Here is a 47691-nt window from a genome sequence, read left to right on the forward strand (position 1 = left end):
AGCAAATACTTGAATTCGTGATTAAAACATTAAATAAGGAATTTAAACCAATTAAAAGAGGAAAACGCACAGTTTTAATTGATGGAACCGATATACAGGTTGATATGAACTGGAACAAGCAAAATTACACTAAAAAATTTCTCGAGAAAAAAGGGCTTTATTGGGCCAAATCAGCTTCAAAAGGGTTTTATATAGGATTTAAATTAACTTTAGCACTTGATTATCACACTGGACAACCATTGACCATGTTAATACATAAAGGATCTAAGCATGACTCTGAATTATTCCCTGAAATAATGGAAAAACTAAGAAAAAGAAGAATAATAAGAAACAAAGACATTATAATAGCAGATAAAGGATATATAAGTTTTAATAATTATCGTGAGGGAATTTTAAAGTATAAAATAGTTCCATTAATATTTCCAAAAGAAAACATGAAAATAAACAAAATTTTAAGCCAATTCAATTATCCTTTAGAATATTTCAAAGTTAAAAACAAAAAAGAAGACATTTACAAAGAATTAGTTTCTAAATTCAAAAAACTAATCACCAAATGGAAGAAATTTAAAAAAATAAGAGGAAAAATCGAAGATTTCTTCAAATTAACCAAAAAAGGACTGAAAAATAACAAATTCCACAAATATACAAAAGAATCCATAGCAAAAACAAGTTATCTGCTTGTACTTTTAACAGGACTCATCATAAAACAAGGATACAACGAATCAGAGAGCATGCAAAAGCTCTCAGAAACCTAAAAATCTAGCACCCTAAAACTATTTTAAAACTATTTTATCAAAATATTAATATAGAATAACTTATTATATAAAAATTATATAAGAATATAATGATTATATAAAAGTATTATAATATGCTTCAATTAAGAAGGAATTAAGTACTATGTATGGAAAAATCTATGGAAAACATTTAAAATTTATTTTTATGATAATTTTCTTATTATTTATTGTTTCTTCATTAGAATGTTCTTTAGCTACAGATATTGATAAAAATAATACTTCTATTGGTAATAATATTAAAACAAATGTAGAAGCTAATTCAACATCAAATGACGCTTTAAACACAAAAATAGATTCAAAAAAAGAGAATTCAAAAACAAATACTCCTACTAACATAAGTAGTAAAAGTAAATCTAAAATAGAAACTGGTTGTTGTTCTATAATTCTTCAAGTAAATTCTAGTGCTTATACTTATGCTTATAGAAGAGATTCAACATATGCAGCAAACTTATACATAAAGAAAGTGAAATTATATGGAATTGCAGCATTGAAAGAATATAAAACAACAAACACATACTTTTTCCATTCAATAATATTCAAAAATGGGTGGTATGTTGGAGCAGGAGGAAGTGACAACCCAAAGGTTAATAAATACCTTCAGAACTTAGGAGCTAAGATGGTATATAAAAAAACTATAAACTCAGCTTATATGAAAAAAGCTATGAAAAAAGTTAAAAGCTTAGGACTTGGACATTTTGTTATTAAAGATCCAAATGGAAAAGTTGGAGTAGTAATTTATAATTATGGAGTTTCAAAACTAAGTATTTTTAAAATGAAATCTGGAGAATACTTAAGTATTCCAAACAGCCCTAATTTATTCAGACACAATAAATACACAGTTAAAAAAAATAAACCTGTTGATGCAGCTATATATATTGCAGGTACTGATAAATTTGGAGTAAATAGAAGAAACATAATAGTATATAATGTTGAAAACTTTAAATATAAAAATAAAGTTAATAAAAATAAATTAAACAAAAAAACACAGATAAAAATTTGGGTAAGTAATGATAATGGAAGATACGTTGGAAGAAGTACTGGTAACAGAGCAGATAATGTTATATTTAAGGGTAAAACTGTTTATGCAGGATCTATACCAAAAATTCCTAACAAAAAATACATTGGAAAAGTTTTACTAAAATAAAATTGATATAAACTTATAAAAGATATAAAAATATCTATAAATAAATGTCTATAAATAATTATCTATAAATAAATATCTATAATAAATGTCTATAAATAATTATCTATAAATAAATATCTATAAACATATTTGTCTATCTTAATGTATTTATCTAAGTATTTATCTATTAATCTAATATTTCATTAACAGTTGCAACTTTATCCTGTAAACCCCGATCTTTTTTATCTCTTCTATCATCTATCTTTAAAACGGTGAAAACTCTGTTAGCTCCAATATCAAAAACTGCTTCTTGAGCAGTTTTAACTGCTTCATAAACTTCATCAAGATTTTGAGCTTCTATTTGAGTTCCCATTCCTGTAAGTTCATATTTAAGTCCAGATTCTTTAATAGCTTGAACAGCAACAGCAACATATTTTCCTAAGTCAGTTTCCTTAGTTCCTATTGGAACAACACCAAAATCTACAAGTATCATATTCTTACCCAATATTTATTAAAACCTAATATTTCCTTAACTAATATTTATTAAATATTTAGTATTAGTTATTCAATGATTTCAATAAGTTCATTATCATTTAAATCCTTAATATTATCATTCAAATATACTATAGCATCATAATACTCTTCTGCTCTTTTTCCAAGTAATTGTCCGTTTAAATCATTTTCAGCCAATACAATTATTTTTTCTGGGTTTAAAGAATTTTTTTTTCGATTAATATCGTTATGTATATGGTTAACTCTTGTTTCTATTCCCTTTAATGCAGATTCAGGAATTTTTGGATTAATTTCTTTGATATCCATTACATCAAGAGGAACACTAGCTACTATTATTCTTTGAACATCCACTCCCAATTTCTTTAAAAGTTTTTTAAAATTATTTTTAGAAGTTATAAAAAGAATATTTTCAGTTAATTTAGACATATCAATTTTTTCTTCTGTTTTTTTAATAACCTTAAAATCTGTCAGAATAGAATCTATATTATTTCTTGCTGAAATAAGAAATTTTGTAAATTCTTCTGCTTCTTCTTCAGAAAGTTGATGTTTAGGTAAACTACTATATATAAAGTCTTCTGCAGCTATCAAATCTTTAAATATATGTTCAAATATTTTAACATTAATATTTGCAGAATTAGGAGCTTTCAACTGGAAATCCCCCTCTGAATTTATAGCAGACTTTTTTAATAAATATTGAGCTTGCTTTAAACGAAAATCTTTCATAAAATTCCCTTTAATTAATTCCCTTTGATTTAAAAAGTTAAAGCATGTGAACTGAACTTGAGTCTTCTTTAACAACATTAAGAACAGTTTGAGTATAAGTTCTTTCTACATAAGGTTCTTTTAATAAATCTTTCACAAAGCTATCTAATTCATCAGTATCTTTGAATTTAGCTATTAAAAAAGCATCATACTCTCCAGTAACATCATAAATAGCTAAAACATGTTTATTAAAAGATTCTTTACTCTCCCAATTTTGTAACTTACCTCCTTTTACTCTAACCCCAATAATACTAGTAAGACCATATCCCAATTTTCTATGATCCATTATAGGTGCAAATTTCTTAATTACTCCAGTTTTCATTAGTTTGTCTACACGGTTATGAACTGTTCCAACAGAAATATCAAGTTCTCTTGAAATTTGTCTATATGGAGTTCTAGCATCTTCATTTATCATTTCTATTATATTTTTATCTGTTTCATCAATGATAACCACTTCATCTTTGTTATTACTATTCATATTATCCTCCTAAAAATAATACATACCTAAAAACAATATTTAAATAAGTTAACAACATTAGTAATGAAAATTAGAAACTAAAAAATTATGATGCTCTAATTTTAAAATTACTATATCTTTGAACAATGTTTAGTTTTTCATTATTAATATTCTTTTTCTTTTTAAAATTTTTATAAAAATATAATATTGATACATCTATATTTACAAATAAAAACAAATTTCAGATAAATAATATTATATTAAAAATAGTACCCTTATTATTATTGTAAAAATATTAAAATAATCATAGTTATTATAAAAATAAGAATAATAATTATAAAAATATTAAATAAATATTATTATTGTAAATATTATTATTGCAAAAATATTATCAATATAAATTGCAAACAAATACAAGCTAAATAAATACAAGCAAAGTAAGTTACAAATAAAGATAAAATAAAAAGACAAAATATAAAAATTTATACAAAGAACTATACAAAAGATTATACAATAGCACTTTCACTTAAAAGTTTAACAAGAATGTAATCATACATTTGAGATTTTTTAATATCTGCAATTTCCCCTAAATGTTTATCATTTACCATAACATTAGCTATTTCTTCATTATATTTATCATAATCAAGTTTAACTCTAACACCATCAAGTTGACTTGTAACTGGAGTTGGAGAAATAATTTCTGATATAGCAGGAACTTGATTTTCAATAGCATTTTTAACTAGTATAGAAGGAGCTAATGGTGGATCTAATGCAATATCCTTTCTTTTCTTGTCTAAAACATCCTCAACAACTTCAACAAGTTTTCTAAGAGCCCTTATATTCTCTCCTCGCTTTAATCTTCTAGGAATCCTACCTAATCCACTAACATATTCATCAGCACCAGGAAGATCGTTGATATCAATTTCAGGAGCTCCTGTAACAATTACTGGAATATCAATATCATCAAATAAGAAAGTTTTATCCATAATACATTGTTTAAAGCTACCAAGTGCATATATAGCTATATCATGCTCTTCAATTAACCTTTTTTCATATTCTGTAATTCCTGCAGTACCTTTTCCAGCACCACGAGCAAGTCCAATCATATTATCCTTAGCACCAAAACGTCTAAGATATTCAGAAATATCACACGCTGCATGGGGCAGATGATGTCTTGCAAGAGTCGGAGACACTATAGCTATTTCACAACCAGCCATTGGAGCAACAGAAATCTTACCTAGTAATTCTTTAGCTTTTTCTTTAATCCTATCAACATCATCAATAGGAATTGCCATGTTTAAAATTAAATCCATTTGAAGAACATTTTCTTGAAGAATAAATCCTCCTAAATCTTCAATGAGCTCCCTAATTTCCTCACTTTTATGGACTCCTCCAGAATAAGTTAAAGTTTCATACATAGTGTCATCTCAAAATATATAATCAAACAATAATTTAAGCAAACAATAATTATTAAATAATTATTAAATATATGTATAATCAAAGATCAAAGCCTTAAAAATACATTACAATAAAAATATATTATCAATCATTATTTATAAAATTATTTAATTATCAAAATTTATTCATCAAAGTTTAATTATCAGAATCCGTTTAATTAATAAAATTTATTCATCAAAGTTTAATTATTAAAATTCATTTAATTATTAAAATAAGTTAAGTCCTTAAAACAATATTATTCATTCTTTAAATTATTTAAAATAGAGTATCTGAGTTCAGCTCGTTTAATTGGATTTTTAGATACATTATTATGTGTAGGAATAGAAATTAGCCCATATTTACTATTTTCTTTATCTATATTCATATAATCAGGAAATATAATATAATCAATATTTGAACTATCACTTTCTAAATCAAGAATATTAAAACCCATATCAATTATAATATCTCTAAGAAAAGATGAATAAACCTTAACATTTATTTTTGAGTTCTTTTCTTGAAAAACATCTTTTTTATTCATATCTAACCAATCAGATGCTAAAGGATATTTTAAAAATATATCATTAATTTCTTGAGAGTCTAAAGCTGGTTCATATAAACTAAAATCAATTTCATTCCAATTGAATTTTGAAGAATTTGAATTGTAGTGTTTATTTAAAATATTTTTAATTTTAGACACTTGAATAATACTGTTTTTTATTTGGGAAAATGTATTTAATTTTATTTTTAATGAATCCATTTTAGTATTACTTTCAGATAGAATAATAGCTAAATCCCCATCTTCATTATCAGGATTTTTATTAACTTTGTAATCAGTTATCTCTGCAAATTCAAGTATTTTTTCACACATAGGTGTTGTGACAATTTTCATAATTATAATTAATACAATATATAATTTATAATTTTATAATTTTAGAATATTAATAATGATAAAAATTATATTAATAAAACTTATAAATTAATAAAAGTTATAATCTTAGCAATTATTAGAATTTTAACAATAATAATAAATTATAAAAATAATAATAAATATTAAAGGAATATATACTAAATAAATAATTATTAAAATAAATATTAAATTTATAACTATTAAATAAGTAAATATTAAAGGAATAAATATTAAAAAGATAAATATTCTAAGAATAATAATCTAAAAGAAACAAAATTTTAAAGGAATCAAAATGGAAGTTACACTAAATCTTGAAAATACAAGTTCAAAAGATATTTCTATAATGGTTGATGCTTTTAGAGCAAGTACCAGTATTACACTCGCTTTAGGTAAATTTAATGAGGTTATACCTACATTCACACCTGAAAAAGCGAAAAAGCTGGCAAAGGAAAAAAATGGAATACTTGCAGGAGAACGTATGGGAAAAGCTTTGGAAGGCTTTGACATGGGAAATTCTCCAGTAGAGATAAATGAACTAAATACTAAATTAAAAACTTTAATTTTGACTACAAGCAATGGAACAAGGATTTTAGAGAACATGAAATCTACTGTTCTTATAGGATGTTTTATAAATGCCAAAGCAGTTGCTAAAAAAAGTTTAATCTTAGCAAAAGAAAATAATTATAATCATATCGATGTAGTTATGGCTGGTTGGAAAGGTAATTTTGCAATTGAAGATTTTTTAGCTAGTGGTGAAATATTATACTGGATTCAAAAAGAATTATGTGAAAACCACACAATAGGTGAAGATTTTGATATTAGTGAATATGCTCAAAGTGCTATTCTAGCTAGTAGAGACTATAAAAAACTTAAAGAAGTCATTTATAACACAAAATCATCTAAAAGACTAAAAAAATTAGGGTATGAAAAAGACATAGAACTATCTCTTAAAAAGAATATTAATAATAATGTAGCAATATATAATGAAGGTGTCTTAAAGCTATTCAAATAACCCTATTTGAATAAAATCAATTATAAAAATTATATCCAATATTCATTTTCAACTTTTTATTTATAATAGAAATTATTTTAAAAATATAATAATATTAATTTTAAAAATATAAAAATCTAATTTAAAAACATTACATAAAAATAGTACATAAAGTTTTATATATAAATAATAACATATTATTATAGCTAATAATATTAATTTTATGAATTATATAAATTATTAACTAAATTAAAATTAACTAATCTAAATATTTTTATTTAAAGGTTTTTATTATCAAGAGTGTTTTTTAAATGAAAAGAGAATGTTTAACTATCATAGGAACAGCTCATGTTTCTCAAAATAGTGTTGAAGAAGTTAAAAATGCTATATATGAACAAAATCCCGAAGTAGTTGCAATAGAACTCGATATTGGAAGATATGAGCGTCTTATGAAAGAACAGGCAGGTATTGAGGAAGACGAAGAAATATCTGTAACAAATATAATTAAAGAAAACAAAGTAGGACTGTTTGTAGCTAGTGGAATTTTAACATATATCCAAAGTAAAATTGGAGAAGATGTTGATGTTAAACCTGGTTCTGAAATGATTGAAGCAATAGAAGCAGCTAATGAAATAGGTGCAAAAATTGCTTTAATTGATCGAGATATTAACATAACACTTCAAAGGGCTTTAAATGAAATGTCCTTATGGGAAAAATTAAAATTTATGATGAGTGCAGTATTTTCATTATTTGCAAGTGACGATGATCTTAAGGATATTGAAGATTTGAAAAATCAAGACACTTTAGATGAAGTAATGGAATACTTTAAAGAAGCATCCCCAAGTGCTTATAAAGTTCTTGTTAAAGAAAGAGATGCTTATCTTGCAAATAGTATTTTAAATATACCAGAAGATCATGTGATAGCTGTAGTTGGAGCAGGACATAAGGAAGGAATGGAGAAATACTTAGATAATCCTGAAAAAATTCCACCAATAGAAGATTTAACTAGTGTTAAAAAAAAAAGTGGAATTCCATGGCTTAAAATTATATTAGCAGCTATTCCAATATCTTTTGTGGTGATATTTTTTCTTGCTTTTTTAAATGGAATAAATATAGAAAATAATCTTTTAGAATTTGTTTTAATAGGAGGAGGAACTGCTTTTATTGGATCTATACTCTCTGGATCAAAAATACAATCTGCAATAGTTGGTTTCATTGTTGCCCCCCTTACAATAATACATCCTCTTCTTGCTGCAGGTTGGTTTTCTGGATTAACTGAAGCAAAATATAGAAAGGTTAGAAGAAGCGATATTGCTAATTTAAGTAAAATTAATAGTTTTAAAGACCTTTGGAAAAATAATATATTCAGAATATTATTAGTTGTTATTGGGACAAATTTAGGTGTTAGTATTGCTACTTTGGTTATATTACCCTCTAGAGTTTTTATCCCATTATTTTTAAAAATATTTGGAATGTAAACAATTGATCATGAAATATCATTAAAAGGACACTAATGATAACATAAAATAATGATAATAATGATAATAATAGTAAATAATAAAGAATATTACAGAATAGTAGAGAATTACAATAACAATAGAGAATAATTAAAGAATAATAAAGAACAATTATTATAATTTAATGAATAAAAAAGGAATAATATTTACAGAATATAATTAACATTTATAAAATATGGTGTAATATACCATATTAATAAAAAAATTAGTTAAAAATATTATATAGAAAAAATATTATATAGAAATTATAATAGGAATTATATAATAGAAATTATAAGAAATATTATAATTTATGAATATAATCTGTGAATTATATATGTAAATATCTATAACTATCTATAAATTTATTATATATTTGGAGAAAAAATGTATTTTATTTTTCGTTGCGATTGTGGTAGAGTTTTATACTCCAAAGAAGGAGTAGCTACAAGAAAGTGTGTTTGTGGAAAATCTCTCAAAGTTAAAGAAAGAAGGATTTTTAAAAAAGTAGAATCAGCAGAAGAAGCTTCACAAACAGTCCAAAAAATGCAAGAAGAAATTTATGGAGCTAGTGTATTTAAAAAAGCAAATGAAATTCCAAAAAAAAGATTTTGAAATTTATGATAAAAAAATTATGATAAAAATATGCTCATCAAGGAAATAGAGAAATGATATATGATACTATATTAGAAATCATTATAATACTCATTTTAATAGTTTTAAATGGAGTATTAGCTATGTCAGAACTTGCAATTGTTTCTTCTAGAAGAAGTAAATTACAACAAATGGCAAACGAGGGTAAAAAACATGCTAAAACAGTCATAGAATTAATTGATGATCCTAATCAATTTTTATCTACAATACAAATTGGAATCACACTAATCGGTATTTTAGCAGGTGCTTTTGGTGGAGCAACATTAGCAGAACCTTTATCTCAAAATTTAGCATTTTTAGGAGATTATGCTAATGGAGCTAGTGTGATAATCGTCGTTTTAATAATTACATACTTATCATTAGTAATTGGAGAATTAGTTCCAAAAAGAATTGCTTTAAATAATCCTGAAAATATAGCAGTTCGTGTAGCTAAATACATGAAAATATTATCTAAAGTTTGTGGACCTCTTGTAAAAGTATTAAGTTCTTCAACAAATTTTATCTTAAAAATTATTGGATCTAATGAATCAAAAGATAGCATAGTTACTGAAGATGAAATAAAAATGCTGATTGAAGAAGGGATAGAAGATGGAACAATTGAAAAAGAGGAAGAAGACATAATAAAAAGAGTTTTCCGTCTTGATGAACAAAAAGTAGATATGTTGATGACTCCAAAAAACGAAATTATTTGGATTGATCTTGAAGAATCTTTAGAAGAGTCAAAAAAGAAGATAATTGAAAGTGAAAGATCGATATTTCCAGTTGCAGAAGGAGATTTGGATAATTTATTAGGAGTAGTACAAGCAAAAGATATTCTTAGTTCAATATTTAAAGAAGAAAACTTAAATATTAAAAATTATTTGAAAAAACCATTGATAGTACCAGAAAATCTTCCATCACTAGATATATTAAAATTATTTAAAGAAAATCTCGAATATGTTCATATTGCTATTGTTGTTGATGAATATGGTAGTGTAGAAGGATTAATAACTTTAAATGATATATTAGAAGGTATTGTTGGAGACATTCCAGGTATTGATGAAATGGATGAACCTAATGCAATTGAAAGAAAGGATGGCTCATGGCTAATTGATAGTGGTTATTCTATTGATAGATTCAAAGAACTTTTTGATATTGAAGATTTAAACGAAGAAGAAGGAAATTTTACTACTCTAGCAGGTTTTATTCTTAGCTACCTTAATAAAATACCTGAAACTGGGGAAGAATTTAGTTGGAAAAACTTCGATTTTGAAATAGTTGATATGGATGGACACCATATCGACAAAATACTAGTTATAAAAAATGAGATAAACAATTCTGAAGAAGAAAAACCTGAAGAAAAGACTAATTAGTATATATAATCACTAAGATCTATTAATAATCCTATAATTAATGTCTAAAATTAACATTATAATCTAACTACTATCAATAAGATCGATTATCTCACAAGCTTTGCATATTAGCCCAGAACTAGGTTCTCCACATTTTTTACATTCATTAATATTATTTTTTGGAGTTTTGATATTTAAAATCGTTTTTTTAAAAGATTCCATAATATTCTCTTTAGTTCCAGGATTTTTAGATTCTATTTGATTAAGAAAATTTTTTGTTTTTCCTCTAAGTGAAATACTTGAATAAGGACACTCATCAAGATGGATATCAATGTCATTCATTACTGCCCAAGTTCCAACATCTTTTTCAGAAGTGTTCCAAAGAGGTTTAATTCTAGGAATAAGCTTCGGATGAATCATACTAAGCATTGGACCAAATTTAGAGAACTTAACTGTATCTGCTCTAGCAAAACTCATTAAAAATGATTGAATTTCATCATCAAGATTATGGCCTGTAGCTATTTTATCTGCACCAATTTCAAAAGCTGTTTTATTAAGAATATTTCTTCTAAAAACACCACAAGGAATACATGCACTTTTAAAATGATGATAAATATCATCTAAGGTAAAACCTACTTCTTCATAAAATGACTTTTGTATAAGATCTACTCCAAGTTTTTCAGTGTTTTTTATAGCAGAATCAATACCATGTTGACGATAGCCTCTAATACCCTCATCAACTGAAATAGCAGTTAAATCAAAATCAATATTAGATATATTTCGATATTTAACTAATGCATGTAATGTTAAAACACTATCTTTTCCACCAGAAAGAGCAATAGCTATATTATCCCCATTTTCAATAAGATTATATTGAACTATCAGATTTTCTATCTTAGAAAATATTTTTTTATTAAAATCATCTTTCTTTAAAATAGTCATAAAACCCACATATTTGGCTAATTATTAATTAAACATTAGTTAATTATTACTTAGCTATAATTAACTATGGATTAGTTATTATTGATTATTAATTAGCTATAATTAACTATTGATTAGTTATTGTTAATTATTAGTTAGCTATTAATCGATAATTATATTATTAGTTAGCTATTAGTTAACTATTAATCGATTATTATTATTAAATTATTTGTTAATCCTTATTTAGTTTAATGATTTTTTTAATTCTAAAGTTCTGTGCAAAAGTTCATCATTTAAATAAGTTTCATTAATATATTTATTATAAATCGGTAACCTTTCCTTGAGATTTAAACCTGCATCTTTTGTTAAATTACGCATATGATCAACTTCAGGCCAAGGAGAATCAGGATTTACATAATCTTTTGTTATTGGAGAAATTCCTCCCCAATCATCAGCACCACATAATAAAAAGACTTGGTTTGTTTCATAATTAAGGTTAGGAGGAACTTGAATAGAAATATCAGCAAACAATAATTTAGCTACCGAAACAGTCCTAATCATATCTAATAAAGAAGGTTCTGGATTTTTCTCCATTGGTATACCTTTTTTAGATCTAAAATTTTGAATAATAATCTCCTGAATATGACCATATTTATCATTTAAATTTTTAATTGTGAGGAGAGAGTCAGCAATTTCTTCTTTCGTTTCTCCAATTCCAATTAATATCCCTGTTGTATAAGGAATTTTTAAACGACCTGCTTCAGCTATAGTATCAATTCTAACTTTAGGATCTTTGCCAGGACTATTTATATGAGCTTCAATAATTCTAAGTCTATCAGATGAATTTTCAAGCATCATCCCCATTGAAACATTTACTTCTTTTAAGGATTTCATCTCTTCATAGCTTAAAACACCAGCATTAGTATGTGGGAGGAGTTTTGTATTTTTTAAAGTGCTTTCACAGATATCATAAATGTATTCATTCATGTTTTCAAAGCCTTTTTCTTTTAATGCAATTTTTACAACTTTTTCTTGATCTGCTTGTTCACCAAAAGTAAATAAGGCTTCTTTACATCCATATATTTCTGCATTTTTAAGTTGAGAAATAATCTCTGTTTTATCCTTTAAAATAATTGCATTCTTATCATTAGGATCTTTTCTAAATGTACAATACCCACAATAATTCCTACAAATCTCAGTTAAAGGAATAAAAATATTTTTAGAGTAAGTAATATTATTATTTTCTCTTTTTGAATTAGCTATAGCCATTAAATCAATAATGTCATTCTGATTAGTATTTAAAAGACTTATAATCTCATCTTTTGTTAAATTTCCTTTTTCTAATTTGGATTTAGAAACATTAAAAATCATCAGATAAACCTCTATTAAAGAAAGTCATTAGAAATCATGAATTAAACATATCCATAAACAAAATATACTAAAAATTATACTAAAAAATATAATAAAATGTAATAAATATTATAATAAGAATTATACTAAAAAATTGTAATAAGAAGTATTATAAGAAGTATTATGAGAATTATTATAATAAAAATTATAATAAAAATAATTAAAAAATTTAAATAAGAAACAAAATTTAAATAAAAATCATTATTTAAATAAGAATTATCATTCAAATAAAAAAGTAATTATAAAAATCATTCTTTCTCATCATCAGAAACTACAACTTCAACAAACAATGGACCTACATTAGCTTTATCCTTCCAAGTAACAATAAATACTCCAGAATGATTTAAATTCATTAATCTAAATTTTACAAATAAATTCATAGCTTCTAATGATTTTGTCATCCTCATTATCCCATTAGAATCAGTATCGCCTTGAACAGAAACACTAGCCCTTATTTGTTCATCCATCCTATTTATAAGTTTTGCTGCTTCTTCAGAAACCACATCAACATCAATTCCCTCAAGATGATCTCTTAATTCATCCAATTTTGATTCCATATCATCAATAGATATATTTTTTGATGATCTTCCTCTGACAATTAAAATTCTATCAGTATCTAAAGCTGCTCTTGAACCATCAAAAGCTTCAAAAAATCCCATTACTTGCCCTGCGATTTTATGTAGTTTTACCATTAAATCACTCTTTTATAAATTTAATATTTTTTATAAATCTAAATTATTTTATAGGTTAATATTCCTTCATAAAATACTCTTTTAAATTAATATTAATATAGATTAAATATTTTTTATATTAACCCTATTTTATAGATTAAAACTTTTTTATATTAATACTCTTTAATTTAAATTAATTATCTTCTATTTCTGCTTTTAAATCTCCCATAGTAGAAATTTTCTCTGCAAAAGCATTATGTCTATGAATACTTTCTTCATTAACCTGACGAACAGTTACTAATGTGTCATCTGGAAGATGAGAATAATTTTGAATAATCTTTTCAACCATATTCCTAACACAATCTTCAACAAAGCCAGGTTTTTTGTGTGCTTGCATAACTACAGCATTTTCATCAGGTCTTTTAAGAAGCTCACAAACAGGAGAACTCATAGAATCCTCAATAATTTGAATTATATCTTCTCCACGAACTACATGATGTTCTGGAACTTCTATTATAACAGTCCCAATACCTCTTTGATTATGAGAAGCAAAAGTAACAGTATCTACTACTTTTTGAGTAGTTTCTTCATCTAAAAATTCTAATAGTTTACTTCTATCAGCTTCCATTACAGACTCTTGTGCACATGGACAAACAGTCATTCCTACAACTTCTGCACCAATACTCTTTCTAATCTTAAATTCATCATTGTTTCTGTAACCAACCGCTTTTGCTATAAGTTTTGTCATTTCCTGAGTTTTATTTTCAGTGACTGGAGATTTTTTCACAAACATGAAATCACTAATCATTCTTACCTCAGCCACTTTAGCATATTTATGTTTTTCCATCATTGTCTTGACGATTTCAGCACATAGTGACTCAATCTCAACAGAACTCTTATTTACAACCTCTTCTACAACTTCACTAATAGCTTCTGGACTCCTAGACATATGAATACCGCGCTGATCACTTGGAAGATCAACAAAAGCATCAAATTTAGGAATAAGAACTATAGGTCTTTTTTGACCCCTTTCTATTTTTAAAAGTTTTTTTACCCCAGTAACTCCAACACGAGTTAAATGAACTGGGATTTTAGGCATATTATCTTGTGTATCTGGGAAACAAACTACCAACTGTAACACCACAGTAAACATAAGTCAATTTTATGAATAAATATTATCATTCAGGAATATTTACAAATAATTTAATCAATTTAAAAAAATTTATATTTGCATTCTTAAAACTTTATATATTTTCTATATTTATATACTAACATTTGTACTAATAATCATTTAAAAGTATCTAAAAAATACCAAACGAATACAAAATAATAATTAATTATAAAATAGTAATATAATATTTAATAATGAAATAATAATTACCTTTAGAGTATTCTCGCATCAACAACACAATGAACTACCCCAGGAGAATATCTTTTTATAATCTTATTGCCTAATATTTCTACTTCTCTATCTTCAGCAGCTTTTTTAATTCTTTTTATTGGACGTGTATCCATCAATTTTTCTGGAACAGTCTCATGATAATGAATAATTCCTCCAGAATTAATAGAATTTACAGCTGGAGCTAAAAAATTATGAGTTGTTTTTACATATCCCATTAAAATCCTATCTGCAGATATATTAGGAGTTATTAAAGCAGAATCACCTAAAATAGGTTTTATTACATCATGCCCCCAATTTTTATTAGATCTATGATTAATTTTGTTTAAATATATATTTTTATTAAGATAAAAATAAGATTCTGGGTTTATTTCAATAGAATACACCTTTTGTGGGTTAGAATGAAAAGCAATAGGTATTGAAAAATAGCCAATTCCTGCAAACATATCAACAATTACTTCACCATCTCGAACAAGATTTGCAATCCTCATTCTCTCAGTTGTATTACCTTTTGACCACATAACTTTAGATATATCAAGTTTAAACAAACAACCATTCTCTTTATGAATAGTTTCAGTAGATTTACTCCCTGCTAAAACTTGAACAGAGGGCTTTCTCATTTTTCCATTAATTCCTGTAATTTTAGCTATTGTATCTACATTATGTTCCTTTAAAAGATTGCCTAATTTTCCAATATAAGCATCCTCTAAATTCTTATCAATGATAAGTATTCTACCGATTTTTTTCCACTTCATATTAATCTTTAAAATTGTTTTTTATATTATAAAAGAGTATTAGTAAATTTAATTATATAATCTTAAGTGATATAATTTTAATTTAATATAATTTCAATTAACACAGCTCTAATTACTATAATTCAAATTATTTCAATTAATATATTTTTAATTTTTTTAATTATTATAGTTCTATTAGTATAGTTAATTAATTATAATTCTAATTATATGTTAATTAATATAATTCTAATTATATAATTTTAATAATATAATTTTACATATCCAATGAAAATTCTGATGAGGATAAAATAAGTTTTATAATATATTTTAAATATTGAATAAGTAATTTAAGAGGATTCAAAGCTGAAAAAAGTAATACTTTTTCAAGTTTTTTTAAAATAGTCAATTATTAATGATTTATCATTAAAAAATAGATAGATTAATCAAATAGGGAAAATTCTGTATCAAAAAATAAGTAAAAAAAGTTATTTTTAAAGAATAAGTTCAATCCTCTGGATTTTACCAATGTGGAGTGTATATGAGTGTGAAAATTCCCAGAGGACGAATTATGAACTTTTTCTTATATTGCATTAGCAAATATATTTATAGTAATACTAGTATAAAAAGCTTTCTTTAGTAATACTTTTTTAAAGTTTTTCAAAAAAATATTCTCTACAAAAAAAGAGATAATTATTAAATAAGTATTAATATTATTTATATGATTATAATATATTACTTTAATAGTGTGATTTAATAAATAGAATTTTTAAGATATTTAAATAATGAAACATATATAAAAATAAACATCATAATTATTAAATATTCTAATTATTTATCTCTATTAAAATAGTCTTTATATTTTTAATCTTTAAAACAATCCAAAAAAAATTTTAAAAATATAACAAATAATACTTTATAGGAATAATACTTTTTATAAATAAAATATTAAAAAGTTTTAGAAAAATAATGTTCAGTAAAATAATCTATTGAAATAATCTATTAATAATAGTCTATTTCTATTAATAATAGTCTATTAAAATAATAATAGTAAAAATATAAAAATAATATTTAAAAATAATAAAATCTAAAAAATGTTTTTAACTAAAAAACATATGTGGTCTTTTTCATAAGGCTCAAGTTTAACTTTTTCTACTATTTTAAACCCTTTTTCTTTTAGTTTTTTTTCTTCTTGTTTAAATATCTTTTGTGGTTTCTGATTAACATCAATACTCCTTGATTTAATCATTATAATTCCAAACCCCTCTTCTTTTAAAAAAAGGTTCATATTATCTATAAAAGCATCAGTTTGATTTGGTTGAGCTACATCACAATAAATTAAATCCACTTTAGAAACCAAATTAAGATATTTTTTTGGTTTAGTAGCATCTCCAAGAATTGGAGCAATATTTGGACGTTTTTCACATAAACGGACTAATTTTCGCATACTTACTGGTGAAAATTCTAATGCATAAATAAAACCATCTTTTGCTATATCCGATATATGAGATACTGTAGTTCCAGTAGAAGCTCCAAGATACAGAGTTTCTGATTGTTCAGCAATATTCAAACTTTCAAGTCCATTCAGATATGCTGCAGCTAGTTTAGAACGATTTGGATTCCAAAATCTGTATTCTAAATTATCTTTTTCAAATAGCTGCTCCCCATATACTCTTTTTCCAGGAACAATATTTTCAGTTGCTATTTCACTATCTTTAATATAAATATTCATAATAATCAATTCTTATATAATTTAATCATTTATTATATAAATTACAAAATAATAAGTTACAAGATAATTTTTTATTAAAGCCATTATCAATTCATAATATCGTTTCATTAGGTAAATATTATTTTTTGATAAATATTATTTAATTAAATATTATTTAACTAAATATTATTTTTCAGCTTAATATTACTTCTTCTTTCTTTTTTTATTCTTGAATTTTTTCTTTTTTTCTTTTTTAGTTTTCTTGTATGATTTAGATTTTTTTCCTTTCTCGAAGCTTCTTTCCTCTTTCCTTCTTTTGGTTGTCTTTTTTGGGAAAGGATTGTCTTTTTTAATTTCTTCTACTCTTTCAAGAAAACCTTCAGAAATATTTGGATCAAATTCTCCAGAAAATACATCTTTTCTTACAGCTAATGATATTTTCAAAGCTAAAGTTCTAGCTATTTTTCCTCTAATCCACCAATTATTTGTTCTTACCTGAGGATGTTGGAAAATCAGCCCATGTTTAGGAGGTCTTTCTCCTGTTTTAAGGTGTCTAAATAGAGCTTTTTCTGCCCCCATAATTTGAATAGTAGATGAAGAATACATTGAAAGGTTTTTAATCCCTCCAATATGAGCAATTAGCTTTGCAGCTAAAGAAGATCCAATTAAATCTCTTAAATTTGGAGCTAATTTTTCCATCTTTTTATCTATATATTCTTCTGTTTTATTTCTTGTTTTTTGAAGAGATTGAATTGATTTTGCAAAATTATTTATCATATCTATATCTTCAACTTCTATATCTGCACCACTACTTCCATTTTCAATATCAATTTCATTATTTTTTAATATAATATCAGGAGGAAATTCAATAATTTTTTCTCTATCATTATCTGCAATTAAATTGATAAAACTTTCATTATTTTGAATTATATCAATTTCAGGAAAATATATAACATTCCATTCACGAATTCTTTCTACAAGTTTACTAATAGACTCATCAATTTCATCTATAGAATTAATTGCTTGAATAACTAATTTATCTTCTTCTTTAGAAGATTCCTTCATTTTAAAAATAGCTATTTTGTTATAAATTGAAATTAGTTTAGATTTGTTATTTATTTTTTTAGAATTATTATCTAATCTTTTAGAATTATCTAATTCTTCAGAGTCAAAAAATCCTATTTCAGATAAAACATTACCTAGATTTGATCTAAGGTAATTTCCTCCCCTATTTGGAGTTTGAATATGAATTTTATCTTTATATTCAGTACCTAAATGAGAAATATAATTAGAAAGCCTTATATTACTTTCAATGATTATATTATCATTATTTTTAATCAATCCACTTATTAAATCAATTTCTTCAGTTAAAATTTCATTATTTTCTATTTTAACAAAATTTAAAGGTATATCATCTTCTTTAAAAAGATTATAATCAATTATATTTAATTTTTCATCAAAAGCTATGAAACCTGCAATAGAACTTGTAATATAAATTTCCATAATATAGTTTTTAATTTACATAATTATAAATCTTACATTATCTAAACATTTATAATATAAAATATTAAATTTATTAAATAATATTATTATTAAATGATATTAGTAAATTTGCTAAATAATCATAATAACAATAAAATTTGTAACAAAAACTGAGAATAATAAAATAAAAATTAATAAATCATACACTCAATCATACTACAATGAGCTCAATTATACTATAATAAACTCAATAATACTACAATAAACTCAAGTATGCCATAATAAAATTAAAAATAATAAAATTAAAAGCAATAAAATTAAAAATAACCAATATTAAGTGGAGTTTGTATATGCTTAAAACAGAATTATGTGGAATCAAATTTCAAAATCCTCTCATATTAGCTGCAGGAGTCATGGGAAGTACTGCTTCTTCCTTGAACTGGATTTTAGAATCTGGTGCTGGAGGAGTTGTAACGAAATCTTTTTCAATAAATCCTAACAAGGGTTATAAAAATCCAACAACAGTTGCAGTAAAAGGAGGAATTATAAATGCTATTGGCCTTTCAAGTCCAGGCGTTAAAAAATTCAAAAGTGAATTAAAACTTATTAACAAGAAAAATATGAATGGAGATGAAAATATAGCTATTGCCTCTATTTATGGTTCCAATTCTGATGAATTTGCATATATGGTGAATGAAATAGAGTCTCTTGTTGATATGATTGAATTAAATGTTTCTTGCCCTCATGCAATGACTGGATGCGGTGCAGCTATTGGCCAAGATTCTGATCTCACATATGAAGTTGTTAAAGCTTCAAAAAAAGCAACATCTTCAAATACTCCAATTATAGCTAAACTTACACCTAATGTTACTGATCTTATTCAAATAGCAAAGTCTGCTGAAAAAGCTGGTGCTGATGCAATAACTCTCATTAATTCAGTTGGCCCTGGAATGAAAATTGATATAAATGCTGGAACCCCTATTCTCTCAAATAAATTTGGTGGAATGTCTGGTCCAGCTATTAAACCTATAGCTATCAGATGTGTTTATGACGCTTATACAAATTGTAACATTCCAATTATAGGAGTTGGAGGAATATCCAACTATGAGGATGTAGTTGAATTTTTATATGCTGGAGCATCAGCTGTTCAAATTGGAACATCAATAATGTATGAAGGAATAGACATATTTTCAAAAATAAAAGATAAATTAAAATTCTTCATGAAAGAAAACGATTTTAAATCTATTGATGAAATGATAGGATATGCTAATAAATGATAAGATATGTTGATAAAGGATAGAATATTTTAATAAAGGATAGAATATGCTAACAAATGATAGTATATGCTATTAAATAAGATATTTAATAACTATTAAATCCATTATTGAAAGTTTTATAAAATTATTGGAATTTTTACAAGTTTATTTGGAAATTTACTAAGGGGATTTTAATGAATAAGATTATAAACAATTATGAGATTTTAGAAATTAAAAAAATAATTTCTGAAACTGATACTATTAAAACATTTATATTTAATTGGGAAATGAAAGAAGGTAGAATCCCAATTCCAGGGCAGTTTGTTATGGTTTGGAATTTTTTAGGAAAAAATGATGAAAAACCAATGTCTATTTCTATAATTGATAGAGAGAATAGTAAAATAGGAATTACCGTTAAAAAAATTGGAGACTTTACTGAAAAGCTACATAATTTATCTGTTGGAGATAAATTAGGTATTAGGGGGCCATATGGAAATGGTTTTAATATTGAAAATATAGAAAATAAAAAAATACTAGCTATTGGAGGAGGAGTTGGTATGGCCCCAATAGCTTGTTTTACAAGTTACATAGGACAAAAATCTAATATAGATGTTGTTTGTGCTTCTATAACCAAGGATGAATTATTATTTTCTGAAAAATTGGAAGATAATAGTGCAAATATTTTTACATGTACTGATGATGGGACATGTGGATTTGAAGGATATGCAACTCATCGAACTATTGATTTACTTAAAAGTAAGTCATATGATATGGCAGTTGTTTGTGGACCTGAGCTAATGATGAAAGGAATCTTTGAGTTACTTGAAGATAGAGAAATACCTGCCCAATATTCTATGGAGAGGTATATGAAATGTGCAATGGGAATATGTGGTCAGTGCTGTGTAGACAATACTGGTTGGAGAATCTGCGTAGAAGGGCCTGTTTTTTCAAATAAAGACTTAAAAAAAATTGAAGAGTTTGGAAAGTATCATAGAAATGCTTCAGGTGAAAAAGAATTATATTAAATAATAATTATTATAAAATGGTGTTAAAGTGAGAGAAAAAATTTTTGATACAATTGGATCATCCCTATTTATAATATTGATTTTATTAATAGTGTCATTATTCACATTAATGCCAATATTAAATATGATAATACTTGGAATAATAATAGCTTATGGAATAAAACCAATAAAGAATAAGTTTCAATCTAAGCTTAAATATCCTTCAATATCTATTATATTAAGCATAGTAATTGTTGTTATTCCACTAATATTGTTATTTGCATATACAATTTCAGTTACCATAGACCTATCTTATACATTTATTAATAATAACCACAACATTTTAAATCAAATAAGTTTCAATCAAACAACAAATATTATTAATAGTTATATACCTACTGAAATGCAGTCATCAACCGAATCAATTACTACTACAATAACAGAATTGATAAATGACATACTAAAATTATTCTTTGGGTATTTCATAGAGTTTGTAAAATCACTGCCATTTGTTATGGTTCAAGTATTTGTTTTAATATTCTCAACATTTTATTTTGCAAGAGATGGTTATAAAGTAAAATCATATGTTAAATCATTTATTCCAAAAGAAAAGCATCAATTCTTTGGAAATATGATTAAAGAAATTAAAATTGTGTTAAAAAGTATATTTTACGGACATTTTCTAACAGGATTTATTATTGGGCTTATTGCAACCATTGGATTTTTCATATTAGGATATCCTTATGCTCTATTTTTAGGTATTTTAACTGGTGTATGCCAATTAATACCAATTATTGGTCCTTGGCCAGTTTATACAATATTATTCATATATGATATGATATCTGGAAATTATGTAAGGGGAATTATAGTATTACTATTCGGATTTGGTTTAAGTTTAAGTGATATGTATATAAGACCTACTCTTTCTGGAAAATATGTTGATATTCATCCCATGATACTTTTACTTGGATTCGTATCTGGACCAATCGTTTTCGGATTGATTGGATTTATATTAGGTCCTTTAATATTGGGAATTACTTATGCTGTTGTTAAAACATATAAAAATGAAAAAGAAAGGTTAAGTTTAGAAAATAAAAATATAGCCATCTAAAAAGATAAAAACAAAACCATATAAAAAAACAATTTGAAATGATCGATTATGGAAATTAAAAATATAATATTATTGGATATTGATTATATAACTCATGAAGAAAAAGCTGTTATACGTCTTTTTGGAAAGGAAAAAGATGAAAATGGTAAAACAGGAGAAAAAAAGATCATAGCTTTAGATGATACTTTTGAACCTTATATATATGTAATAGCTAATGATATAGAAAAATGTATAGAAGATATTGAAAATTTAGATTTTAAACTTAAAAAGATTGAAAAGGTTCATAAAAAGAAATTTCAAATTAAAGGTGAATTTTTAAAAGTAACATTTACACATCCTCAAGATGTTCCAAAAATAAGGGAAACAATAAGAGATCTTGAATCTGTTGATGATATAAGAGAACATGACATCCCTTTTTATAGAAGATATCTTATTGATAATAATATTTTCCCAATGTCAGAAATAGAACTTTCTGGAGAAACAATCCCTTCTTTTCCAAGTATTAAATCTAAAGATTCAAATTTAGAAATAATGAAATTAAAAAAGTCTCCTAAAACAATAGATAGTGAATTTCCAAATTTAAGAATATTAAGTTTTGATTTAGAAGTTAGAAACCCTGATGGAATGCCAAATTCAAAAAAAGACGAAATAATAATGATTGGTATTTCAAGTAATTTTGAGGTTAAAAAAGTAATCTCTACAAAAGGAAAAGAACTAGATTTTGTAGAAACTGTTTCCTCAGAAGAAGAAATGATAAAAAAATTTGTAGAACTTGTTAAAAATAATAATGTAGACATTATTGTAGGATATAATTCTGATAATTTTGATTTTCCTTATCTTAAAGATAGAGCAGGAATTTACAACATAAACCTTGATTTTGGAATGGATGGTTCAGGAGTGAAATTCTTAAGAAGAGGTTATGCAAATGCTGCTTCTTTTAAAGGACTTATACATGTTGATTTATACTTAGTTATGAGAAGATATATCAGTTTAGATAGATATACTTTAGAAAGAGTTTATTTTGAGTTATTTGGTGAAGAAAAGATTGAAGTGCCTGGAGATAGAATTTATCAATTTTGGGATAATGGTGGAGAAGAATTAACAAACTTATTTAATTATTCATTAGATGATGTTGTATCTACTTTAAAGATAGCTGAAGAAACATTACCTCTTAGCTTAGAATTAACTCGAATTGTAGGGCAGCCATTTTTTGATTTAACTCGTATGGCAACAGGACAACAAGCTGAATGGTATTTAGTACGAAAAGCATATGAAGACAACGAGCTTGTTCCAAATAAACCGACTGGAGGAGAATTTTCTTCAAGAAGATCAGAAAGTGCTGTAGGAGGTTATGTAAAAGAACCAGAAAAAGGATTACATGATAATTTAGTACAATTTGATTTTAGAAGTCTGTATCCTAGTATAATAATTTCAAAAAATGTTTCTCCAGATGTTCTTTTAAAAAAACATTTAGGTGATGATTATAATATAGCTAATTATCTTTATAAAGAAGAAACAGATGAAGATGAAAACAAATTCAATATATCTCCTGAATATGATAATAAATTTGCAAAAACTCCAAAAGGATTCATTCCTTCTGTAATAGGTAATGTAATTAGTGAAAGATTAAAAATAAAAAGACAGATGAAAGAAACTGATGATCCTACTGAGAAAAGAATATTGAAAGTACAGCAAGATGCATTGAAACGACTTGCAAATACTATGTATGGAATTTATGGATTTTCGAGATTTAGATGGTATTCTATGGAATGTGCCGAATCTATCACTGCATGGGGAAGAGATTATATAAAAGAAACAATGAAAAAATCAGAAGAATACGGTTTTAAAGCAATTTATGCAGATACTGATGGATTTTATGCTAAATATGATAGATAAAAAAGTATTATTTTTAGATTATTTATAAATAAATTATTATTCATCTTTAAAAGTAAATTTAAAGTTTAATAGCTTATTTTTATTAAAACTATTTTTATTTTTTATACACTATTATTTCTGTTGTTAATATTATTTTTAATTATTAAAATTATTTTTATTATTATTTCTATTATTAATATTATTTTTAATTATTTACTATTACTTCTTTTTATTTAATTTACTTTGTTTATAATTTATTAGGATTTTTATTTGAATTTTATTATTATGATTTTATGATTTTTATTATTGTTTTATTATAAATTTATATAAATTTTATATAAGTTTACTATTAAAATTTTAAAAGATATAAGTTATATGAATTAAAAAGTTATATTTAATTAGAAAAACAATTTAATTAATAACAAATAACTAATATATGTTGCATAAAATATTCTTTAGTTGAAATAGTATATATCAGTTCCATGACAAACTATAAACATTTATATTGGATAATATCTATTGTAATGACTGGAGGAATAGTCTGCGGTTTAAATATCGCGGGAATTTCAGGAGCAGTTAGTCAAATCCAGAGTATCTTTAGTTTAAATGATACTGGAATAGGAATAGTAGTAAGCTCGCTTACTATTGGATGTATTATAGGATCAATGATATTAGGCTATTCATCAGAAAAATATGGTAGAAAAAAAACATTAATTTTAACTTCAGTACTATTCACTATTTCCTCAATAGGTAGTGCATTATCTACCTCCCCATTGTCATTAATATTTTATCGTTTTATTGGAGGAATAGCTGTTGGAACAATTTCATTTTTAGGACCATTATATATTTCAGAAATATCCCCTCCAAAAATTAGAGGAAAACTCGTTTCTCTCAGCCAATTTGCCATTGTTATTGGTATTCTTTTAGCTTATATTTTTGACTATTTTTTAATAGGTATAACCAATTCTTGGAGATATATGTTATTAGTTCCCTTTATTTTCAGTATTATATATATGGTGCTTTCAACCATTTATCTTCCTGAAAGTCCACGATGGTTAGTAATTAATAATAAAAAATCAGAAGCAAAAAATGTTTTTGAAAAAATAGAAGGGAAAAAATTAGCTAAAAAATATATAAATAACATCGAAGAATCTTTATCTATAAAAAATAAAATATCATTTAAATATTTCTTAAAAGGTAACATTAGAAAGATAATATTAATAGGGCTTCTTTTAGCTATTTTTCAGCAAGTTGTAGGGATAAATGCGATTATAACTTATGCTCCAATGATATTTGAAAATATAGGAATTCAATCACAAAATGCATTATTACAATCAATTTTAATAGGTTTTGTGAATTTTTCAGCTACTATCATTGCACTTTGGTTAATTGATAAGAAAGGTCGTAAAATATTGCTTATTTATGGAGCAATAGGGATGACAATAACATTATTATATCTTACTTATGCTTTTAGTTTTAGTCAAAACAATATTTTAATACTAATAGCTATTTTAATGTATGTTATATTTTATGCATCATCGTTTGCACCTATTCTTGGAGTTATTAACTCAGAAATATTTTCAAATAACTTCAGAGGAATAGGTATGTCATTTGCAGCTGCAGTAAACTGGTTATCTGCGTTTTTAGTAGTGCAATTTTCTCCATATATTATAAATAATTTAGGAGGGTCTGTATTATTTGGAATTTTTGCAGTCTTTAGCTTATTAGCACTAATATTTGTTAAACTTTATATTCCTGAAACAAAAAATAAGTCTCTAGAAGAAATAGAAAAAGAATTAAATTCATAAAAACAATATTTTTAATAAATTAACATTATTAAGTAATATTTTAATTTATTAGATAATATTAATATTATTAGTTAAAATGTTAATTGATAATTTTTAATAAGATTTTTAATTAAAATTAGTGTTATTTTATAAATGGATATACTGGATATATTATTAAATCTAAAAATTTAAAAAATTATTTAAAAACAGCTGAAATAAAATAAAAAACCTTAAATTGAGTTTAAAAGTCATTGAGAAAGCTAATCTCAATCTATAGAACAAGGCGGGAAACACTAAAACTAGAATTTTACAGAGTTTATATTAAAAATATAGAATTTTTAACAGAACGATTCACTACGATATACTATAAAATCATCGACAGAGAATCATTCACAAAAAACTGGAAAGAAAAATACATAACAAAAAATAAGTCTCAAACTATAATAGTTGCAATAACAACAAAATATAAAAATTAAGGGTTTATAATATAAAATTTACAAATTATTAATGATTGTTGGTATTTAATGAATCCATAAATCTATTTTTAATTTCTTCAGGACTAAAATCTATAATTGGAGAATCAGCATTTCCTGGAAGAATTTTATAGTGGATAAAAACAGGATCTTCACATTCATCAAGTAAAATATCCTCAAAATCAATATCATTATAATCATGACAATTTTTAAAACCAATGCTTTTAGCTACTTCTAAAAGATCAATATTTTGTGCATAAGTACACTGATTACCAGTAGATCCATAACATCCATTATCAAAAACAACCAGAATGAGGTTTTTTGGATTTTGATTGTAAATTGTGACTAATGAGCCCATGTTCATTAAAACAGAGCCATCACCATCAAAAACAATTATTTTTTCTTTATTTTTTTTAAAACCATCTGCATTGGTACCTTTTTCATTGGTATTGGAATTATCATTAGCAATAGCTAAGCCTAGGCCAATAGAAGAAGCAAGCCCCATTGATCCTAACATGTAAAAATTCTTGGACCTATCTTTAATTTCAAAAAGCTCTCTAGAAGGAAATCCAATATTACATACAATAATCTCATCATCAACATATTTCATTATATCTAATATTGCATCAAAACGTTTCATAATAAGGAATCCTTAAAATTTATTTAATATTTATAATTTGTTTAAAAATCACCAGTAGTTTATATCTAATAATATTGAAATAGGAGATCCTTTATCAACAGACAAATCCCAAGATTTAGATATAATACCTTTTGCATCAGTGGGATTTTTAGGATTAAAATATTCTAATTCCATTGCATCCAATACTTTTGGAGTTGCTTTACCCATTGGAACTTGACCCACAATTGGTTCTCCTTCAGTTCCTCTGTGACTCATTATCATTACAATTGGCAAAGAATATAGCTGATAAAGAGATCCTAAAGCATTTACACAGTTGCCAAGACCAGAGTTCTGCATTAAAATAGCAGTTTTTTTACCTCCGAAATAAGCTCCAGCACATATTCCAAGCCCTTCCTCTTCTCTTGTAACTGGAACATGAATTATATCTTCATCTTCATCAATTATTTCAAGTATTTTTCCAAGATTTACACAAGGAACACTAACAATAAAATTAATTCCAGCTGATTTCAATCCTTGATAAACTGCTTCACTACTATCCAATTAAAAAACCTCATTTATAAAAAAATATGAATATTTTAAATTTATATATTAAATATAAAATAATTTAAGTTTAAAATAATTTTAAATGTTATGTAATATAGTTTAAAACAATTAAAATATGAAATAATTTAGTTTAATAATACCAATGATTAATAGAAATAATAATAGAAATAATTATAGGAATAATAATAGAAATAATTATTAAGAGTAATATATGAATAATCATTAAATTTAATAATCATTAAGAAAATTTATAACTAAAAAATTTATAAATATATTCCAAATTATTCAGAGATATATTCATTAATATCAATATCTAAACCATCACAAATTTCCTTTAAATTATCATATAATTTTTTATCCACAGCTAATCCATATTTTTCATTTTCGGCAATATTTCTCACTTCAAGATCACCAGGAATAAAAGTATCCCCAGTTTCACGAACTTCAGTAACAAACTCTTCATTTTTTTCTTTAAATTCATCAAGATCAACAAACTTAGAAGGATCAATAGCTATGAAAAGATCTCCCTTAGTACATTTTTGCGTATGATTAGCCGTTCCTTTAACTCCAGTTCCAACAGAAGCATTAACCAAAGTTCCTGTCATTAATTCAATCATAAAAGCTAAAGCATATCCTTTATGTGCACCGAATGGTAATATAGATCCTTTCAAAGCTTCAGCAGGGTCTGTTGTAGGATTACCTTCACTATCTAAAGCAACACCTTCAGGTATCTTTTTACCTTTTCTTAAAGATTCTAATAATTTTCCTCTAGCTGAAGCAGAAGTAGCCATATCAACAGCAATATATGTATCTTTAGAAGGGATTCCTATAGCAATTGGGTTAGTTCCAATCATAGGTTTATTTGCTCCTAAAGGAGCAATAGCTGGTTCAGTATTAGCAGTAACAATACCTATAACATCATTCCTTATAGCTAAATCAGAATAATATCCAGTAACTCCAAAATGGTTAGAATTATGTGTTCCTACAGCCGCTATACCCATTTTTTTAGCTTTTTCAATTGCCAACATCATAGATTTATGAGCAACTAGTTGTCCAAAAAGACCATTACCATTTACAAGAGCCATAGCATCGGTTTCTCTTTCAATTGTGAGATCTCCATCGGTTTTAATATTACCATTTCCAATACCATGAATGTATTGAGGGAATCTTCCAATTCCATGAGAAGTAAATCCTTTTAAATCAGCATCTAAAGTAGCATCAGCTACAATTTCAGCATCTTCTTTATTCAAGCCCAGTTTAGTTAATATTGCTATTAAAAGTGATTTTTCTTTTTCTGCTGTTAATATCATTAAAACACCCTAAATATTTTAAATTTCTTATCTTATAAATAATATTCCTTCTTATAAATAATATTTCTCATAAGTAATCATTATTAATATACTTATTATTTTAATATTTTTACTATAATATTTTATTATAATTAATAAATAATACTTATTATAAATAATAATATTTTTAAAGTAGTTATAATTAATAAAATAGCTAAAAATGAATAAATTAATATATTTCAAATTTCAATATATTTAAAACTAATTTATTTTAAATAATATATTTCAAATCAAATTATTATAAATAACATTTTCAAACCAATTTATTTCAATTTAACTAATTTTTAATATTCAATTTCATTAGATTTAAAAGTTGTAATTTTGACTTTATTGGAATCTGATGTTACTTTACCGATTTTATATGATTCACAATTATTTTTTAAATTATCTAATGCTTTATCTGCATCTTCCTCAGAAACAATTACAACAAAACCAATACCCATATTGAATACTTTATACATTTCTTCTAAAGATACTCCCTGATCATATATTAATTTAAAAATTTCTTGAGGTTCAGGAAGGTTATTTATGTCAAAACCAACATTTTTATTTAATCTTTTAAGATTATTAAATCCACCACCAGTTATATGAGCTAAACCTTTTATATTAAGATTATTTTCAAGTAAATTAATAATTGGTTTAACATATAGTTCTGTTGGGCGTAATAACTCTTTTCCAATAGTAGTATCTTGATCATTTGGTAAAGGATCATTAATATCAAATTTATTATTTTCAAGAAGAACTTTTCTAGCTAAACTCAAACCATTACTATGAATACCACTACTTCTAATACCAATAAGAATATCTCCATCAGAAATATCTGCACCAGTTATAATTTTATCAAGATCAACAAAACCAATTCCAGTTCCAGCAAGATCAAAATCATTCACGACTTCTGGAAGTGAAGCTGTTTCTCCACCAATTATAGCTATGTTTGAAAGTTTTGCACCATGAGCAAGGCCCTCAGCAATTTCTTCAGCAATTTCAGGATTAGGTTCTTCAACAGCTAGATAATCAACTAAAGCTATTGGCTCTGCACCTACACATAGTATATCGTTTACAACCATCGCAATACAATCAATACCAATAGTATCATATTTTTCCATCATCTTAGCTACTAATATTTTACTGCCAACACCATCAGTACTCATTGCAATTCCACGATTGCCAATTTTAACTAAAGCTGCAAAATGCCCACTTTCAGTTATAATATCCCTATATTTTAAGGTTGGTTTTAATTTTTCTGCCAATTTGGCAACTGTAACTTCTTCAAGATCTATGTCAACTCCAGAATCGGAATAGGTAACCATTTACTCACCATTTTTCTAAAATAAATTAATGATTGAAATATTTATATAAAAAACTTAACTATATTTATCCTTAACGATATCTAAAACTTAATTATATCAGACTTAATCATGTCTAAATTTAATTATATCTATATATCTAAACTTAACTAACCTAAATTTAATATATAGACTTAAATATATAATAACTCAATTTTAATATAATACTTATGTTTATATCAACCTAATATCTATATATCAATCCAATATCTATATATCAACCCAATACCTATATATCAACTCAATACCTTTATATCAACCTAAAACTATTTATTAGAATGATTTAAAAAATTAAATATAGATTAATATTTTTCAATATATTTATTATAAAGTTTATATGAAAATCTATTATATGAATATTCTTATAACACGAATATTTATTGATTTCATATTATTTATAATTATTATATTAAAAAACTATTATATTAAGAGTCATTTATTGAATTCTAGTAGATTCTAAATTAAGTGGTGTCTTAGTTTCAATTTTATAACTTCTATGAACACTTGAAGCTAAATCTAATGTTTTATATGCATCTCCATGACACATTATAACTTTTTCTGGTCTTGGAGAAAGTTTCTTTACATATTCCATTAATTGACGCCTATTAGAATGACCACTAAAACCTTCAATAGTTTTAATCTCCATTTTAACATTATAAAGTTTAGTCTTACCTTCTTCTTTTAAAGGAATTTCTTTCCATCCTTTTTGTATTCTTCTACCAAGAGAACCTTCAGACTGATATCCAACAAATATAAGAGTGCTTTTTTCATCTTCACTCAACCATTTAAAGTATTCAACAGAATTACCACCAGTCAACATACCAGAAGTTGAAAGAATAATACAAGGCTCACCTTCCACAATATCTTTCCTTTCATTAACATTTTGAACTTTATGGAAAGATTCTGAAATAAATGGATTTCTACCCATGTGGAATATTTGATCTCTAAGATCTTTACTTAAATATTCTGGTCTTGCAGTATGAATAGCTGTAGCTTCCCAAATCATACCATCAATATAAATTGGAACTTCTTCTATCATACCATGACGCATATACTCTTCTAAAACTATCATTAATTCCTGAGCTCTTCCAACAGCAAAAACAGGAATCAAAACTTTTCCTCCACGCTTAAGAGTTTTATAAATAGTTTTCATCATCTGTTTTTCAGCATTATTTCTTGAAGGTTGAACATCCTCATGACCACCATAAGTACTTTCCATAACAACAGTTTCAACTCTTGGAAATCTAGCTGTAGCAGGTTCTAGAAGTCTACTTCTTTCATATTTAAAGTCCCCAGTATAAACCATATTATGTTGACCATCACCGATATGCATATGAGACATTGCAGAACCGAGAATATGTCCAGCATTATGGAGAGTAAGACGAATATCAGGAGAAATATCAGTTACTTCACCATAATCAAGAGTTATTGTATGTTTAATACTTTTTTGAACATGTTTAATATTAAATGGAAGAGGATCATCTTCTCTATGAGCAATATCAATATGATCAAGTTGAAGTAGTGTCATCAAGTCCCTAGTTGGAGCAGTACAATAAATAGGGCCTTCATAACCATAATGATAAAGATAAGGCAAAAATCCAGTATGATCTAAATGAGCATGTGAAATTACTACTGCATCAAGATCAGCTAAGGAAAATTCTGGAACATTAAGGAATGGATATGCACTTTTTTCATCCCCAGCAACATTAACTCCACAATCAAGAAGAACACGACTATTTGGTGTTTGAAGTAACATACATGAACGACCAACTTCTCTAAATCCTCCCATAGAAGTTAATCTTGCCCATTCATTTTCATATTTTGAACCTTGATGTATTCTAGTACCGAGATCTTGTAATATCTTTTTTCTCTCCTTACTATTATGTTTAAGAGTATTTCTAACCCTTTCAATAATTTCAGAAGATATTGGAGGAGTTCTTAATATTTTAGGAGCCCAACCAGTATTTTTAACAACTTCTCTAGAAGTTACTCCATATTTTCCAATAACAAGCCCTGGTTTTTTAGCTTCAATAACAACTTCACCAGTTACCTCATCAAAATAGATATTTGTAATTTTTGCTTCTTCTGGTACAATTTCATGTATTTTGTCAATTGTTTTTTCAGGATCTAAAAGTACTGATTTGTCAGATCTGATTATGATTCTTTTTCTTAGGTCTTTAGCTAAATTTCTAATTAAATCTCCATTTTCAGTTATTATTTCTGGATTTTTTGTATAAATAACAACTTCTGGACCTTCAAATTCAACTTTAGCTACTTGCACTCTTTCAGGAAGTCTTTGTACGATTGTTTTTTTGATTTCTTCAAGAATCTCTGAAGTCATATAATCACTTTGAAAAATAAGATGTGTAAAAATCTTGATTTAAACAAAAATTATCTAAAAATTCTAAATATTTTATATTATCCTTTCTAAATATTTTATATTATTCTAAATTTTATATTATCCCAAATAATTAAATAGTTCAAAAATAATTCAAAAATTTGAAATATAATCTAAAATTATATGATTTTTGAAATTTATGTATTTTAAAATGTTTAATTAATATGAAATACTATATGTAAAAATGATTTCTAGAAATTTCTAAAAATTCCTAGAAATGAAATATTAGTATTATAAATATTAAAAATATTATAAGAATTTTTAATTTAAATTTTGTAAAAAATGTATTTTCATGAAAACAGTCTTTAACAAATAATATTTTGTTTGCTCAAGTATTTTCCAATATACACATATTTTAATAAAATAAGTTTTAATAAATAAAAAATGTAAAATTAGTTAAATTAACTAATCTCTTTTAATTTTGCTTCAACAATATCTTTAGATAACATTTCGAAGCCTTTTTCACTATCAACAGTAGCTACTAAAATACCATTTCCAGAATAAGTATCCCGTTCCATAGCTGATCTAATAGCCCTAATAGCTACATCAACACCCTCTTCAACAGTAATATCTTCTTTTACTCTGTCTTCTAGTACACCATAGGAAAAAGTAGAACCAGATCCAGTAGATATAAATGAATCCTTAATCATTCCTCCAGCAGGATCAAGAGAATAAATTGAAGCTCCATTTTCATCAACTCCACCAAGTAAAGTTTGCACATACAATGGAGAAGAGTGTAAAATATTTGCAGCTAAAGCTGAAGCAGATTCAATGCTAATATTCTCACCATTTCTCATTTTATATAATGAAACTTCCGCACTTATAACTTTCATTAAACTTTGTGCATCAGCAACAGATCCTGCAATTGTAGCTGCAATATGATCATCAATTTTGAATATTTTTTCCGCGACTTTATGAGCTACCAAATTTCCCATACTAGCTCTTCTTTCGCTAGCGAAGACAACACCATCAGTGCATGTAATACCTACAGTTGTAGTGCCTTCTAATGTATCTAATGTGTTTTTATTATTCATCCAATAACACCTCTTAATGATAATAATTCTATTAAACAATAATTTTTATTTTGAATTATTATAATATAAATTTTAATAATATAATATGAATTTTAATAATTAATATAAATAATAATCAATATAAGTTTTAATTAATATTAATATAACTTTTAATTAATATAAATTTTAACAATACGGATAATTAATTTAAAGTTATAAGTTAAAGTTATTTTTTAAAATTATTTTTCAAAAATAAAGCTAAAAATCACCTGTAAACAATTTTTAATAAAAAATTTGATAATAATTAAATATTATATTATAAAATTAGCATAGTTTTAATTAGATATATTCACAAACCTTAGGAATGAATAAACATATTAACATAATTTAATCTAAATCAATTTAACATGTTCAATCTAAGTAATAATATTTATGTATTTTACAGATATATAATGTTTTCTATAATTAATGCTTCATAACTTTATTTAATTTTATTCTAAAAAATTTCTACAAAAATTGAAAAAATTAATAGAACAGTGATTTTATATTATATAGTATATTTATATTATATAGTATATTCAAATATAGTATATTCAAATCTGAAATTATTAAATATAAGTTACAAAAACAATAAAATAAAAAAATATTAAAACTATTAATTAAAATTATCTAATTTTATATTATAAAATTACCTAATTATTATATTAGATTACATAATATTATTATATTATAGTATTATATTATAGTATTATATTATAGTATTATATTATAATTTTACATTATAATTTATTATTAATATATTTTAATATATTATTTGTAAGTTCACCATAATAAAGTTTACTATAAAAATACTACAATAAATAATCGTAATAAAACCAATACAATCAACCTAAAAATACTATTAAAAATAATACTATTAAAAATATTATAATATAAATATACTGATTAAAATCATATTATTCAAACTTTTTTTTATAGTTTAAAAAATCTTTTTAGTTTAAAAATCTTTTTTCTAGTTTATCAAATATTATTTCAGCTATTTCTGATTTAGAACAAACTGGAAGTTCGAGAATATCATTATCAATCAGTAAAACTTGGTTATTATCAGAACCAAATCCACAATTTTCAATACTAACATCATTAGCAACAACTAAGTCAGTACCCACTTCTTTCATTTGTTTTTTAGCTAAATCTATCATTTGATCATTTGAAATATTATATTCAGCTTTAAAACCTACTAAAAATATATTAGGGTTTATTTGTTTTATCTGTTTAATAATCTTTTCAGTTTTCTTAAATTCTAGAGATAGGTTGATTGAAGAAGATATTTTAGAATCTTTTTTATTGATTGGAGCGAAATCAGAAACAGCAGCAGTAGCTATAAAAATATCATATTCATTTACTAATTCTTTTGTCTTTTTATTCATTTCTTCACTAGATTCAACATAAGTCACATCCAAACATTTAGGTATATCCACATCCACTATTCCAGCTATAATTTTAACATCTAAACCTCTTGAATAAGCCTCTTTAGCTAATTCTAATCCCATTTTTCCAGAAGATTTATTACTTATACCCCTTATAGGATCAATAGCTTCATAAGTTCCACCTAAAGTAATTAAAACTTTTTTACTTTTTATATTTGAAATTTCATCATCTCTTTCATTTATAAAATCTTCATTTTTATTACTTTCAGCTATATTCTTATTTAAACTAATCAATCTTTTAGATTCTAATACAATATCAGTAATCTTTGGAAATTTAGCTTTACCTTCTTCTATTCTAGGATTTACAAAATTTAATTTATTATAATCAGATTCTGATTTAATCTTATTAATATTATCTGAAATTGATTTAAACATAGAGTCATGCATAGATGGAACAAATAAAATAGGGGTGTTATGACCATGAGCAGTTATAAGAAGTGAATTAATAGGATTATCAGATATTTTATACGTAAATTTGGTTATAACATTGGCAGTAGCTGGAGCAACTAATATTAAATCAGCTTGAGAATATTTAACATGTTCTATTTGACCAGTGAGATCCAGAACAACATTTTGACCAGTGGCAAACTCCATAGAATTAGGATGAATTATCTGTGTAGCAGCATCACTCATAAATGCTTTAACTTCAAAATTTTGTCTTCTTAATTCTCTAGCTAATTTAATTGATTCAGTAGCAGCTATACTTCCAGTTATACATAATATAATTTTCATTTTAAACCCTCAAGGCTAATTTTTTATGATTAAGTTTTGAAAAATATCAATTATTAAAAATAATTAAATCTAAAAATTAAATTTAAATATAAAAGTCAAAGATTAAATCTAAAAATCAAGTTAAATATTAAATTTAAAGATCAAGTTTATTTAAAGATTAAATTTAAAGATTAAATCTAAAAAGATCAAATTTAAATATTAAAATTAAAGATCAAAGACTAAATTTAAAAACTAAAATTTAAAAAATTAAAGTTAAAAATATAATAAATTTAAACGATAATTATGAGTTTTTAAGTTATCTTAAATCTTTTAAGTTATTTTAAAGTTATTTAATATAAAATCAAAGTTTTTAATTTGATTTTGGAAATCTTCCTGAGGAGCTGTACATAGAATAACAAAAACTTCACCATTATTTTCTATCCAAATTGCCCTATGTTGTTTTATTGACTCATTTGCCTCTTGAGTGTAAACAGCTTCTAATGCATTATATGAGCCAATAGATGTGTTTCCTATAGCAACTGGAGTGTAACTCGAATTTGAAAATAGTTTAGAGTATGTTTGATTAAAGTAAGTATCCAAAGATGAAGGAAGCTCTTTTTTTTGAATATTAACATTAACACTACTAAATCCAGTTACAGAATCTTTAAATTTAGGATCTGCAACAGCTATTATAGAATTATTTACATCAGATTGTGCTACAACCCAAGATCCAGGATATTTAATCAAAACACCATTTTTAGCCAGAGTTTTAGGAGGTTCTGTTCCATTAACACCAGAATTATCACTAGATGAAGTGATACAACCAGATACAAAAATAACAGCTATTACAAGTATGATACCTAAAATATATTTTTTCATTAATTCACCCATTTAATTCTTTGGTGTTATAGATCAATTAGAAGTTTTAGATTCAGAATTACCAGAATTTCCGCCACTAGAATCTCCAGAATCAGTATTGTCCCCATTATCATTACCATTGCCGCCACTATCCGAATCATCATTAGAATCTCCAGAATCAGACCCATCACTAGAAGAATTAGTATCAACAGATACATCAGTAGTAGTCTGAATACTACTATTATCAGAAGTAATGTTTGTAGCATTAGCTAAAAAATCAGGGAATGCATTATCATCAACCATAACAGAAGCAGCAGGAATAGCTGTTTGAGGACTAGTGAACAATCCAAAGCTTATTCCAACTAGAAAAGCACCGATTAAACATACAACAGCTAAAATAGCATATTTTCCTTTATTAGAAACTGGAACAGTTTCTTTTATATTTTTATCATCTTTTGATTTTACTACATATTTGTTAATAAGATCTTGATCTTCTTTTTTACTAGCTTCAGCCATGCTTCTTTGAACAGAATGAGTTTTAAGTTTTTCATCACTTTTTCTACCTTGCATAGACCTTATTCTATTTGTAGCATCCAGATTAGCTATTCTATTAGAATATTCATTAGATAAATACTTATATTTATCTTCAGAAATATTTCCTGCCTCATAATCTTTTTTAAGCTCTTGCATAATCTGTAAAAGCTTTTGTTTATCTTGATTAATATTATCCACCTCATAAGGCTTTTTTCTAAAAATAATATTTAAAATATTAACTTAATTATATTAATTCTTATTATAATACATTAGTATCTTATTTAATTTATTATTTTATTATAACACATTTAATATTTATTTTGTTAATATATATTTTTATTAATATATATTTATAAAAAATCAATAAATATATTTATAGTAAATATACATTTTTATAACAAATTTTATATAATAATTTAAACTTTTAATTATATGAATTAATTATATGTAAACTAGTTTATTTATAATTTATCCAAGATTTACTTTTGGTCCAAGATTTACTTTTGGATAAGAACCCAATATTTTTAAATAAGATACTTTTTCTTCAATAGTATTTAAGATATTTTCAATAATATCTTCATTTTTATGGCCTTCAAAATCAACAAAAAATATATATTTACCAAGTCCTTCTTTAGAAGGGCGAGATTCAATCTTAGTAAGGTTAATATTATTCTTTGCAAAAATTCCTAAAATATCATGAAGCCCCCCAGGATTATCATCAAAAAGAGAGAATAAAATTGAAGTTTTATCATTACCAGAAATTTCAGTTTGATCTTTAGAAAGTACAATAAATCTTGTTTGATTATTTTTTATGTCCTGAATATTTTTATCGATTGCTTTTAAACCATATAATTCTGCAGCTTTTAATGTTCCAATAGCCCCCACACCAATTTTACCTTTTATAGACTTAGCAGCTGCAGCAGTGCTTAAAGTGAAATGAGTTTTCATATTATGGTTTTCTAGATAATTTTGACACTGAGCCAATGCTTGTGAATGAGAATATACGTCTTTTATATCACTGATATCAATAATATTATTGTAATTATCTTCATCAACAAGAAGATTATGGCTAATTGGTATAATCAGTTCTCTTTCAATATTAAGATTAATTTTATGAGCTAAAAGATCTAAGGTTAAACCAACTGGGCCTTCAATAGAATTTTCAATAGGTACTATACCTTTAAAGCATTCATCAGTAACAACAGAACTCATAACAGAAGGAATAGAACAATAAGAAACTAATTCACCCTCTAAAATAGATGCAGCTTCATGAGTGAAAGTGCCCTTAGGACCTAAAAAAGCAATTTTAGACTTTTTTTGACTATTATTTGAATTTAATTTTGAATCTATATTAAAAACTCCTTAATAAATTATTTAAACTTATTTAAACCTATTTAAACTTATTTTAACTTATTTAAAGTTATTTAAAACTATTTAAACTAATTCAGATTAAACTAATCAAAGTTAATCCATTAATCTAACTTAATCTAAGCTAATATAATTTAATCTAAATTAATTTAAACTAATATAATTTAATTTAAATTAATATAATCTAATTTAAACTAATTTAAGCTGATCTAAACTAGTTTGAGTTAGTCCAAGTTAATTGAAATTAAATTTTTAAAACTATAGCTATATATATGACTAAAAATTAATTAAAATGCCAAAAAAGGATAAAAAATAAGAAATAAAAAGAATAACTAAAGGAAAAAAAGAACTAGTTAATTATCCTCCTAGTTCTAAATCAACAATTAAACCAAGTAAATCAGATTGAGTAACAATACCAATAACTTGATCTTCTTCATTCACAATTGGATATCCATTATATCCAGTTTCTAACATTGCATTAGCAACATCAGATACACTAGCATCTGAAAGTATTCTATTGACATTTGGAGACATTGCCTCTTCAACCAGTATATTTTTTATTTGTGCTTGTTTATATTTATCTGGAACATGTTTTCTAAATGAAGTTAAAGCCCTAGCTATGTCTTTAGAGGTTAATATACCTGCAAGTTCGTTATTTTCGTTTATTAAAAGTCTTCCAATATTAGAATCCATTATAACCCTTCTTGCATGAACTAACCTATCTTGAGAAGAGACTGATATTAATTCACTACTCATTATCTCAGTAACTAATATTTTTTCATATGCTTTCCCTTTACAAATATCTATAAAATCAGATTTAGTAATTATTCCTACTAGATCACCATTAGAAGTAACAGGGACTGCACCAATATTCTTTTCAAGAATCATTTTAGCTGTTTTATTAATATCCATATCATCTTCTACAGTAATAACATCTTTAACCATTACTGTAGAAACATGAAAATGAGAAGGAGCTAAATTGCCATATTTTGAAGATCCTAATTTTGTAGCAATATCTTTTTCTGCAATAATTCCTACTAACTCTTTTTCATTGTTTTCATTTTGATTAGTGACAGGAAGTCTTGATATTTTGTGTTTTTTCATTAATCTAAGAGCATCACAAATATTTTGATCTTTATCAATAGTTACTAACTCTTCAGACATTAAGTTTTTTACTTGCATATTTATCACCAAAGCATACGAAATTTTATAAAAATATTAATCATGCACTAAAATCTATATATAAGCTAAAAATTGCATAATATACCAATTTTACATAATATATCAATTTTATTATATTAAATTTCAGGACAATCCATTTTAAAATAGAATATAAACCTTTTTTTATTAATTATAAATGATTTTAATAAAATAACATTTATTAATTATAAATCTTATAATTAAATAAGGTTTATATCAACATTTCTCAATAATGAACAAAATCTATTATCTGTTAATTATACTTATTTAATTACTTTTTAATCGCCTTTAAGATATCACTTTCAGTTATAATACCTAAAAGCTCTCCATTTTTAACAACAGGGACCCCACCAATATCTTTTTCTCTTAATATTTCACACAAATCTCCTAAACGAGTTAATGGCTCAACAGCAATAACTTCATCCTCCATTATCTCAGAAATTTTAGTTTCTAAAACCCTAAGAGCACTATTGGATTCCATTTTACTAAATAGTTCGTTATCCCCTAAAAATTTTAAAACATCACTAGAAGTTATAATACCTTCTAGACTTTCTTTCTCATTATGCACAGCAGTATCTTCTATAGCTTTTGCTAAAATTGGAATTCTTCTAAGTTTATTTCTAACCATTATTTTAGAAGCACTTTCAATTGGTGTACCAGGAGTAGTTGTAATAACATTGTTACTCATAAAGTCTTCAACTAGCTCTTCAGTTAAAACACCTGCCATAGCCAAAACAAAATCTCTTTCAGTTATAATACCCACTAATTTTTCATTTTCATCTGAAATTGGAAGAGCACCAACATCTTTCTCTAACATTAAGCTAATACAATCATTGATTGAATCTTTGTTTGTCATGGAGATAACATCACGAGTCATTATTTCCCTTACAGACTCATTTATAGCTCTTAAAAAGTTATCATTATACTTTTCTTCAACTATATTAAATTTATCCCCTCCTCCTAAGAAATTTAAAATATCCATAGCAGTTACTATTCCTAAAAGTTTTTGAGATCCAGGATCTGTAATTGGAATTCTTCTGAATTTTTGTTTTACCATAACTTCAGCGACTTCTATTATACTAGTAGTTGGAGGAACAGATATGACCTCTTTTTTAGCTAATGACATTATGTCACCAACATGTTCTGAAACTCTGGTTTCACTTTCTATAGATCCTCTTTCCATGGATTTTCTTAAGTTTATGGCACTTTTGTCTTTCATTTATACACCTCTATAGACATAACGCAAAATTAGATAACTTAAAATAAAAGTTTATATTATATAAGAGATTTTTTAACTTCTGTTGTTTGTTATCTAGATTATATATATCTGTGATTAATCATAAATATTTTTTGTTTAATTTTCAATTTTATAAATAATATCAACAAATTTTATCAATAAGTGTAATAATATTTAATAAATATAATCAAGATTTAAAAAAATATAAATATTTCTAAAAATCATGCAATTTTATATGAAATAAGTGCATAATATATAATAAAACAATCCATAATAACAAAATAATCCATAATAAAAAAAAATCAATCTATAACATTTTAATAAAGTAATTAATAATAAAAAAATAAAATAAATAGAAAAATAATAAATAGAAAAACAATAGAAATAATAAAAAATTAAATGATAAAAATTAATAATACCTAATAAAAAGTTAATAAAAATTTTATAATAAATTGATTAAAAATAATTATAATACAAATCAATATTTACAATATTATCAATACTACACTATTCTAAATCAGTATTACTATATTCTAGCTTAGTATTACTATATTTTAAATTAATATTATTATATTTTAAATTCATTCAATATTAAGAATTTTATGTGTTTGAGGAATAATAAAAACATTAAAATATTCACCAAGAGACTCTGAAAACTCAAAAAAAGCATTTGATTTATTTTTCCACTGTTTTATAGGACTTTCTGGTTGAAGTACAATTGAAAATTTATCATTTGGAAATATTTTATGAATTTTTTCCCCTAATTCTTTTATAGTAGCTAAACTAGTTGAAGGAGATACTACAATTTTACAATAAAAGTTTTTTTTATTAGCTATCAATGACTTTATTGAAAGAATTTCATTATTAAATATTTCCTCATTCCAATCCTTATTAAAATGTTCTGGAAGCTTTAAATCTAATGATACACAGTTTAAATTATTAATTTTAGATAAAGAATCAGGCAATGTGCCATTGGTTTCGATCATAATTTTAAAATCAGTTTGACTGATTATTTCATTGATAAAATCAAAATATAACAAAGGTTCGCCTCCAGTAAATGAAATAGAATGCAAATCTGGAGTTTCTAATTCTTTAATTTTCTTAACTACTTCTTCAACAGACTTTAAGATTCCATTATTAACATTTTGACTATTCTTAGTGTCACAATAATTGCAATTTAGATTACATCCAGCAAAACGAATAAATATTTGTCTTTTGCCAATCCATAACCCTTCTCCTTGAAAACTCGAGAAAATTTCTACTATAGGTGCTTTCATTAAATCATTCCTTTTTACAGAAAGCTCCTTGACCAATTCCTTCATTTACACAGACAGATACAGAATCAATTTCATGACCTTTCTCTTTTAAATCTTCAAATATAATATTTGCAAAATATTGTGATAATTCTTCAGCAGAGCTGTGTTTTAATGGTAAAAGGACACAGTCTTCCATTGGGAACTTATACTCCTTATTTTTAATAATAAATTCCACATAATCTTTATTGCAGAAATCAAGAACAGATAATTCATCTGAATTCGATGATTTGTTTGAATCCATAGATTTATCTGAATCTGCAGATTTATCTGAATCTTTATAATCCTCGGAATCTGTAGACTTATCTAGATCTTCATCTTGATAATCTTTTGATTCTTCTTTTTCATCTGAATCTAATTCTTCAAAATGATTTATTCCTTTAAATTTCATATTTTTATTATTAATTGGAATTAAAACTCGATGATCTAATTTTTTACATATAGATCTTACAGAATTTTTTACATCTTTAAAATCAACCACAAAATCATAGTCTCCAGATCTATTACCTTCAATTTCTACATCTACAAAATAAGAATGTCCATGAATAAACCCACAAGAAGCATGGGCAGGGATAATATGAGCAGATGAAAATCTTAAACCTGCATTAATTCCATTAATCATAATCTTCATAATTTTTACTCCATTTATTATAATATAATAACTAATAAATTAATTACTAAAAAACAAAAATAACAAATTAAAACATAAAACAAATCATAAAACATATAATTATCAATAATATAATTATCAATCATAACATATAATTATCAAAAAACTTATTAAATATTACAATAAATTAGTTTTGCTTATGTCTAATTCAATATCATTCAATTCATCCATATAATTTTTAACAATATTATTTATAAAATCAATTAGATTAATATCATTCATATTAGCATTATCTAAACTAATATAATTTAAGTTGGTTTTATTTATATTAGTATTGTCTAATTTAATATTATTTAAATTAATATCTTCAAATAATTCAAGTATTCCAATAGTTTCAACATCTTCAGGAGTTCCTTCACTAGTTAAATTTATTCCTAAATGGATTTTCATAGAACTTTGAGATATTGTAGCTATTGAAACTGTAAGTTTTTTATAAATAGTTTTGGATAATCTATTTGAAGATTTACTTTTGGATTTGGATTTGGGTTTAGCTTTAGAAACAATATAAATATCATCTCCTTTACGAATAGATTCAATTCCCATTTTAGACAACATATCCTTTAATATAACAACCAATAATCTTTGACGCATATAAGCAATCCTTAAATTAGCAGGTTGCTCGTCAAAGTGTTCTACAATAATATTAATAATTTTATCTGACTTTATTTCTAAACCAACATCTTCAAAGTCCTTTAAATTATCAGGAGTGATATTCATAGAGCCAATCCAAGTTATTATGCTCGAACCTTTTATTCCAAATGATTTAAAAGCCCAAGAAGCTTCTATTTGACTCCCATCATATTCAATACTTTCTTCAAGATGTTTATGAGTAATTAACATGTAAATTCCACATATATCCTAATTAGAATTTCTATAACTAAAATTTTCATTATTTTCTTAATAAAAGTTTTAAATTCTTATAATTTTTTAATCCTATTTTTTAATAATTCTATAACTTTTTAATAAGATTATCTATTAACTTTTTAATAAGATTAGTAATTTTAATAAAGTATGAAATAGTATATGAATTTAGCTATTATTATAATTATACTATTAAATTATAATATAAAAAAATAATTATAATATAATTATATTATTAAAATAATTATTAAAATAAAAAAAATTATTATCAAAATATAAAAATTCTAAAATATAAAAATTCTAAGATATAAAAATCCTAATATAATTATATTTATACTCAGTATAATTATTTATTATTATAATAAATATTATTCTTATAATCTATTCCTTATAGTCGCTATTTAATAAATTAGCAAACTTAAAGGGGATAGTAAATTTTAAAAAAGGGGCAATATTCATGAAAGTTAGAACTAGAGATTTCATTTATACTAAAGATGATCTTTTCTTTGCATCTACAAATTATATTCATCCAGAGGATAGATTTATTTCATTTTTAAGATATATCCCTGATGAAAATGGAGATCGTGAAAAGGATGGAAAAAAATATTCAAAAGTCACATCAGAAGAAGCTTATGATTATTTAAGAAAATATCATCCGGAATATTTGTATTTTTGTGATATTAGTCAAGTGGAAATGATGGGTGTTCCAAAAAACAAAGTGCAAGAAATTATAAAACCTGAAGAAAGATTAAATGAAATAATGAATGATGAAAAAGAAAAACCTTCAAATAATCAGCTAATAAATAAATTATTAAAGATAGCTGACTTTTTTCATTATAAGGCAGAAATAGATTATAAAAATCTTGGAATATCTGGTTCTATTCTTCCAAAACTTCAAAAAGATACTGTTTCAGACATCGATTTTGTGGTTTATGGTCTTGAAAACCACAGAAAAGCTATGGAAACATTTAAAAAATTTAAAGGTAAAGAAGTTGAAATTAATAAAATTGGAGTAGATGATGGAAAAAAAAGAATCAAAACAAATAAAAAAAACGAAATAAAGAAAATAACTCTTAATCCTATAAAAGATGAATATTGGGAAAAAGTTTACAATAAAAGAATGAAAGATTCTAGTTTAACAAAAGAAGAATTTTGTTGGTATGAGGATCGTAAAAATAACAGAGGGATAATCGAAGGTACATTATTTGATATTTTAGCTACTCGTAATTGGGACGAAATAGAAGGTAAATGGGGAGACACCCGATATGAACCAATTGGAATAGCTAAAGTAGAAACTGTTGTTGAAGATGCAATTGCATCATTTGATAATCCTGCTACATACAAAGTTAAAGATTTAAAAGTATTAGAAGTTGATGATGGAAATGAAAAATTAATTAATAAAGTTAATGAGATTTCTTCATTTACTCATACATATGCGGGGCAAGCTATTGAAAATGAAAGGATAATAGCAAAAGGAAAGGTTGAACGTGTTTTAAAAGGAAAAGGTCAAAATAAAGAAGAAAGTTATAGATTAATTGTTGGAACCACAAGAGAATCTATAAATGAATACATAAAATTGAAAAATATACCTTAAAAGAAGATTCCTTGAAAGTATTCCTTAAAAATATTCCTTAAAAAATTAAAAAGAATATTGTTAAAAAAGATAAGTATTTAAAGTGATAAGTATTTTAAATAGCTAAGTATTAAAGTGATAAGTGTTTTAACAAAATCATTTAAGAAGAACATACTCAAAATCATAATTATAAATAATAAAGAATTAAATATAGAATTATTAAGAAATAAATATAGAATTATAAATAATAATTAAATATTAAAATTAAAATTTATAAAAATTTAAAATTAATAATTTATAAGAATTTAATATTTATAAAAATCTAATAATTTAAGAAGAAATTAGAAAATTAAAGATAATCAATATCAAATACAATATCAAATACTAAATATCAAATATTATACTTGAGGAGATCTAATGAGTAAAAGTGAAATAAACATAGGGCTTATTGGTTTTGGTACAATAGGTGCTGGAGTAGTAGAAATATTCAATAAAAATCAGGATATTCTTTCTAAAAAATGTGGAAAACCAGTGCATCTTAGAAAAGTTGCAGATTTAGATATTACAACTGATAGAGGAGTTAAAATAGATGAAAGTATTTTAACCACTGATGTTAATGATGTTTTGGAAAATGATGATATTGATATTGTTATTGAACTTGTTGGAGGGTATGAACCCGCTAAAACATTTGTTTTAAAAGCTATGGAAAATGGAAAACATGTTGTTTCTGCAAATAAAGCACTTATAGCTAAGCATTGGGAAGAACTAATAAGTACTGCTGATGAAAATAATGTGCGGTTCTCATTTGAAGCTAGTGTTGGAGGAGGAATACCAGTTCTTCAACCTTTGAATGAATGTTTATCTGCAAACCGTTTTGAAGCTATTTATGGAATTATGAATGGTACAGCTAACTACATTCTAACAAAAATGAGTGAAGAAGGATTAAAATTTGAAGATGTTTTGAAAGAAGCTCAAGACAAAGGTTATGCTGAGGCTGACCCTACATTCGATATAGAAGGTCATGATACTGCTCAAAAATTGATTGTGCTTACAAAACTTGGTTTTGGAGAGTATGTTCCTCAAGAAAAATTCCATGTTGAAGGAATTACAAAAATAACTCCTGAAGATATAGAATTTGCTAAAAATGAATTAGATTATGTGATAAAGTTATTAGGAATAGCTAAGCAAACTAATGATGGACTAGAAATTAGAGTTCATCCTACTTTTATTAAAAAAGATCATCTACTAGCATCAGTTAATGATGTTTTTAATGCAATATATTTAATAGGTGATTTCGTAGGGCCTGTTATGTTATATGGTCAAGGAGCTGGAAGGATGGCAACAGCAAGTGCTGTTGTTGGTGATTGTCTTGACATTATATTTAATGAAAGTAAAAGAATTAGCTATGGTCCAGTAGAATCTCAAGTTAAATCAATGAAAAATATAGATGATGTTGTATCAAAATATTATATTAGCCTAACTACAGTTGATGAACCAGGAGTTCTCCAAACAATTACTGGAACATTAAATAAAAATGGCATAAGTATTGAATCAATAACACAAAAAACAAATATAGATAGTGAATCAGTCCCAATAATAATTGTTACTCATGAAACTGAAGAGAAAAATATTCAACAAGCTATTCAAAAAATAAATGAATTAAAAGAAGTTGAAGGAGAAAGTAAGTTAATTAGAATATTAGAATAATGTTTTTACTTTTTCCTTTGCCTTTTCTTTTTATAAATATTATTATTTAAATTATTATCTATTTGATTTCTACTTAATATTCTACTTAATATTCTAAATAATATTCTAGAATATTCTATATTATTTTATATTATTCTATATTATTCTAGTTAATATCTATAAATTTTATTTTATGCCTCGATTCTAAGTTTAATCTCTATTTTATTCTATTTTTTATTTTATTCTATTTAATACTCTTTTGATATTAATATTAGTATCTCTATTAGCATTTCTACTAATATTATTAGTATTTTTACTAATTATTTCTATAATATTTTTATTTTTTTATTTTTATTAATATTATTAATATTATTAATTTTATTTTTATTAATTTTTTGTCCTAATTTTTATTATAATTACTTTTATTATAATTATAAAAATTTTTTATTTTTATAAAATTAAGAAATCTTTGATTTTTTAAATAATTATAAAAATTAATAATTATTTTAAATAATGCTTATTTTAATAGCATTTTATATTTAATAATATTTTTAACTTTTATAAAAATTTTAATTTCAAATATATTTAACTTAAACATTTTAATT

At 24.8% G+C, this 47691-nt stretch carries 40 protein-coding genes; 13 read left to right on the plus strand and 27 right to left on the minus strand.

Annotated elements, in window-relative coordinates; genetic code table 11:
• Positions 1 to 755: transposase (locus MBBAR_RS08030; RefSeq protein WP_080460821.1), on the plus strand; the 755-nt coding region annotated here is incomplete at its 5' end.
• 142 nt (positions 756 to 897) lie between these two features.
• On the plus strand, positions 898 to 1938 hold the full coding sequence (locus MBBAR_RS08035) for a hypothetical protein (protein WP_080460823.1): 1041 nt from the start codon (positions 898 to 900) through the stop codon (positions 1936 to 1938).
• 166 nt (positions 1939 to 2104) lie between these two features.
• Here MBBAR_RS08035 and MBBAR_RS08040 read toward each other — a convergent pair whose 3' ends face one another.
• The 5 genes from MBBAR_RS08040 to MBBAR_RS08060 all read right to left on the minus strand — a co-directional run bounded on the left by MBBAR_RS08040 (position 2105) and on the right by MBBAR_RS08060 (position 5978).
• Positions 2105 to 2410, minus strand: coding sequence for an MTH1187 family thiamine-binding protein (locus MBBAR_RS08040; protein ID WP_080460828.1), 306 nt, complete (start codon positions 2408 to 2410; stop codon positions 2105 to 2107).
• A 68-nt stretch (positions 2411 to 2478) separates the two neighbouring features.
• Positions 2479 to 3153: a DUF2100 domain-containing protein gene (locus tag MBBAR_RS08045; protein ID WP_080460831.1), complete on the minus strand. Its 675-nt coding sequence runs from the start codon at positions 3151 to 3153 to the stop codon at positions 2479 to 2481.
• Positions 3154 to 3190: 37 nt separating this feature from the next.
• Positions 3191 to 3670: an Lrp/AsnC family transcriptional regulator gene (locus tag MBBAR_RS08050; RefSeq protein WP_080460848.1), complete on the minus strand. Its 480-nt coding sequence runs from the start codon at positions 3668 to 3670 to the stop codon at positions 3191 to 3193.
• Positions 3671 to 4155: 485 nt separating this feature from the next.
• Positions 4156 to 5067 (minus strand): methanogenesis marker 7 protein, encoded by a 912-nt coding sequence (locus tag MBBAR_RS08055; RefSeq protein ID WP_080460849.1) that lies wholly within the window; start codon positions 5065 to 5067, stop codon positions 4156 to 4158.
• A 275-nt stretch (positions 5068 to 5342) separates the two neighbouring features.
• On the minus strand, positions 5343 to 5978 hold the full coding sequence (locus tag MBBAR_RS08060) for a hypothetical protein (protein WP_080460850.1): 636 nt from the start codon (positions 5976 to 5978) through the stop codon (positions 5343 to 5345).
• A gap of 310 nt (positions 5979 to 6288) precedes the next feature.
• Here MBBAR_RS08060 and comB point away from each other — a divergent pair, with 310 nt between their 5' ends.
• From comB to MBBAR_RS08080, 4 genes are all read left to right on the plus strand, one after another.
• Entirely contained in the window at positions 6289 to 7008 is a 720-nt protein-coding gene (gene comB, locus MBBAR_RS08065) for a 2-phosphosulfolactate phosphatase (RefSeq protein WP_080460851.1), read from the plus strand.
• 290 nt (positions 7009 to 7298) lie between these two features.
• Positions 7299 to 8465: a TraB/GumN family protein gene (locus MBBAR_RS08070; protein ID WP_080460852.1), complete on the plus strand. Its 1167-nt coding sequence runs from the start codon at positions 7299 to 7301 to the stop codon at positions 8463 to 8465.
• Between the two features lie 405 nt (positions 8466 to 8870).
• Positions 8871 to 9098, plus strand: a complete 228-nt coding sequence (locus MBBAR_RS08075; RefSeq protein ID WP_080460853.1) for a DUF1922 domain-containing protein — start codon at positions 8871 to 8873, stop codon at positions 9096 to 9098.
• Between the two features lie 56 nt (positions 9099 to 9154).
• A complete protein-coding gene (locus MBBAR_RS08080) occupies positions 9155 to 10489 on the plus strand; it encodes a CNNM domain-containing protein (RefSeq protein ID WP_080460883.1) in 1335 nt (444 codons plus the stop codon).
• Positions 10490 to 10552: 63 nt separating this feature from the next.
• Here the strand turns inward: MBBAR_RS08080 and MBBAR_RS08085 are convergent, their stop codons facing one another.
• The 7 genes from MBBAR_RS08085 to MBBAR_RS08115 form a co-directional block, all read right to left on the minus strand.
• Entirely contained in the window at positions 10553 to 11410 is an 858-nt protein-coding gene (locus MBBAR_RS08085) for a TIGR00269 family protein (RefSeq protein ID WP_080460854.1), read from the minus strand.
• 222 nt (positions 11411 to 11632) lie between these two features.
• On the minus strand, positions 11633 to 12760 hold the full coding sequence (cofG, locus tag MBBAR_RS08090) for a 7,8-didemethyl-8-hydroxy-5-deazariboflavin synthase subunit CofG (protein ID WP_080460855.1): 1128 nt from the start codon (positions 12758 to 12760) through the stop codon (positions 11633 to 11635).
• A gap of 287 nt (positions 12761 to 13047) precedes the next feature.
• Complete coding sequence (locus MBBAR_RS08095; protein WP_080460856.1) at positions 13048 to 13491, minus strand: DUF2120 family protein; 444 nt, start codon at positions 13489 to 13491, stop codon at positions 13048 to 13050.
• Positions 13492 to 13663: 172 nt separating this feature from the next.
• Positions 13664 to 14602 (minus strand): GTP cyclohydrolase MptA, encoded by a 939-nt coding sequence (gene mptA / locus MBBAR_RS08100; protein ID WP_080460857.1) that lies wholly within the window; start codon positions 14600 to 14602, stop codon positions 13664 to 13666.
• A 251-nt stretch (positions 14603 to 14853) separates the two neighbouring features.
• Positions 14854 to 15624 carry a class I SAM-dependent methyltransferase gene (locus tag MBBAR_RS08105; protein WP_080460858.1) on the minus strand — a complete coding sequence of 257 codons (771 nt, stop codon included), beginning with the start codon at positions 15622 to 15624 and terminating at the stop codon, positions 14854 to 14856.
• 1063 nt (positions 15625 to 16687) lie between these two features.
• Positions 16688 to 17332, minus strand: coding sequence for a fibrillarin-like rRNA/tRNA 2'-O-methyltransferase (locus MBBAR_RS08110; protein ID WP_080460859.1), 645 nt, complete (start codon positions 17330 to 17332; stop codon positions 16688 to 16690).
• 183 nt (positions 17333 to 17515) lie between these two features.
• Entirely contained in the window at positions 17516 to 18814 is a 1299-nt protein-coding gene (locus MBBAR_RS08115) for an NOP5/NOP56 family protein (protein WP_080460860.1), read from the minus strand.
• Positions 18815 to 19143: 329 nt separating this feature from the next.
• Here MBBAR_RS08115 and MBBAR_RS08120 point away from each other — a divergent pair, with 329 nt between their 5' ends.
• The 5 genes from MBBAR_RS08120 (at position 19144) to MBBAR_RS08140 (ending at position 25847) form a co-directional block, all read left to right on the plus strand.
• Entirely contained in the window at positions 19144 to 20070 is a 927-nt protein-coding gene (locus MBBAR_RS08120) for a dihydroorotate dehydrogenase (RefSeq protein ID WP_080460861.1), read from the plus strand.
• 173 nt (positions 20071 to 20243) lie between these two features.
• Positions 20244 to 21074 carry a dihydroorotate dehydrogenase electron transfer subunit gene (locus tag MBBAR_RS08125; protein ID WP_080460862.1) on the plus strand — a complete coding sequence of 277 codons (831 nt, stop codon included), beginning with the start codon at positions 20244 to 20246 and terminating at the stop codon, positions 21072 to 21074.
• Between the two features lie 28 nt (positions 21075 to 21102).
• Positions 21103 to 22164, plus strand: coding sequence for an AI-2E family transporter (locus tag MBBAR_RS08130; RefSeq protein ID WP_080460863.1), 1062 nt, complete (start codon positions 21103 to 21105; stop codon positions 22162 to 22164).
• A gap of 48 nt (positions 22165 to 22212) precedes the next feature.
• Complete coding sequence (locus tag MBBAR_RS08135; RefSeq protein WP_080460864.1) at positions 22213 to 24060, plus strand: DNA-directed DNA polymerase; 1848 nt, start codon at positions 22213 to 22215, stop codon at positions 24058 to 24060.
• A 461-nt stretch (positions 24061 to 24521) separates the two neighbouring features.
• Positions 24522 to 25847 (plus strand): sugar porter family MFS transporter, encoded by a 1326-nt coding sequence (locus tag MBBAR_RS08140; RefSeq protein WP_080460865.1) that lies wholly within the window; start codon positions 24522 to 24524, stop codon positions 25845 to 25847.
• Between the two features lie 483 nt (positions 25848 to 26330).
• On the opposite strand, the gene comE is transcribed toward MBBAR_RS08140, so the two are convergent.
• The 15 genes from comE to MBBAR_RS08215 form a co-directional block, all read right to left on the minus strand.
• On the minus strand, positions 26331 to 26939 hold the full coding sequence (comE, locus tag MBBAR_RS08145) for a sulfopyruvate decarboxylase subunit beta (protein WP_080460866.1): 609 nt from the start codon (positions 26937 to 26939) through the stop codon (positions 26331 to 26333).
• A gap of 48 nt (positions 26940 to 26987) precedes the next feature.
• Positions 26988 to 27479 (minus strand): sulfopyruvate decarboxylase subunit alpha, encoded by a 492-nt coding sequence (gene comD / locus MBBAR_RS08150; RefSeq protein ID WP_080460867.1) that lies wholly within the window; start codon positions 27477 to 27479, stop codon positions 26988 to 26990.
• A gap of 284 nt (positions 27480 to 27763) precedes the next feature.
• Positions 27764 to 28792, minus strand: a complete 1029-nt coding sequence (gene comC / locus MBBAR_RS08155; protein WP_080460868.1) for an L-sulfolactate dehydrogenase — start codon at positions 28790 to 28792, stop codon at positions 27764 to 27766.
• A gap of 323 nt (positions 28793 to 29115) precedes the next feature.
• A complete protein-coding gene (purM, locus tag MBBAR_RS08160; protein ID WP_080460869.1) occupies positions 29116 to 30141 on the minus strand; it encodes a phosphoribosylformylglycinamidine cyclo-ligase in 1026 nt (341 codons plus the stop codon).
• A gap of 472 nt (positions 30142 to 30613) precedes the next feature.
• Positions 30614 to 32518, minus strand: a complete 1905-nt coding sequence (locus tag MBBAR_RS08165) for a beta-CASP ribonuclease aCPSF1 (protein WP_080460870.1) — start codon at positions 32516 to 32518, stop codon at positions 30614 to 30616.
• A 458-nt stretch (positions 32519 to 32976) separates the two neighbouring features.
• A complete protein-coding gene (gene psmB / locus MBBAR_RS08170; protein WP_080460871.1) occupies positions 32977 to 33609 on the minus strand; it encodes an archaeal proteasome endopeptidase complex subunit beta in 633 nt (210 codons plus the stop codon).
• Positions 33610 to 34580: 971 nt separating this feature from the next.
• The gene (coaBC, locus tag MBBAR_RS08175) at positions 34581 to 35807 is read right to left on the minus strand and encodes a bifunctional phosphopantothenoylcysteine decarboxylase/phosphopantothenate--cysteine ligase CoaBC (protein WP_080460872.1); all 1227 of its coding nucleotides are present in this window, start codon (positions 35805 to 35807) and stop codon (positions 34581 to 34583) included.
• Positions 35808 to 36116: 309 nt separating this feature from the next.
• Positions 36117 to 36665 (minus strand): PsbP-related protein, encoded by a 549-nt coding sequence (locus MBBAR_RS08180; protein ID WP_080460873.1) that lies wholly within the window; start codon positions 36663 to 36665, stop codon positions 36117 to 36119.
• Positions 36666 to 36698: 33 nt separating this feature from the next.
• A complete protein-coding gene (locus tag MBBAR_RS08185) occupies positions 36699 to 37376 on the minus strand; it encodes a hypothetical protein (protein WP_143746174.1) in 678 nt (225 codons plus the stop codon).
• A gap of 270 nt (positions 37377 to 37646) precedes the next feature.
• On the minus strand, positions 37647 to 38483 hold the full coding sequence (gene pheA, locus MBBAR_RS08190; protein ID WP_080460875.1) for a prephenate dehydratase: 837 nt from the start codon (positions 38481 to 38483) through the stop codon (positions 37647 to 37649).
• Between the two features lie 420 nt (positions 38484 to 38903).
• Positions 38904 to 39728 (minus strand): CBS domain-containing protein, encoded by an 825-nt coding sequence (locus tag MBBAR_RS08195; RefSeq protein WP_080460876.1) that lies wholly within the window; start codon positions 39726 to 39728, stop codon positions 38904 to 38906.
• Between the two features lie 289 nt (positions 39729 to 40017).
• A complete protein-coding gene (locus MBBAR_RS08200) occupies positions 40018 to 40965 on the minus strand; it encodes a CBS domain-containing protein (protein ID WP_080460877.1) in 948 nt (315 codons plus the stop codon).
• 599 nt (positions 40966 to 41564) lie between these two features.
• On the minus strand, positions 41565 to 42305 hold the full coding sequence (locus MBBAR_RS08205; RefSeq protein WP_249025055.1) for a 7-carboxy-7-deazaguanine synthase QueE: 741 nt from the start codon (positions 42303 to 42305) through the stop codon (positions 41565 to 41567).
• A complete protein-coding gene (locus tag MBBAR_RS08210; RefSeq protein ID WP_080460879.1) occupies positions 42265 to 42927 on the minus strand; it encodes a 6-pyruvoyl trahydropterin synthase family protein in 663 nt (220 codons plus the stop codon). Before MBBAR_RS08210 ends, MBBAR_RS08205 begins: the two co-directional genes overlap by 41 nt.
• Positions 42928 to 43083: 156 nt before the next feature.
• Positions 43084 to 43806, minus strand: coding sequence for a DUF366 family protein (locus MBBAR_RS08215; protein ID WP_080460880.1), 723 nt, complete (start codon positions 43804 to 43806; stop codon positions 43084 to 43086).
• A gap of 478 nt (positions 43807 to 44284) precedes the next feature.
• On the opposite strand from MBBAR_RS08215, the gene MBBAR_RS08220 reads away from it, so the two are divergent.
• Both MBBAR_RS08220 and MBBAR_RS08225 read left to right on the plus strand, forming a co-directional pair.
• A complete protein-coding gene (locus MBBAR_RS08220; RefSeq protein ID WP_080460881.1) occupies positions 44285 to 45421 on the plus strand; it encodes a DNA polymerase subunit beta in 1137 nt (378 codons plus the stop codon).
• Positions 45422 to 45817: 396 nt separating this feature from the next.
• Positions 45818 to 47107 (plus strand): homoserine dehydrogenase, encoded by a 1290-nt coding sequence (locus MBBAR_RS08225; RefSeq protein WP_080460882.1) that lies wholly within the window; start codon positions 45818 to 45820, stop codon positions 47105 to 47107.
• The last annotated feature ends 584 nt before the right edge of the window (positions 47108 to 47691 follow it).

Origin of the sequence: Methanobrevibacter arboriphilus JCM 13429 = DSM 1125 (assembly GCF_002072215.1) — an archaeon.
Lineage (GTDB): Archaea > Methanobacteriota > Methanobacteria > Methanobacteriales > Methanobacteriaceae > Methanobinarius > Methanobinarius arboriphilicus.

Bases quoted from the DNA above. Each gene is read 5' to 3' on its own strand.
- MBBAR_RS08105 (WP_080460858.1), bottom strand. From the start codon at position 15,624: ATGAAGTGGAAAAAAATCGGTAGAATACTTATCATTGATAAGAATTTA.
- MBBAR_RS08055 (WP_080460849.1), bottom strand. From the start codon at position 5,067: ATGTATGAAACTTTAACTTATTCTGGAGGAGTCCATAAAAGTGAGGAA.
- MBBAR_RS08110 (WP_080460859.1), bottom strand. From the start codon at position 17,332: ATGAATATTTATATTAAAGATAGTGAAATAGCAACTGAAAATATTGTT.
- MBBAR_RS08180 (WP_080460873.1), bottom strand. From the start codon at position 36,665: ATGAAAAAATATATTTTAGGTATCATACTTGTAATAGCTGTTATTTTT.
- MBBAR_RS08060 (WP_080460850.1), bottom strand. From the start codon at position 5,978: ATGAAAATTGTCACAACACCTATGTGTGAAAAAATACTTGAATTTGCA.
- psmB (WP_080460871.1), bottom strand. From the start codon at position 33,609: ATGAATAATAAAAACACATTAGATACATTAGAAGGCACTACAACTGTA.
- MBBAR_RS08115 (WP_080460860.1), bottom strand. From the start codon at position 18,814: ATGGAAATTTATATTACAAGTTCTATTGCAGGTTTCATAGCTTTTGAT.
- MBBAR_RS08225 (WP_080460882.1), top strand. From the start codon at position 45,818: ATGAGTAAAAGTGAAATAAACATAGGGCTTATTGGTTTTGGTACAATA.
- MBBAR_RS08205 (WP_249025055.1), bottom strand. From the start codon at position 42,305: ATGAAGGAATTGGTCAAGGAGCTTTCTGTAAAAAGGAATGATTTAATG.
- coaBC (WP_080460872.1), bottom strand. From the start codon at position 35,807: ATGAAAATTATATTATGTATAACTGGAAGTATAGCTGCTACTGAATCA.
- MBBAR_RS08095 (WP_080460856.1), bottom strand. From the start codon at position 13,491: ATGGTAAAACTACATAAAATCGCAGGGCAAGTAATGGGATTTTTTGAA.
- comB (WP_080460851.1), top strand. From the start codon at position 6,289: ATGGAAGTTACACTAAATCTTGAAAATACAAGTTCAAAAGATATTTCT.
- MBBAR_RS08140 (WP_080460865.1), top strand. From the start codon at position 24,522: ATGACAAACTATAAACATTTATATTGGATAATATCTATTGTAATGACT.
- MBBAR_RS08135 (WP_080460864.1), top strand. From the start codon at position 22,213: ATGGAAATTAAAAATATAATATTATTGGATATTGATTATATAACTCAT.
- MBBAR_RS08220 (WP_080460881.1), top strand. From the start codon at position 44,285: ATGAAAGTTAGAACTAGAGATTTCATTTATACTAAAGATGATCTTTTC.
- comC (WP_080460868.1), bottom strand. From the start codon at position 28,792: ATGATATTAACAGCAGAAAAAGAAAAATCACTTTTAATAGCAATATTA.
- MBBAR_RS08070 (WP_080460852.1), top strand. From the start codon at position 7,299: ATGAAAAGAGAATGTTTAACTATCATAGGAACAGCTCATGTTTCTCAA.
- MBBAR_RS08120 (WP_080460861.1), top strand. From the start codon at position 19,144: ATGCTTAAAACAGAATTATGTGGAATCAAATTTCAAAATCCTCTCATA.
- MBBAR_RS08215 (WP_080460880.1), bottom strand. From the start codon at position 43,806: ATGTTAATTACTCATAAACATCTTGAAGAAAGTATTGAATATGATGGG.
- MBBAR_RS08035 (WP_080460823.1), top strand. From the start codon at position 898: ATGTATGGAAAAATCTATGGAAAACATTTAAAATTTATTTTTATGATA.
- MBBAR_RS08200 (WP_080460877.1), bottom strand. From the start codon at position 40,965: ATGAAAGACAAAAGTGCCATAAACTTAAGAAAATCCATGGAAAGAGGA.
- MBBAR_RS08125 (WP_080460862.1), top strand. From the start codon at position 20,244: ATGAATAAGATTATAAACAATTATGAGATTTTAGAAATTAAAAAAATA.
- MBBAR_RS08040 (WP_080460828.1), bottom strand. From the start codon at position 2,410: ATGATACTTGTAGATTTTGGTGTTGTTCCAATAGGAACTAAGGAAACT.
- MBBAR_RS08085 (WP_080460854.1), bottom strand. From the start codon at position 11,410: ATGACTATTTTAAAGAAAGATGATTTTAATAAAAAAATATTTTCTAAG.
- MBBAR_RS08210 (WP_080460879.1), bottom strand. From the start codon at position 42,927: ATGAAGATTATGATTAATGGAATTAATGCAGGTTTAAGATTTTCATCT.
- MBBAR_RS08165 (WP_080460870.1), bottom strand. From the start codon at position 32,518: ATGACTTCAGAGATTCTTGAAGAAATCAAAAAAACAATCGTACAAAGA.
- MBBAR_RS08045 (WP_080460831.1), bottom strand. From the start codon at position 3,153: ATGAAAGATTTTCGTTTAAAGCAAGCTCAATATTTATTAAAAAAGTCT.
- cofG (WP_080460855.1), bottom strand. From the start codon at position 12,760: ATGATTTTTAATGTTTCTAAATCCAAATTAGAAAAAGGAAATTTAACA.
- MBBAR_RS08195 (WP_080460876.1), bottom strand. From the start codon at position 39,728: ATGCAAGTAAAAAACTTAATGTCTGAAGAGTTAGTAACTATTGATAAA.
- MBBAR_RS08050 (WP_080460848.1), bottom strand. From the start codon at position 3,670: ATGAATAGTAATAACAAAGATGAAGTGGTTATCATTGATGAAACAGAT.
- comE (WP_080460866.1), bottom strand. From the start codon at position 26,939: ATGAAACGTTTTGATGCAATATTAGATATAATGAAATATGTTGATGAT.
- purM (WP_080460869.1), bottom strand. From the start codon at position 30,141: ATGGTTACCTATTCCGATTCTGGAGTTGACATAGATCTTGAAGAAGTT.
- MBBAR_RS08075 (WP_080460853.1), top strand. From the start codon at position 8,871: ATGTATTTTATTTTTCGTTGCGATTGTGGTAGAGTTTTATACTCCAAA.